The 47,041-nt window shown below is 73.9% G+C and carries 42 protein-coding genes (1 of these 42 running past the window's edge); 9 read left to right on the top strand and 33 right to left on the bottom strand.

Annotation, left to right across the window (positions count from 1 at the left end; all coding sequences use genetic code 11):
- The 12 genes from FHU30_RS32095 to FHU30_RS32040 form a co-directional block, all read right to left on the bottom strand.
- Positions 1-844, bottom strand: an 844-nt coding sequence (locus FHU30_RS32095; protein ID WP_253880873.1) for a sugar kinase, incomplete at its 3' end; no start/stop codon positions are given.
- On the bottom strand, positions 841-2,388 hold the full coding sequence (locus tag FHU30_RS32090; protein ID WP_253880872.1) for a right-handed parallel beta-helix repeat-containing protein: 1,548 nt from the start codon (positions 2,386-2,388) through the stop codon (positions 841-843). The genes FHU30_RS32090 and FHU30_RS32095, both read right to left, overlap by 4 nt.
- A gap of 45 nt (positions 2,389-2,433) precedes the next feature.
- The gene (locus tag FHU30_RS32085) at positions 2,434-3,006 is read right to left on the bottom strand and encodes a bifunctional 4-hydroxy-2-oxoglutarate aldolase/2-dehydro-3-deoxy-phosphogluconate aldolase (RefSeq protein ID WP_253880871.1); all 573 of its coding nucleotides are present in this window, start codon (positions 3,004-3,006) and stop codon (positions 2,434-2,436) included.
- Complete coding sequence (locus tag FHU30_RS32080; protein ID WP_253880870.1) at positions 3,003-4,799, bottom strand: ABC transporter ATP-binding protein; 1,797 nt, start codon at positions 4,797-4,799, stop codon at positions 3,003-3,005. Before FHU30_RS32080 ends, FHU30_RS32085 begins: the two co-directional genes overlap by 4 nt.
- Entirely contained in the window at positions 4,800-5,528 is a 729-nt protein-coding gene (locus tag FHU30_RS32075) for an SDR family oxidoreductase (protein WP_253880869.1), read from the bottom strand.
- Positions 5,525-6,292 carry an SMP-30/gluconolactonase/LRE family protein gene (locus FHU30_RS32070; protein WP_253880868.1) on the bottom strand — a complete coding sequence of 256 codons (768 nt, stop codon included), beginning with the start codon at positions 6,290-6,292 and terminating at the stop codon, positions 5,525-5,527. The genes FHU30_RS32075 and FHU30_RS32070 overlap by 4 nt, the downstream gene beginning before the upstream one ends.
- Complete coding sequence (locus FHU30_RS32065) at positions 6,289-7,140, bottom strand: ABC transporter permease (RefSeq protein ID WP_253880867.1); 852 nt, start codon at positions 7,138-7,140, stop codon at positions 6,289-6,291. Before FHU30_RS32065 ends, FHU30_RS32070 begins: the two co-directional genes overlap by 4 nt.
- The gene (locus FHU30_RS32060) at positions 7,137-8,087 is read right to left on the bottom strand and encodes an ABC transporter permease (RefSeq protein ID WP_253880866.1); all 951 of its coding nucleotides are present in this window, start codon (positions 8,085-8,087) and stop codon (positions 7,137-7,139) included. The genes FHU30_RS32065 and FHU30_RS32060 overlap by 4 nt, the downstream gene beginning before the upstream one ends.
- Before the next feature lie 2 nt (positions 8,088-8,089).
- Positions 8,090-9,613, bottom strand: a complete 1,524-nt coding sequence (locus FHU30_RS32055; protein WP_253880865.1) for an ABC transporter substrate-binding protein — start codon at positions 9,611-9,613, stop codon at positions 8,090-8,092.
- A complete protein-coding gene (locus FHU30_RS32050) occupies positions 9,610-10,629 on the bottom strand; it encodes a mandelate racemase/muconate lactonizing enzyme family protein (protein ID WP_253880864.1) in 1,020 nt (339 codons plus the stop codon). The genes FHU30_RS32055 and FHU30_RS32050 overlap by 4 nt, the downstream gene beginning before the upstream one ends.
- On the bottom strand, positions 10,626-11,819 hold the full coding sequence (locus tag FHU30_RS32045) for an ROK family transcriptional regulator (RefSeq protein ID WP_253880863.1): 1,194 nt from the start codon (positions 11,817-11,819) through the stop codon (positions 10,626-10,628). The genes FHU30_RS32050 and FHU30_RS32045 overlap by 4 nt, the downstream gene beginning before the upstream one ends.
- 189 nt (positions 11,820-12,008) lie before the next feature.
- Entirely contained in the window at positions 12,009-13,439 is a 1,431-nt protein-coding gene (locus FHU30_RS32040) for an MFS transporter (RefSeq protein ID WP_253880862.1), read from the bottom strand.
- Between the two features lie 166 nt (positions 13,440-13,605).
- On the opposite strand from FHU30_RS32040, the gene FHU30_RS32035 reads away from it, so the two are divergent.
- The 5 genes from FHU30_RS32035 (at position 13,606) to FHU30_RS32015 (ending at position 18,818) form a co-directional block, all read left to right on the top strand.
- Complete coding sequence (locus tag FHU30_RS32035; RefSeq protein WP_253880861.1) at positions 13,606-14,877, top strand: efflux RND transporter periplasmic adaptor subunit; 1,272 nt, start codon at positions 13,606-13,608, stop codon at positions 14,875-14,877.
- A 38-nt stretch (positions 14,878-14,915) separates the two neighbouring features.
- The gene (locus FHU30_RS32030) at positions 14,916-15,680 is read left to right on the top strand and encodes an ABC transporter ATP-binding protein (protein ID WP_253880910.1); all 765 of its coding nucleotides are present in this window, start codon (positions 14,916-14,918) and stop codon (positions 15,678-15,680) included.
- Entirely contained in the window at positions 15,677-17,005 is a 1,329-nt protein-coding gene (locus tag FHU30_RS32025) for an ABC transporter permease (protein ID WP_253880860.1), read from the top strand. Before FHU30_RS32030 ends, FHU30_RS32025 begins: the two co-directional genes overlap by 4 nt.
- Positions 16,998-17,762 carry a hypothetical protein gene (locus FHU30_RS32020; protein WP_253880859.1) on the top strand — a complete coding sequence of 255 codons (765 nt, stop codon included), beginning with the start codon at positions 16,998-17,000 and terminating at the stop codon, positions 17,760-17,762. The genes FHU30_RS32025 and FHU30_RS32020 overlap by 8 nt, the downstream gene beginning before the upstream one ends.
- A gap of 156 nt (positions 17,763-17,918) precedes the next feature.
- The gene (locus FHU30_RS32015) at positions 17,919-18,818 is read left to right on the top strand and encodes an alkaline phosphatase family protein (protein WP_253880858.1); all 900 of its coding nucleotides are present in this window, start codon (positions 17,919-17,921) and stop codon (positions 18,816-18,818) included.
- Positions 18,819-18,892: 74 nt separating this feature from the next.
- Here the strand turns inward: FHU30_RS32015 and FHU30_RS32010 are convergent, their stop codons facing one another.
- The 9 genes from FHU30_RS32010 to FHU30_RS31970 form a co-directional block, all read right to left on the bottom strand.
- Complete coding sequence (locus FHU30_RS32010; RefSeq protein ID WP_253880857.1) at positions 18,893-19,906, bottom strand: NADP-dependent oxidoreductase; 1,014 nt, start codon at positions 19,904-19,906, stop codon at positions 18,893-18,895.
- 66 nt (positions 19,907-19,972) lie between these two features.
- Positions 19,973-20,665: a type 1 glutamine amidotransferase domain-containing protein gene (locus tag FHU30_RS32005; RefSeq protein WP_253880856.1), complete on the bottom strand. Its 693-nt coding sequence runs from the start codon at positions 20,663-20,665 to the stop codon at positions 19,973-19,975.
- A gap of 144 nt (positions 20,666-20,809) precedes the next feature.
- Positions 20,810-21,733, bottom strand: coding sequence for a LysR family transcriptional regulator (locus tag FHU30_RS32000; RefSeq protein WP_253880855.1), 924 nt, complete (start codon positions 21,731-21,733; stop codon positions 20,810-20,812).
- A 10-nt stretch (positions 21,734-21,743) separates the two neighbouring features.
- The gene (locus FHU30_RS31995; RefSeq protein WP_253880854.1) at positions 21,744-23,012 is read right to left on the bottom strand and encodes a cytochrome P450 family protein; all 1,269 of its coding nucleotides are present in this window, start codon (positions 23,010-23,012) and stop codon (positions 21,744-21,746) included.
- Positions 23,009-24,037 carry an aspartyl/asparaginyl beta-hydroxylase domain-containing protein gene (locus tag FHU30_RS31990; RefSeq protein ID WP_253880853.1) on the bottom strand — a complete coding sequence of 343 codons (1,029 nt, stop codon included), beginning with the start codon at positions 24,035-24,037 and terminating at the stop codon, positions 23,009-23,011. Before FHU30_RS31990 ends, FHU30_RS31995 begins: the two co-directional genes overlap by 4 nt.
- A gap of 50 nt (positions 24,038-24,087) precedes the next feature.
- A complete protein-coding gene (locus FHU30_RS31985) occupies positions 24,088-24,858 on the bottom strand; it encodes a class I SAM-dependent methyltransferase (RefSeq protein ID WP_253880852.1) in 771 nt (256 codons plus the stop codon).
- Positions 24,859-25,050: 192 nt separating this feature from the next.
- Complete coding sequence (locus FHU30_RS47335; RefSeq protein ID WP_308211436.1) at positions 25,051-26,280, bottom strand: cytochrome P450; 1,230 nt, start codon at positions 26,278-26,280, stop codon at positions 25,051-25,053.
- A 166-nt stretch (positions 26,281-26,446) separates the two neighbouring features.
- Entirely contained in the window at positions 26,447-27,274 is an 828-nt protein-coding gene (locus FHU30_RS31975) for a phosphoenolpyruvate hydrolase family protein (RefSeq protein ID WP_253880851.1), read from the bottom strand.
- Positions 27,271-28,476, bottom strand: coding sequence for a Tm-1-like ATP-binding domain-containing protein (locus tag FHU30_RS31970; RefSeq protein ID WP_253880849.1), 1,206 nt, complete (start codon positions 28,474-28,476; stop codon positions 27,271-27,273). Before FHU30_RS31970 ends, FHU30_RS31975 begins: the two co-directional genes overlap by 4 nt.
- A gap of 158 nt (positions 28,477-28,634) precedes the next feature.
- Here FHU30_RS31970 and FHU30_RS31965 point away from each other — a divergent pair, with 158 nt between their 5' ends.
- Positions 28,635-29,069, top strand: a complete 435-nt coding sequence (locus FHU30_RS31965) for an SRPBCC family protein (RefSeq protein ID WP_253880847.1) — start codon at positions 28,635-28,637, stop codon at positions 29,067-29,069.
- A gap of 50 nt (positions 29,070-29,119) precedes the next feature.
- On the opposite strand, the gene FHU30_RS31960 is transcribed toward FHU30_RS31965, so the two are convergent.
- The 4 genes from FHU30_RS31960 to FHU30_RS31945 all read right to left on the bottom strand — a co-directional run bounded on the left by FHU30_RS31960 (position 29,120) and on the right by FHU30_RS31945 (position 36,422).
- Positions 29,120-29,314, bottom strand: coding sequence for a hypothetical protein (locus FHU30_RS31960; RefSeq protein WP_253880846.1), 195 nt, complete (start codon positions 29,312-29,314; stop codon positions 29,120-29,122).
- A 112-nt stretch (positions 29,315-29,426) separates the two neighbouring features.
- The gene (locus FHU30_RS31955) at positions 29,427-34,943 is read right to left on the bottom strand and encodes an ATP-binding protein (protein ID WP_253880844.1); all 5,517 of its coding nucleotides are present in this window, start codon (positions 34,941-34,943) and stop codon (positions 29,427-29,429) included.
- Positions 34,944-35,252: 309 nt separating this feature from the next.
- On the bottom strand, positions 35,253-35,678 hold the full coding sequence (locus FHU30_RS31950) for an RNA-binding S4 domain-containing protein (protein WP_253880842.1): 426 nt from the start codon (positions 35,676-35,678) through the stop codon (positions 35,253-35,255).
- Positions 35,679-35,777: 99 nt separating this feature from the next.
- On the bottom strand, positions 35,778-36,422 hold the full coding sequence (locus FHU30_RS31945) for an SIMPL domain-containing protein (protein ID WP_253880840.1): 645 nt from the start codon (positions 36,420-36,422) through the stop codon (positions 35,778-35,780).
- Positions 36,423-36,513: 91 nt separating this feature from the next.
- Here FHU30_RS31945 and FHU30_RS31940 point away from each other — a divergent pair, with 91 nt between their 5' ends.
- Both FHU30_RS31940 and FHU30_RS31935 read left to right on the top strand, forming a co-directional pair.
- Entirely contained in the window at positions 36,514-37,674 is a 1,161-nt protein-coding gene (locus FHU30_RS31940) for a sensor histidine kinase (protein ID WP_253880838.1), read from the top strand.
- Positions 37,671-38,336, top strand: coding sequence for a response regulator (locus FHU30_RS31935; RefSeq protein WP_253880836.1), 666 nt, complete (start codon positions 37,671-37,673; stop codon positions 38,334-38,336). The genes FHU30_RS31940 and FHU30_RS31935 overlap by 4 nt, the downstream gene beginning before the upstream one ends.
- Before the next feature lie 4 nt (positions 38,337-38,340).
- Here FHU30_RS31935 and FHU30_RS31930 read toward each other — a convergent pair whose 3' ends face one another.
- Positions 38,341-39,183: a hypothetical protein gene (locus tag FHU30_RS31930; protein ID WP_253880835.1), complete on the bottom strand. Its 843-nt coding sequence runs from the start codon at positions 39,181-39,183 to the stop codon at positions 38,341-38,343.
- A gap of 198 nt (positions 39,184-39,381) precedes the next feature.
- Here FHU30_RS31930 and FHU30_RS31925 point away from each other — a divergent pair, with 198 nt between their 5' ends.
- Positions 39,382-40,836 (top strand): multicopper oxidase domain-containing protein, encoded by a 1,455-nt coding sequence (locus FHU30_RS31925; protein WP_253880833.1) that lies wholly within the window; start codon positions 39,382-39,384, stop codon positions 40,834-40,836.
- 81 nt (positions 40,837-40,917) lie between these two features.
- Here FHU30_RS31925 and FHU30_RS31920 read toward each other — a convergent pair whose 3' ends face one another.
- The 7 genes in view from FHU30_RS31920 to FHU30_RS31890 are tightly spaced (at most 56 nt apart) and all read right to left on the bottom strand, a layout consistent with a single transcriptional unit that may run on beyond the window.
- A complete protein-coding gene (locus tag FHU30_RS31920; RefSeq protein ID WP_253880831.1) occupies positions 40,918-41,181 on the bottom strand; it encodes an acyl carrier protein in 264 nt (87 codons plus the stop codon).
- On the bottom strand, positions 41,178-42,443 hold the full coding sequence (locus FHU30_RS31915; protein WP_253880829.1) for a ketosynthase chain-length factor: 1,266 nt from the start codon (positions 42,441-42,443) through the stop codon (positions 41,178-41,180). Before FHU30_RS31915 ends, FHU30_RS31920 begins: the two co-directional genes overlap by 4 nt.
- On the bottom strand, positions 42,440-43,420 hold the full coding sequence (locus FHU30_RS31910) for an SDR family NAD(P)-dependent oxidoreductase (protein WP_253880828.1): 981 nt from the start codon (positions 43,418-43,420) through the stop codon (positions 42,440-42,442). Before FHU30_RS31910 ends, FHU30_RS31915 begins: the two co-directional genes overlap by 4 nt.
- On the bottom strand, positions 43,417-44,661 hold the full coding sequence (locus FHU30_RS31905; RefSeq protein ID WP_253880827.1) for a nucleotide disphospho-sugar-binding domain-containing protein: 1,245 nt from the start codon (positions 44,659-44,661) through the stop codon (positions 43,417-43,419). The genes FHU30_RS31910 and FHU30_RS31905 overlap by 4 nt, the downstream gene beginning before the upstream one ends.
- Positions 44,662-44,710: 49 nt before the next feature.
- Complete coding sequence (locus FHU30_RS31900; protein WP_253880826.1) at positions 44,711-45,598, bottom strand: hypothetical protein; 888 nt, start codon at positions 45,596-45,598, stop codon at positions 44,711-44,713.
- 56 nt (positions 45,599-45,654) lie between these two features.
- Entirely contained in the window at positions 45,655-46,362 is a 708-nt protein-coding gene (locus FHU30_RS31895) for a PIG-L deacetylase family protein (protein ID WP_253880824.1), read from the bottom strand.
- A protein-coding gene (locus tag FHU30_RS31890; protein ID WP_253880822.1) for an NTP transferase domain-containing protein crosses the window boundary here: on the bottom strand, positions 46,359-47,041 show its final stretch. It continues 811 nt past the right edge of the window; the window shows 683 of its 1,494 coding nt (coding positions 812-1,494); its start codon lies beyond the right edge, outside the window; it ends in the stop codon at positions 46,359-46,361. The genes FHU30_RS31895 and FHU30_RS31890 overlap by 4 nt, the downstream gene beginning before the upstream one ends.

Raw genomic sequence — 47,041 nt, 5'->3', positions numbered from 1 at the left:
AGTCGCCCGGCTGGGTCACCGCGAACGCGCCCGTGGTCAGCGCGGTCTCCAGGGCCTCGGCGGGCGGACGGCCCGCGAGCCGGTCGGCCAGGTACCCGGCGGCGAACGCGTCGCCCGCGCCGACCGGGTCGACGGCGGTCACGCGGCGGGCCGGACGGCTGGTCTCGACGCCTCCGAACCGTCCGGTGCAGCCCTGGCCGCCGCGCTTGAGCAGCAGTTCAGGGACGTCCGGAACCGACGACAGGACGTGCGTCTCGTCCTCGCCCGCGAACAGGATGTCGGCCCGCGACGCCAGATCGGACAGGACCGGCCGCGCGACGTCGGGCGTCCACAGCCGAGCGCGGTAGTTGACATCGAACGAGACCAGGGCCCCCGCGCTGGACGCCGTCTCGACAGCGGAGAACACCGCGTCCCGCGCCGAGGCCGAGAGCGCGGGCGTGATCCCGGAGACATGCAGGACGGACGCGGCGCGCAGCAGATCCTCGGGCAGGTCGTCCGGGCTCAGGCGCGATCCGGCGCTGCCCGCGCGGTAGTAGCGGACGCCGACCGTGCCCGGCAGGCGGCGCAGCTTCACCATGAGGCCGGTCGGCGCGCCGGGATCGGTGCGGAGCGCGCCGATATCGACGCCCTCACCGCGCAGGACGGTCCGGGCGAGCGTCCCGAACTCGTCGTCGCCGACGCGGCCCGCGAACGCGACGTCCGCGCCCAGCCGGGCCGCGCCGACGGCGACGTTCGACTCGGCCCCGGCCACCGTCAGCCGGAACCCGGAGCCGACGCGCGGCGGTCCGGGTTCCTCTGCGCCGACGACGGCCAGGACCTCGCCGAGGGTGACGAGCAGGCTCACAGGCCGGGCCCCTGGTAGAAGCCGATGTTCGGCGGGCCGGACGGGATCGCCGTGCCGCAGTAGTCACGCCCGCCGTTTCCGGCGATCACCGCGCCCGCGTCCAGCGCGGGGGAGCCGGTGCGGAGCTTGTAGGCGGCGGCGGTCACGGTACCGGGCGACACGAACAGCGGCGCGGACGTGATGGTGCCGGTCGCCCACGCCGGATTGGCGCTCACCCCCGCCAGGACGTTGTGGTCGAGCTTCCAGTTGGTGTCGTCCAGCTTCCAGCCGGCGGTTCCGGACAGGTCCTTGCGGACGATGTTGTTGGTGAACGCGACGTCCAGCGTGGCCGCGGTCGACTCGGTGACGACGGTCTGGTTCACGCCGTTCCCGATGTAGATCGTGTTGTTGTAGATCTTCCCGCCGGTCAGCGCGCCGTCGCAGACCTGGAAGCCGCGCGCCGAGTCGTTGATCGAGACGTTGTAGCGGATCGTGAAGTTCTTGGTCGGCTTGTCGTAGGGGCAGAGCAGGAAGAAGCCGCCCTGGTTGCCGTGCGACAGGTTGTACTGGAACACGATGCCGTCGGTGGAGTGGTCCACGTCGTAGCCCATGCCGTCGCTGGTGGTCGTCCCGCCGGACGCGTCGTTGAACTGGAACGTGACGTTGCGGCTGTTGGCCGTCCACATGCCCGCGTTCGGGCTGCCGGACCGCTTGTTGAAGCCGGTCAGCGTGTTGTGCTCGACCAGCGCGCCGTCGTAGCCCTTGACCACGATCCCGTCGCCGCCGATGTCGGAGAGGGTGTTGCCGCGCACGGTGAACCCGTTGCCGGGGAACCAGGCGGCGCTGCACAGGGTGTTCCAGAAGGACGCGAGTTCGGGGCGGCGGCACCAGTTCGTCCAGGTGTAGATGCCCTGCCGGTCGACCGAGGCGATGGTGTTGTCCAGGACGGAGAGGCCGGTGAAGGCGGTCGGTGTGGTCGTCCCCTGCGCCTCGATGACGACGCCGCCGGTCGCGTTGGCGTACTTGCCCGTCCCGGCCCCCGCTCCGGTCGTGGACGGCATCTTCCCTCGCACGTCATGCACGTAGAGCCGCTGCACCGTGATGCCGGGAACCGTGCCCGCGTCGGAGGCGTAGACGTACAGGCCGCGCCGGACGGCCGTGTTGTCGCCAGGCGCGGTCAGCTCCAGGTCTTGCAGCGTCACGTAGGGGAACGCGTCCAGCAGAACGGCGTTCGTCGCGCCGTTCGCATCGATCTTCGGACGTGCAGTGCCGTCCCCGTAAGCCCCGATCACGACCGGCGCGGACGCCGAACCCGACCCGGTGGGCGCGAACTGCCCCTGGCAGGTGACGCCCCGCCGGAACAGCATCGAGTCGCCCGGCTTCAACGACACGGCGTTAGCGGAGGCCAGCGAAGTGAAGGGCGCGGACGAACTGCCGTCGCCCGTTCCGGTGGCCGAGCAGTCCACGTGGTAGGACGTCCCGGCGGCGTGCGCGGGCGCGGCGAGCACGGCCACACCGCCCGCGCCCAGCAGCGCGGCGGCCAGTGAGGTGGAGATCCGACGCATGACGACTCCCTTTCATGTGGGGGGAAGGAGACGAGAACGCAGAGGTCAGAGGGCGGCCCAGAGGCGGGCGCGGTCGCGCAGGCCGTCGAGATCGCCGGTGGTCAGGGCGTCGCCGACCAGCGGCGAGCCGACGCCCACGGCGACCGCCCCGGCCGCCAGGTACGCGGGCGCCTGGTCGAGCCCGATCCCGCCGACCGGTACGTACCGCAGCTCCGGGAACGGCTGCCGGAGCGCGGCGACGTACTCCGGCCCGACGCTCGACGCCGGGAAGATCTTGATGAAGGGCGCCCCGGCGCGGTGCGCGTCCCAGACCTCGGTCGGGGTCAGCGCGCCCGCGTACACCGGCACCCCGTGGTCGTTGCCGTAGGCGATGACCTCGGGCACCATGGCGGGTGTGACCAGGAAGGACGCTCCGGCGGACACCGCGTCGGCAGCAGCGTCGCGGGTCAGCACGGTTCCCGCGCCGACACGGCCGCCGAGCGCCTCGATCGCGGCGAGCGCGCCGGGCGTGGTGAGCGGCAGTTCCAGCGGCAGCCCGGCGTCCAGCAGGACGCGCGCGGCGGGGATCAGGTACCGGTCGTCCCGCCCGCGCAGGATCGCGATCGCCCGCCCGGTCATGCCGGGACCTCCGTCGCGGACGAAGCGACCGGCAGGCCCTCGGCGGCGAAGTGGCAGGCGACGTGGCGTCCCGGCGCGACCTCCCGCAGCACCGGCGTCTCGGTGGCGCAGATCGTCCGGTCCGGGTGGACGGACGGTCCGACCGGGCAGCGGCCGTGGAAGCGGCATCCCGGCGGCGGAGCGAGCGGCGACGGGACGTCCCCGGTGAGGACGATCCGCTCCCGCCGGCGTTCCAGCGGCGGGTCCGGCTCCGGCACCGCCGACAGCAGCGCGGCCGTGTACGGGTGAAGCGGCGTGCCGGTCAGCGCGTCGGCCGGGCCCAGCTCGACGACCTGGCCGAGGTACATGACCGCGATGCGGTGCGAGATCCGCCGGACCGCCGCCAGGTCGTGCGCGATGAACAGGTACGCCAGGCCGAGCCGCCGCTGGAGGTCGCCGAGCAGCGCGACGATCTGCGCCTGGAGCGAGACGTCCAGCGCGGAGATCGCCTCGTCGCAGACGATCAGCTTCGGCTCGACCGCGAGGGCCCGCGCGATCGCGACGCGCTGCCGCTGCCCGCCGGAGAACTCGTGCGGGTAGCGGTCCGCCATCGACGCGTCCAGGCCGACGAGCTCCAGCAGCTCGGCGACGCGCGCGTCCCGGTCGCCGGAGAAGCCGTGCACCTCCAGCGGCTCGCGGAGCAGCGCGCCGATCGTCATGCGCGGGTCGAGCGAGCTGTAGGGGTCCTGGAAGACCATCTGCACGTCGCCGCGGATCCGCCGCTCGGTGCGCGGGCCGAGCGCGACGCCGTTCACCGTGACGCTGCCGCCGGTCGGGCGGTGGATGCCGAGGACGGCCTTCCCGAGCGTCGACTTGCCGCAGCCCGACTCGCCGACCAGCCCGAGCGTCTCGCCGGGCGCGACCGACAGGCTCACGCCGTCCAGCGCCCGCACGACCGGGGCCTTCCGCCCGAACGCGCGCCGCGAGGTGAACGCCATCGCGACGTCCCGGGTCTCCAGGACCGCGCCGTCCCCGGCGGGCGGCAGATCGCGCGGGCCGTCCAGCCGGGGGACGGCGGCGAGCAGCGCGCGCGTGTACTCGTGCTCGGGCTCGGCGAACAGCCGGTCCACCGGGCCCGACTCGACGATCCTCCCGTGCCGCATGACCAGCGCCCGCGAGCACAGCCGCGCGACCACGCCGAGGTTGTGCGTGATCAGCAGCACGGCCGTGCCGATGTCGCGGTTCAGCTCGGCGAGCAGGTCGATGATCTGCGCCTGGACGGTCACGTCGAGCGCGGTGGTCGGCTCGTCCGCGATGATCAGGTCCGGCCGGTTCGCCAGCGCCATCGCGATCATCACGCGCTGCCGCATCCCGCCGGAGAACGCGTGCGGGTAGTCGGCGAGGCGCGCCTCCGGGTCGGGGATGCCGACGCGGGTCATCACCTCGACCGCGCGGTCCCGGGCGGCCTTCGCGGGCAGGCCGCGGATGCCCTCGGTGATCTGGTCGCGGATCCGCATGACCGGGTTCAGCGAGGACATCGGGTCCTGGAACACCATCCCGATCCGCGCGCCGCGCACGTCCCGCAGCTCGCGCTCGGAGAGCTTCAGCAGGTCGCGGCCCTGGAACAGCACCTCGCCGGACGCGACCCGGCCGGGCGCGCGGACCATGTTCAGCACCGACATCGCGGTCACCGACTTGCCCGACCCGGATTCGCCGACCAGCGCGGCGGTCTCCCCGGCGGCGACGGCGAACCCCACGCCGTCCACGGCCGTGTGGCCGGGGAAGCGGGTGACCAGGTCCTTCACTTCGAGCATCTACAGCACCTCCGGGAGGCGGACGGTGAGTCCCCCGTCGACGGGCAGGACGGCACCGGTGACATAGGACGCCTCGGACGAGGCGAGGAAGCAGGCGGCGCGGGCGACCTCCTCGGGACGGCCCGGGCGGCCCAGCGGGTACGCCCGGACGCGTTCGGCGAGCGCCGCGTCGTCGCCCCACACGTGCGCGTTGCGCTCGACGGCGACGAAGCCGGGGGAGACGGCGTTGACCCGCACCCCGAGCGGCCCCCACTCCAGCGCGGCCGACCGGGTGAACGCGACGAGCCCCGCCTTGGCCGCCGAGTACGCGGCGAACCCCGGCGCGGCGAACCCGGCGTGCACGGACGCGACGTTCACGATCGCCTCCGCCGCACTCGCCGCGCCCGCCGCGGCCGTTGCGCCTGCCGCGCCTGCCGCGACGACGGCCCGCGACAGCCGGACGGCCGCGTGCAGCGACACCTCGAACGTCCGCGCCCAGCCGTCGTCGGTTCCTTCGCTGATCGGGGCACGTTCTTCGGTGAACGCGCAGTTCACGAGGACGGCAGGCGGCGAAGGGCAAGCCGCGAGAACGCGCTCGGGCGCGTCCGCGTCAGTCAGGTCGATCTGCAAGGTGCTGCCCGGCAGGACGTCCACGCCGACGACGAGATGGTCACGAGCGGCCAGTTCGGCGGCGATAGCGGCGCCGATGCCTCGTGCGGCACCGGTGACGACGGCTACGCGGGCGCTCATCGGACGACCTCCAGGAGCGCGCCGTCCAAGGGCCCGGCCTGGTCGCCGAGCGGGCGCGACGCGCTGGTGACCAGCAGCCGGTCGCCGACGAACGCGCAGCTCGTCGGGTGCGAGACCGGCAGCTCGACGCGGTCGGCGAGCACGCCGTCCGGGGTGTAGGCGACGAGCGCGCCGCCGTTCCACAGCGCGACCCAGACCAGGCCGTCCTCGTCCACGGCGATCCCGTCCGGGAGGCCCGGCCCGGGCACCTCGGCGAGCGTGCGGCGGTTGGCGAGGACGCCGTCCTCGACGTCATGGACGTCGACGCGTCCGGTGGGCGTGTCCACGTGGTAGAGCCGCGTGCCGTCCGGGCTGAAGCGGATGCCGTTGGACACGGTCAGGCCGTCCAGCACGGGGACGGGCGCGGAGCCGGGGTCGATCCGGTAGAGGCGGGCCGCGCGGAGCGAGCCCATCGTGCCGATCCAGATCCGGCCCGCGCCGTCCACGACGCCGTCGTTGCAGCGTTCCTCGCCCGGACGGGCGGGGAGGGTCGCGATCTTCCGGCCGTCCAGCAGCAGGTCGAACCCGCGCGCGAGCAGCGGCCCGCCGGACGTCGGCCAGACGAACGAGACCGGCGGACCGACGTCGGTGGTCTCGGTGTGCCCGGTACCGAGGTCGGTGCGGTGCACCCGGCCGCCCCGGACGTCCACCCAGAGCAGCCGCTCGCCGTCCCAGACCGGGCCCTCGCCGACCAGCGCCCGCACGTCTCCGATGGCTTCGATCATCGCTTCAGCAGCCCCTTCCCGAGCCCGTCGGCGACCAGGTTGAACGCGACGACCAGCAGCGTCACCGCGACCATCGGCCCGACCGCGTACGCGGGGTTCTGGTGCAGGAAGTTCACGCTGGACCGCAGCAGCGAGCCCAGCGACGGCGCGGGCGCGCGGACGCCGATCCCGACGAAGCTCATCGCGCCCTCCACGAACACCGCGAGCGACAGCGACAGCGCGCCCTGCACGACCAGGCCGTCCACCCCGTTCGGGAGGATGTGCCGCAGCAGCAGCCGGACGGGCCCGACGCCGACGGTGCGGGCGGCGACGACGTAGTCCAGGTCCCGCTGGGTCAGCACCGCGTCCCGCGCGATCCGGCCGAACAGCGGCACGTTCACCCCGGCGACCGTGACCAGCACCGCGGGCAGCCCGGGCCCGATGACCGCCGCGACGGTCACGCCGAGGATCAGCGCGGTGAACGCGAGCATCACGTCGAACGCGCGCTGGAGCACGACGTCCACCCAGCGGTGCACGCCGCACAGCACGCCAAGCGCGGTGCCGAGCACCGCCCCGATCGGGACGGCGACGACGGTGACCAGCACGTCCACCCGGATCCCGTACAGCACCCGCGCCCACAGGTCGCGGCCGTACTCGTCGGTGCCGAGCAGGTGCCCGCCGCCCGGGCCAAGCAGCGCGTGCGCGCTCTGCGCCTCCGGATCGTGCCCGGTCAGCAGCGGCGCGGCGAGCCCGGCGAGGTACATCAGCCCGACGACGGCCAGCCCGATCCGCGCGGACGGCGTGCCGAACCCGCGCCGCCACTGCCCGCGTCTCGGCGCGGCGGCCGGAGCCTCCATCACTGCTGTCATCGGCCCTCCAGCCGGCGGCGCGGGTCCAGGGCGGCCTGGACGAGGTCGGTCAGGGTCTGCAGGACCACGAACACCGCGACGGCGAGCAGCAGCAGGTCCTGGGTGAGCAGGTAGTCGCGGCCGAGGACGCCCTGGAGCAGCAGCTGCCCGACACCGGGCCAGGCGAAGATCGCCTCGACCACGATCGCGCCGCCGAGCAGCTGCCCGACCTGGATGCCGAGCACGGTCACGACCGGCGGCAGCGCGTTCGGCAGCACGTGCCGGACGAGGATCCGGCGCGGCGCGATGCCCTTGGCGACGGCGGTCCGGACGTAGTCCTCGTCCCGGACGCGCCGGATCGACGCGGCCAGGAACCGGGCCAGGACGGCCGCGACGGGCAGCGCGAGGCACAGCGCGGGCATGATCAGGTACTGCCAGCCGATGCCCGGATCCGACAGGATCGGCACGCGTCCTCCGGCGGGCAGCAGCCGGACGGTCACCGCGAACAGCAGCACCAGCAGCACGCCGGTGACGTACGGCGGGACCGCGCCCGCGAGGCTGGTGAACCCGTTCGCCAGCGCCCGGACCTGCCGGTTCCTCGGGACGGCCGCGCCGATCCCGGCGGCGCCGCCGATCAGCACGGCGAGCACCAGCGCGCCGAGCGTCAGCTCCAGCGTCGCGCCGAGGCCGTGCCCGATCAGCTTCCCGATCGGCGCGCCGAGGATGTAGGAGTGGCCGAGGTCGCCGGTGAGCAGGCCCTTCAGCCAGTGCGCGTACTGCGCGGGCAGCGAGTCCGAGAGGCCGAGCTGGGCGCGTACCTTGGCGACCGTCTCCGGCGGGGCGTCCGGTCCGGCGAGTACCACGGCGGGGTCGCCGGGCGCGAGCCGCAGCACCGCGAACACCAGCACCGAGGCGACCGCGAGCACCAGCACCCCGGACGGGACGCGGCGCAGACTGTAACGGATCATGATCAGGCCAGGTCCGCGCCGTCGAGGTTCAGGTAGTCGAACATCGTGTACGCCAGGCCCTTCACCTTGGTGGAGATGGTGAAGGTGTGCGCGCTGGCGACCAGGTCGCTGACGAACTGCTGGTCGAGCAGGAAGTCGTTGACCTTGCCGTAGACGGGCGCGCCGGGCTTCTGCCACAGCTCGTCCGCGAGCGACCTGTACGTCCCGTCTGTGAACTTCGAGGCGTTCTTCTCAGCGTTGAACGGGAACGCGCCCTTGACCAGCGTCGCCGGGCTGAGCTGCCCGAACCCGTGCCCGTTCACGAACAGGCCGCCGATGCCGCCGCCGGTGAGCTTCGCCTGGAAGTCGGGCGCCTGGAGCGGGACGGCCGAGACGTTGAGCCCGGCCTCCTTGAGGTTGAACTGGACGATCTCGGCGATCTTCGCGTTGGTGCCGAGGCCCGCGTTGTAGAACAGGTCGATCTTCGCGCCGGACGCGCCCGCCTGGGCGAGCAGCTCCTTGGCCTTGGCCGTGTTGTAGGAGTACGTCCCGGCCTTGGCCGCGTCGTAGGCGGGCGAGCTGGGCGCCCACGGCAGGGACGACGCCTTGCCGATACCGCCGAGCACCTGCGACAGGATGCGGTTCCGGTCGACCGCGTAGGCGACGGCCTGCCGGACGCGCTTGTCGTCCAGCGGTTTCACGGTCACGTTCGAGCCGACGTAGAACACCGAGTCGTTGGCGTCCGAGACGACGACCTGGAAGCCGCTGTCGCCCTTGAGCCCGGCGGCGTCGAGCGGGGCGAGGTCGAGCGCGAGGTGCGCCTGCCCGGAGCGCAGCGCCGCGACCATCGAGGTCGACTGGCTGATGACCTTGATCTCGACGCCGTCCAGCTTGACCGGCTTGAAGTACTTCGGGTTCTTGCTGAGCGTCACGCCCGTGCCGGGGGTATAGGAGTCGACCTTGAACGGGCCGGTTCCGATGATCTTCGTCCCGGCGGCCAGCTCCCTGATCGTCTCCCGGTCCGGGATGATCATGATCTCGAACAGGTCGAAGGCGTTGCCGACCGGGTGCGCGAAGGTGATCGTCACCTCGTGGTCGCCGTTCTTCTCCGCCTTCGCGACGGCCTGCGCGACGTGCTTGAGCTGCGAGGCGACCTCGGGCCTCTTCAGGTTCTCCAGCGCGAAGAGCACGTCGTCGGCGGTGAACGGGCGGCCCGTGTGGAAGGTGACGTCGCTGCGCAGCTTCAACGTCACCGCGTTGCCCTTGACCTGCCACGACTCCGCCAGACCCGGCTGCGGTCGAAGGGTGCGGTGGTCGTACTCGGTGAGCGTGTTGAAGACCGTCCGGTTGATCGAGAAGTTCGGGTTGTTCTGGCCGAAGAGCGTGGCCGGGGCGATGTCGGCGCCCTGCACGATCGTCAGCACCTTCTTGCCGCCCGTCCCGGTCGACGCCTTGTCGACGGCGGACGAGCAGCCGGGGAGCGCGAGCGCGGCGGCGCCCAGGCCGAGGGCGCCCAGGAAGCCGCGGCGGGGGATGTGCGTGGTCATGGCGTGCTCCAGAGAAGGTTCACCTGCGGGTGTGCGGGGGAGAGGTCCAGGCCGATGCCGGGACCGGGGGACAGGGTGAGGCGGCCGTCCGCGACGCGTTCGGCGCCGCCGACGACGTCCGGCCGCCAGTCGGCCTCGCCGAACATGAACTCCAGGACGCCGGGCGCGACGCCGGTGAGGTGCGCTCCGACGGCCGTGGCGACCGGGCCGCTCGGGTTGTGGAACGACACGTCCGCGCCGATCTCGGTGGTGGCGGCGGCCAGGTCGAGCGCGGCCCGGACGCCTCCGGCGTGCTTCACGTCCGGCATGACGACGTCGAGCAGCCCTCGTGCGCGCGCGACCTGCGCGGTGTCGGTGGCGAACTCGCCACCCGCCAGGCGCAGCCCGCGGCGCTCGCGGAGCTGGCGCAGCCCGGACGTGTCGTCGATGCCGGTCGCGTCCTCCAGCCAGGTGAGGCCGAGGTCTTCGAGACCGCCGAGGACGGGCTCCAGCTCGTCCAGCGGCAGCCGCTCGTGGCAGTCGATCATCAGCTCGACGTCCGGGCCGACCGCCGCGCGCACCGCCCGCGCCCGGTCCAGGCCGAGCAGCGGCAGCGGACGGTCGCCCGGCACGTCGAACGGCGCGAACTTCACCCGGCGGAAGCCCGCCCGGACGGCCGCGAGCGCGCAGTCGGCGACGTCCTGCGGGGCGCGCCCGCCGGGCATCCGGTTGATGTTGGCGTAGAGCCGCACCGGGCCGGGGTCGGCGCCGCCGAGCCACTTCCACAGCGGTTCGCCGCGCCGCCGCGCTTCGAGGTCGCAGTGCGCCTGGTCGAGCGCGCCGCGGACGGTCGTCACCAGGAACGGGTCGGCCGGATCGCCAGGGCGGTCCAGGTGCGCGGCCACGGCCTCGGGCGTCCCGGCGTCGGAGCACTCGCCCCAGCCGGACGCGCCGTCCGGGTCGGTGAGCCGGACGACCAGCCAGTCCGTGCGGGCCGACACCGCGACCCGGTACAAGGAGAGCGTCGCGCCGGTCACGCCTCGGCCCCCAGCGGGTCGGCGAGCACGCCGGCGAGGACGGGCGCGGCGGCCGACACGACCAGCGCGTCCGGACCCAGCTCGGTCGCGCCGATCCGGTCGGCGAGGCCGTCGCGGCCGCGGCTGGCGCGCCGGGCGGCCTCGGCGTACAGCTCGTCCAGGTGCTCGGGCGCCTTGACGACACCGCCGGTGAGGACGACCCGTCCCGGGTTGACCAGGTCCATCAGGAGGGCGACGGCCCGTCCTACCGCCTTCGCGCGCCCGCCGACCAGCGCGGCGGCCTGCTCGTCGCCCTGCCGGGCGAGCGCGATCAGGTGGTCGAGATCGCTCGCCTCCAGCCCGGCGCGGCGGGCGTCGGCCAGCAGCGCGGCGTCGGTGGCCACGGCGGAGAGGCAGCCCGTCCGGCCGCACCCGCACGCGGGACCGCCCTCGCTCACGGGCAGGTGGTCGATGCCGCCGGCCGCCGATCCCGGCCCGCGGTGGATGGACCGGCCGAGGACGAGCGCCGCGTCCACGACCTGCCCGATGAAGACGATCACCAGGTCGTCGGTCTCCCGGCCCGCGCCGAACCACAGCTCGGCCTCGGCCGTCGCCCGGACGTGCTGCTCCATCCGCAGCGGGCCGGGCACCCGCGCGCCGAGCAGGTCGGCGAGCGGCACACCGGTCCAGCCCAGCGCGGCGTGCTCGACGACCGTCCCGCCGTCCACCCAGCCGCCGATGCTGACACCGGTGCCGAGCATCCGGCGGCCGCCGCGGTGCTCGCGCAGGAACGCCGCGACACCTTCGGCCGCCTGCTCGACGATCGCGTTCGGGGAGGTGTCCTCGTGCCGGAGCGCCTGCTCGGCGAGGACCGTCCCGTCCAGCGCGACCAGGCCGAGCGTGGTGCGCTCCAGCCCGATGTGCACGCCGAGCGCGGCCCCCCGGTCGCGGTCGATCCGGATCGCGACCCGGGGCCGGCCGAGCGCCGTGGTGTGCCGGGGCTCGGCCTCCGCCAGGTGCCCGGACGCGATGAGGCTCGCGGTGAGCTTGGTGACCGCCGGGGCCGACAGGCCCGTCCGGCGGACGATGTCGGCCCGCGACACGCCGTCCCCGGACAGCACGGCGCGCAGCACCGCCGACGCGTTCGCGCGCCGCATGCCCTCCGCCCTGCTCCCGCTGGTCACCAGCCCGGACCGGCCTTCTGGCTTCACCGGCACCCCTCCCGCTCGACTTAGTTTCAGAAACTTAATTAGTCGTCGCAGGCAGGGGCAAGAGTGATCCGCATCACGAAGCGATAACGGGGAGGACCGCCGCTGCCGCCGCCGCGCCGGGCGGTCGACGCGGCGACGCTATCACACTAAATCGGTAGGGATAGTTCCCCGGCCCGGGGGCAGGCCGGTTCAGCGGCGGGCGGGCTCCTCGGCCGTGGCGGCGGACGGCTCGTCCGCGGCAGGGGTCTCGGGGGTTTCGGGTGTTCTGCCGACGTTGGGGAGGGAGCGGTCGGCGAGCGTGGTGACCAGGAACAGGACGGCGGTCGCGACTAGCAGCCAGGCCATGTGGTGGAGGCCGGCGGTCGTCGCGCCGTGCGGGAAGACGGCGGCGTTCGCGGCGGACGCGGCGAGCGCGCCCAGGTACATGAAGGTGCGCAGCAGTCCGGCGGACGATCCCATGCGCTCTGGGTCGGCCTGCGCGTAGAGGGCGTTCTGGTTGGCAAGGCCGGTCAGCCCCTGCGGGACGCCGATGATGGCAGCGACGGCGATCAGCGTCCACAGCGGGCTGGACGTGTGGAGCAGGAGCAGCGCCGAGACCCCGGCCACCTGGACGAACGAGCCGACCAGCAGCTTGCCGCGCACCTCCGCGTGGCGTCCGGTGAGGGCGGTGACCGCGATCGCCGCCCCGGACAGGGGGAGTAGCAGCAGTCCCGCCGATGACGCTGACAGGCCGCGTCCCTCCTCAAGCCACTGCGTGTACCCGTAGAGGAACGCGTACGAGGTCGTGTACGCGAGGAACTGCCGCAGGTAGGTCGCGAGCAGCGGACCGTTCCCGCGCAGGACGCGCAGGTCGACGAACGGATCGGCGGTGCGCAGCTCGCGCAGCGTGAACGCGGCTCCCGCCACGAGCGCGACCACGACCAGGTACCAGCCGCTGACGCGCGGGCGCATGAGGAAGAGCATGAACGCGGTCAGCATCACCGAGAACAGCGCGATCCCGAACGCGTCCACGCGGTGGTGTGCGGACTCCTCGCCGCGCGGGCGGCGGGGCAGCCAGAGCGCGCCGAGGACGAGGCAGGCGAGCGAGAGCGGGACGTTGATCGTGAAGATCAGCTTCCAGCCGCCGAGGCCGATCAGCAGCCCGCCGAGCGTCGGCCCGACGACCGCGATGACCTGCGCGGACGCCGACAGCGCCGCGAGTACCCCGGCGGGGCTCGACCGGCCCGTCCGGTCGGACTCGGAGCGGAGCAGGGCCATGGACGCCGGGAACGCCGCCGACGTCCCGAACCCGAGCAGCACCCGCGAGGCGATCAGCACACCCAGGGTCGGCGCGACCGCGCCGAGCAGGCCCGCGATGCCGACCAGGGCCGTCCCGATCAGGTAGAGCGGGCGCGGGCCGAAGGCGTCCACGAGGCGCCCGATCACCGGCTGGCCGATCGCGGTGGCCAGGTAGAGGCCGGTGACCAGCCACGCCGTCTGCGCGGGCGGGACGTCGAAGGCCCGGCCGATCGGGATCAGCGCCACCGCCAGCATGGACGAGTTGATCGGGTTCAGCACCGAGCCGAGGATCATCGGGGCGATCAGCCGGCGGTCGAACCCGCCGCCGTCGCGGCCGGCCATGCGACCACCTCCCTGATTAGACAGCTCAGACTGTACACTTTCATATGAACAGTTTGAACTGTCTATTTGTTCCGGTGGGCGGGTCCGCTGGTCAGCGGCGGTTTCCTCACCGAATTCTCAGATTCGGATCATCGACCGGCAAGATCGCACCGCCAGCCTGCCCCGCATGGATCTGTCGCTGAAGCGCCGGACCCTGCTGGTCAACGGCACGCTCGTGGTGCTGCTGGCGGGCGGGGCCGGGGTCGCCTACCTCTCCCTCGCCGACGACGGCGCGGGCGCGCAGCAGACCCGGGAGCGCCTCGCCCGGGTCACCCGCGGGACGGTCGAGGCGACCGTGTCCGCGTCCGGCTCGGTCGCCAGCGCGCAGCAGAAGGCGCTGAACTTCGGGACGTCCGGCACCGTCACCCGCGTGTACGCCAAGGCCGGGCGCAAGGTCGAGAAGGGGCAGGCGCTCGCGCGGCTCGACCAGACGTCCGAGCTGGAGACGCTCCAGGCCGCCAAGCTCACGCTGGACGCCTCCGCCGGAACGCTCGACAAGGCGTCGTCCGACACCACGAGCGCCAAGTACGCGCAGGCGTACGCGGCGTGGGTGCAGGCCAAGCAGAACTACCGCGCCGCCCAGGACCGGCTGGACGCCACCGTCCTCAAAGCCCCCTTCAGCGGGACGGTCACGGAGGTCAACGGCGGCATCGGCGACACGGTGACCGGCGGCTCGTCGTCCTCGTCCTCCGGCGGCTCGGGCGGTTCGGGAGGCTCGGGCGGTTCGGGAGGCTCTGGTGGTTCGGGAGGCAGCGGTGGTTCTGGTGGTTCCGGGGGGAGCGGTGGTTCCGGCGGGACGGGCGGGTCGTCTGGAACGCCGTCGTCGTCCTCGACCGGGTTCATCACGCTCGTGAACACCGATCGCCTGGAGGTCGTCGCCGACTTCACCGAGGCCGACTCTGCCAAGCTGAAGGTCGGCCAGGACGCGACGGTCAGCTTCGACGCGCTCTCCGGGACGACCGCGTCCGGGGAGCTGACGCAGATCGCGACCACCCCGACGACCAGCAACAACGTGGTGACGTTCGCGGTCACCGCGGACCTGGACAGCGTCCCGTCCGGGGTCCGGATCGGGCAGACCTCCACCGTCTCTGTCACCACCGGGCGCGCCGAGAACGCCCTGTACGTCCCGAGCGCGGCGGTCCGGACGGTCGGCGGCGTCAGCACGGTCACCGTGGTCGAGAACGGCAGGCGGGTGCTCCGGACGGTCACGACCGGCCTGCGCGGCGGCGAGGGGACGGTGATCACCTCCGGACTGAACGAGGGTGACCAGGTGGTCGTCGTGTCCACGGCCACCTCGTCCACCACCGGCAGGCAGGGCTTCCCCAGCGGCGGGTTCGGCGGGGGAGCGCCCGGCGGCGGCCTCGGCGGCGGTGGCGGGTTCGGCGGAGGACGCCGGTGACCGCCACCGACCGGACCTTCCCTGGCGGGGAACCCCGGATCGCCGGCGCGCCGGATGCGCCTGCGCCCGTCCTCGACCTGCGGGACGTCACGAAGGTGTACGGCGGGGAGAACGCGGCGACCGCCGTGCACGCCCTGCGCGGCGTCACCCTCACCGTCGAGCGCGGCGACTACGTCGCGGTGATGGGCGCGTCCGGCTCCGGCAAGTCCACGCTGATGAACATCATCGGCTGCCTGGACGTGCCGTCCGGCGGCCGCTACCGGCTGGACGGCCGGGACGTCGGCGGCCTGGACGAGCGGCGGCTGGCGATCCTGCGCAACCGCCGGATCGGGTTCGTGTTCCAGTCGTTCAACCTGATCCCGCGGATGACCGCGCTCGCGAACGTCGAGCTGCCGCTCGCCTACGGCGGCGTCCGGCGGGACGAGCGCCGCCGCCGCGCGCTCGCCGCGCTCGCCGAGGTCGGCCTCGCCGACCGGGTGAAGCACGAGCCGAACGCGCTGTCCGGCGGGCAGCAGCAGCGCGTCGCGGTCGCGCGGGCGCTGGTCACCGCGCCGACCCTGCTGCTGGCGGACGAGCCGACCGGCGCCCTCGACAGCGGCTCCACCGCCGACGTGCTCGCCATCTTCGACCGGCTGAGCCGGACCGGCCGGACGCTCGTGGTGATCACGCACGAGGAGGAGGTCGCCGCGCACGCCAAGCGGATCGTCCGGCTGGTGGACGGCCGGGTCGTCGCCGACCTGCGGCGGGCCCCGGTCGGCGCGCCGCCGCCGCGGCCGGGCCGGCACCGGGAGGGGCTGCGGTGATCCTCGAAGTCCTGCGGTTCGCGCTGCGCGGCATCGGCGCGAACAAGCTGCGCACCGGCCTCACCACGCTCGGCATCCTGATCGGCGTCGCCGCCGTGATCACGCTGGTCGCGGTCGGGAACGGCTCGTCCAAGGCGATCCGGGACAGCATCCAGCGGCTCGGCGCGAACACCCTGACCGTCACCAAGTCCACCACCGGACGCGCCGGCCGCTTCGGCGGCGGTTCCGGCGGCGGGTTCGGTGGCGGGTTCGGTGGCGGAGGGTTCCGGGGCGGCGGCGCCGCGGGCGCGCCCGGCGGGGACGCCGGTCAGGGCGGCGGCGGCCCGCGCGTCCAGGCCCGCGACCTGACCATGGACGACGCGAAGGCGCTGGTCGACAGGGTCAACGCGCCCTCGGTGAAGAGCGCGTCTCCGGTCGCCAACGCCCAGCAGTCCACGGTCTCCTTCGGCGGTTCGAGCACGACCGTCGGCCAGTTCGTCGGCACGACCCCGACCTACCTGGAGGCCGCCGACCGGCGGATCCAGAGCGGCGCGGCGTTCTCCGACGGCGACGTGGCCGCGGGCGAGCGCGTCGCCGTCATCGGCAGCAGCGTCGCCCGCGACCTGTTCGCCGGGGTGAACCCGCTCGGCCAGAGGTTCACCGTCTCCGGCACCGCCTTCACCGTGGTCGGGGTGCTGAAGGAGAGCGGGTCCGGATCGTCCGGGTTCCAGGACGCCGACAGCGTGGTGATCGCGCCGATCACGGCCGTCCGCGGCACGCTCGCGCCGTACGGCGGGCTGTCGCAGATCGTGGTCGAGGCGCGCGACGCGTCCAGGGTGGACAGCGCCCAGGCCGAGGTCACCGACCTGCTCGACCAGCGGCACGGCATCACCGGGACGGCCGCCGCCGACTTCCAGGTGACCAGCCAGGCGGGCATCCAGTCCGCGGTGGCCGACTCCAACCGCACCTTCACCGTGCTGCTCGGCGCGGTCGCGGCGATCAGCCTGCTCGTCGGCGGCATCGGGATCACCAACATCATGCTCGTCACCGTCACCGAGCGGACCCGCGAGATCGGCGTCCGCAAGGCGCTCGGCGCGCCGCGCGGCGCGATCCTCGGCCAGTTCGTCGCCGAGGCGACCGTGCTGAGCCTGCTCGGCGGGGTGCTCGGCGTCGTCGCGGGCGTGGTCGCGAGCCGGTTCACCATCGCCGGTGTGAAGCCGGTGCTGGTGCCGTCGTCGATCGTGCTCGCGCTGGGGGTCTCGGTCGCCGTCGGGCTGCTGTTCGGCAGCCTCCCCGCCCACCGCGCGGCCCGCCTGCGCCCGATCGAGGCGCTCCGCCATGACTGACCACGAGGAAAGGCTCACGATGAACGACACCCCCGACCCCGCGCCGGGCCCCACACCGCTCCCGCCGCAGCCGCCCGGCGGCCCGTCGCCGGACGGCTCGCCCGCGCCCCCGGCACCGGACGTGCTGGAGTCGTCCCCCTTCAAGGAGGACCTGGACAAGGAGCTGGCGGACCCCGGCCCCGGCCTGCGGTCGCCGAAGGGCCCGACGCTGTACCTGGTCGCGGCCGTTCTGGTCGTCGCCGGGTTCATCGGCGGGATCTTCACGGACAAGGCGATGGCGGGCGGCGGGTCCAAGCTGTCCGCCGACCGCGGGACGGGCGGCTTCCCCGGACGCGGCTTCGGCGGCGGCTACGGAGGCTCCGGATATGGAGGGTTCCGCAACGGCGGCGGCGGCAGCAGCGGCACCGGCGGAAATGGCTTCGGCGGGGGAGGCGCCACGATCGGGACCGTCACCAAGGTCGTCGGCGACACCGTCTACCTGCGCACGTCCGACGGCAAGACGGTCACCGTGAAGACGACCGGCTCGACCCGGATCCAGGTCACCAGGCAGGGCACGGTCGGCGACCTGAAGTCCGGCACGATGCTCGTCGTCCGCGGGACGGCCGGGAGCGACGGCAGCGTCACCGCGAAGGCCATCAACGAGGGCGGCGGCTTCGGCGGACGGCGCGGCGAAGGCGGCGGCCAACCCGGCGGCCAACCCGGCGGCCAACCCGGCGGAGCCCCGGGCGGCGGAGGCGCGCCGCCGCAAGGAAATTAGGACAGTCAGGCACAAGCTGGGCGTTCATGCGGCGTTCGCCGAACCGCCCGGAGACCGGAGTGTGCCATTACGCCATGCTTTCGAGCGTGATGGGAACGTGACGGCTGCCGGGGACCGCCCGGTCCCCGGCAAGGATCTCTCCCCCCGGAGGTCGTCATGTCAGGTGCTCCCACCGCCGCCACCCGCACGGGCCCGCTCCGCCGCCGCGCCGCCCTCGCGGCCACCGCGCTCGCGGCCGCGGCGGGGCTGGCCGCCACCGCCCTGTCCGGCGGCGCCGCGAAGGCCGCGACGGTGCCGACGCCCGACCACACCCTGGTCGTGGTCTTCGAGAACCACTCCTACTCGCAGGTCGTGGGCAGCTCCAGCGCGCCCTACATCACGTCCCTCGCCAACACTGGCGCGAACCTCACCCAGTCCTACGCCCTGACCCACCCGAGCCAGCCGAACTACTTCGACCTGTTCTCCGGCAGCACGCAGGGGACCACCGACGACACCTGCCCGCCGCCCGGATCGCCCTACTCCACCGCCAACCTCGGCGCCGAGGTGCGGGCGGTCGGCAAGTCCTGGGGCAGCTACAACGAGGGCCTGCCGTCGCAGGGCTCGACGACCTGCTCCAACAGCGCGGGCAAGTACGCGCGCAAGCACAACCCCTGGTTCTCGTTCACCAACGTCCCGACCTCGACCGGCTACACGTTCGCGCAGTTCCCGACCGACTACACGACCCTGCCGACCGTCTCGTTCGTCGTGCCGAACCTCTGCGATGACATGCACGACTGCTCGGTCTCCACGGGCGACTCGTGGCTGAAGAGCAAGATCGGCGGCTACGCGCAGTGGGCCACCACCCACAACAGCGTCCTCATCGTCACCTTCGACGAGGACAACGGATCGGCGGGCAACCGCATCGCCACGATCTTCTACGGCGCGCACGTGAAGCAGGGCGCCTACTCCACGCACTACAACCACTTCAACGTCCTCCGCACGATCGAGGACATGTACGGCACGACGCACGCGGGCGCCGCCGGGACCGCCACCCCGATCACCGAGATCTGGCAGTAGCCCCCTGACCAGGACGAACGGCCGGGACGCGGGTCCCGGCCGTTCGACGCCCCTGTGCAGGTTCCGGAGAAGGCTCAGTCGTGGACGAGCCGGACGAGCATCTTCCCGGTGTTGGCCCCGCGCATCATCGCCAGGAACGCCTCCACCGCGTTGTCGATGCCCTCCACGACGGTCTCCTCGGCGACGAGCGAGCCGTCCTTCAGCCATTCCGCGGCCCGCACGGCGAACTCGGGCGCCAGGGCGAGGTGGTCGGTGACGATCATCCCGCGCAGGCTGAGCCGCTTGCCGACCGCGAGCGGCAGGTTCCGCGGCCCGGGCGGCGGCTCGGTCGCGTTGTAGGCGGAGATCGCCCCGCACAGCGCGATCCTGCCGAAGTCGTTCATCGCGCCGATCGCGGCCTCCAGGTGGTCGCCGCCGACGTTGTCGAAGTAGACGTCCACGCCGTCCGGGGCGGTCCCGGCGAGCCGCGCGGGCAGGTCGCCCTGCCGGTAGTCGAACGCGGCGTCGAAGCCGTAGGTCTCGATGACGCGCCGGACCTTCTCCGGCCCGCCCGCCGAGCCGACGACGCGGGCCGCGCCGAGCTGCCGCGCGATCTGCCCGGCCACCGAGCCGACCGCGCCCGCCGCGCCGGACACGAACACCGTGTCGCCGACCTTCACGGGCGCGATCTCGGTGAGCCCGACGTAGGCGGTGAGTCCGGTCGAGCCGAGCACGCCGAGGTAGGCCTCGGCCGGCGCGAGCGCGGTGTCGACCGCCCGCACGGCCTCGGCCGGGAGCAGCGCGTACTCGCGCCAGCCGAGGAAGTGCGTGACGGTCGTGCCGACCGGGACGTCCGCCGCGCCGGACGCGACGACGGTCCCGACCGCCGAGCCGGTCATCGGCTCGTCCAGCTGGAACGGCGGGACGTAGGACGGGACGTCGTTCATCCGCCCGCGCATGTACGGGTCGACCGAGACGAAGTCGTTCCGGACGACGACCTGCCCCTCCTCGGGGTCGGGCACGGTCACGGTCGCGAGCGCGAAGTCGGACGGCTGCGGCTCGCCCGTCGGACGGGCGGCGAGCCGCCATTCGCGGCTGGTGTAGGGCATGGCGGGTCTCTTTCGGTTGCGTTCGGGTCCCTCAGCGGAGCCCTTGGTAAGCGCCCGGTCAGGGCGTCAGGCGAGCATCTTCAGCAGCTCGGCGGCGAGCGGGCCGGACGAGGCCGGGTTCTGCCCGGTGACGAGGTTGCGGTCGGTCTCGATGTGCGGGGCCCAGGGCTCGCCCTCCTGGAAGTCCACCCCGGCCTCGACGAGGCGGCTCTGGAGGAGCCACTTCGCCTTGGCGGCGAACCCCGCCAGCGTCTCCTCCGCGTCGGTGAACGCGGTGACGCGGTACCCGGCGAACGCGTTGGTGCCGTCCGCCTTGGTCGCGGCGAGCATCGCGGCGGGCGCGTGGCAGACGATGCCGAGCGGCTTGCCGGCGTCGAGCGCGCGCGTGACCAGGCGGCCGGAGTCGGCGTTGACGGCGAGATCCTCCATCGGGCCGTGCCCGCCGGGGTAGAACACCGCGTCGTACTCGTCGAGGTCGGCGTCCTCCAGCTTGACGGGCCGGTGGAACGCCTCGGCCTTCAGGGCGGCGGCGATCCGGTCGGCGCCCTCCTGGCCGCCGTTGGCGTCGGCCGTCAGGCTGCCGGCGTCCGCGACCGGGACGACCCCGCCGGGCGTCGCCACGGTGACCGCGTGCCCGGCGCCGGTGAACGCCTCGTAGGGCGTGACGGCCTCCTCGGCCCAGAACCCGGTCGGGTGCCGGGTGCCGTCCGCGAGCGTCCAGTGGTCGGCCCCGGTCATCACGAACAAGATCTTCGCCATCGCGGCGTCTCCTCAAACGGTGGAGTCGGGAAACCCGGCGCCCCGTACGGCGGGACGCCGGTTCGTTCACCAGACCGACAGTAGTCGCGGCTGTGCGGCCCTACCAATCGAGGAGCGTATGTTGGCCATAGGATGACCGATGGGTCAGCAGCTCCGCGCGACGCGCAGCAGGTGCTCCCGGACGAGCCCCGCGTGCGGCAGCGGGAACGCGCCGCTGCGCTGCACGAGGAACGCGGTGTTGATCGGCGGGTCCTCCGGGTCCAGCAGGGGGAGCAGCGAGCCGTCCGCCAGCTCGGCAAGGCAGAGGTAGCGGGGCAGCACGGTCACGCCGAGGCCCGCCACGGCCGCCGCCTTGATCGCGCGCAGGTCCGGGACGACCAGCGCGGGCTCGGCGGTCAGCCGGGTGTCGAACACGTGCCGCCAGTACCGACGCAGGATCGGCAGGTCGTCGGCGTAGCTGATCAGCGGCGCCCCGGCGAGCGCCGCCGGGCCGTCCCGCTCCAGCAGCTCCCGGTCCAGGCGGGCGGCCCACTCCGGCGACCCGACCAGCACGAACGTCTCGTCCGCGAGCGGCTCGGAGACCAGGGCCCGGCCGCGCGGCCGGATCGTGGACACCACCAGGTCGAAGCGGCCCGCGCGCAGCCCGGCGAGCAGGTCCTCCGCCAGGCCCGCGGTGATCCGCAGCCGGACGCCCCGGTCCAGCAGCGGGCCGAGCGTCGGCACGACCGCGCCCGCCAGGAACTCGGCGGGCCCGGCCAGCAGCACCGGCGGCTCGGGGGCCGGCTCGTCCGCCGCGCCGCCCCCGGCGACCGCCTCCAGCGCGTCCATCGGACCGGCGAGCCGCGCGGCCAGGTCGTCGGCCGCCGGGGTCGGCGTGACCCCGCGCGGCAGCCGCTCGAACAGCTGCCGCCCGGTCCGCTCCTCCAGCGCGCGCAGCTGCGTCGTCACGGTCGGCTGGGACAGCCCGACCAGCCGCGCGGCGGCGGTCAGCGACCCCGCGCGGTAGACGGCGAGGAAGGTGCGGAGCTGGGCCAGGTCCAGCGGCCCATTGGGGTTCCTATGGGTCACTCCGTCGAGTCTATTCGCCCCGATCGGGGGTGAAGGTCACCGGGACGGACGACAGCCCGCGCAGCATGCCGGGGCGGCGCGGCAGGTCGGCCACCGGCACCGCCAGCTCCAGGTCCGGGAACCGGCGCAGCAGCGCCTCCAGCGCCGTGACGGTCTCCAGCCGGGCCAGCGCGGCGCCGAGGCAGTGGTGGATGCCGTGCCCGAACCCGATCTGCGGGTTGTTCTCGCGCAGGACGTCCAGCACGTCCGCGTCGGGGTAGCGGGCCGGGTCACGGTTCGCGGCGCCGATCGCGACGACGACCATCTCGCCGCGCGGGATGGTCGTGCCGCCGAGCGGGACGTCCTCCAGCGTGAACCGGGCGACGCCGCGCGCGACCGGGCCGTCGTAGCGCAGCAGCTCGTCCACCGCGCGCGGGATCAGCTCCGGGTCCGCGCGCAGCGCGGCCAGCTGCTCGGGGTGGGTGAGCAGCGCGACGACCGCGTTGGCGAGGAAGCACAGCGTGGTCTCGTGCCCGGACAGGAACAGCATGATCGCCAGGCCCACCAGCTCGTCGTCGGAGACGTGCTCGTTGGCGTGCGCGGTGACCAGCGCGCTCAGCAGGTCGTCGCCGGGCGCGGCGCGCTTGAGCGCGATCTGCTCGCCGAAGAACTCGGTCATCTCGGCGCGGGCGGCGTCGGCACGTTCCAATGTCGCGCCGTCAGCGGGCGGCATCGCCAGCCCGACCGACCAGTACCGGAACTTCTCCCGCGCGAACGGCACGCCGAGCAGCTCGCAGATCACCGCGATCGGCAGCGGCAGCGCCAAGCCCTCCACCAGGTCGCCGCGGCCCTCGGCGGCGAACGCGTCGAGCAGCTCGTCCACGATCTCCCGGACCCGCGGCGCCAGCTCGGCGACCCGGCGCGCGGTGAACGCCTTGGCGACGATGCCGCGCATCCGGGAGTGGTCCGGCGGGTCGGTGGCGAGCAGGCTCTCCATCAGCACGTTGCGGCGGCGCTCCGGCGGCAGCCCGGCGGTGATCCGCGGCGCGGCCTCCAGGTCGGCCGAGAAGCGCGGGTCGTTCAGCGCCGCGACGCACTCGTCGTAGCCGGTGATCACCCACACCTCCACCTCGCCGCGCAGCCGCGCCCGGTGCACGGGCGACTCGGCGCGCATCTCGGCGAGCAGCGGGTACGGGTCGAGCCACTGCGCGAAGTCCCGGGGGAGGTCGAACCGCCTGCCCGCGGTCCCGGCCTGCTCGCTGGTGGTCTCGGCCTGCTCGCTGGTGGTCTCGGCGGTCATCGCGCGTCCTCCTGAAGGGGCCGGACCGGACGGACGTACTCGGTCAGGGACGTCCCGCGGCGCACGCGGAACCGCGCGCAGGGGCCGGGCTCCCCGGGGTCGATCTGGACGGTGCGCTCCTCGGTCCAGCCCTCGAACCGGAACTCGCCGGACCCGATGTGGACGAGCGCGAACAGCGGTTCCCCGTCGCCGCCGCACAGCACGGGCCGCCCGTCCGCGACGCGCACCGAGCCGGGCACGTCCGGACGCGGCGTGCCGTCGTCCTCCTCCGACCAGTCCGGGAACGCGGCGGGCATGTCGAACGCGCAGGTCAGCGCGTCGAGGTCGGCCTGGCCGAGCGGCTTGGGCGGCTGCGCGTACAGCACGTCCCGCCAGGGCAGCCGGTCGCGGAAGTCCTCCGGGAACAGCGCCAGCAGCTCCGGGGTGAGCCCGACGTCGATCACCAGGTGGACGCGCGCCTCGTCCCCGTCGTTGCGGACGTAGTGGAGGCGGTCGAAGTCGCCGAACCAGAGCCGTCCGGCGTCCCAGTGCCGCTCCTCGCCGCCGATCACCACGACCGCGCCGGGGTTGGTGATGACCGGGACGTGCAGCCGCATCGCGCCCCACGGGTAGCCGCACTTGCCGTCGCGGTGCTCGTGGCAGCGCGCGCCCGCGCCGAGCGCCATCAGCCGGACGGCCCGCAGCGGCGCCGGGATGCCCGCCAGCACCTCGGCGATGTACGGGGTGTGCGCCAGGTACGGGGTGTCGGCGTGCGGAAGCAGGCCCGCGCCTCCGGGGTCGGTGCGCCCGGGGTCGCCGCCGGGGGAGCGCAGCGACAGGATGCGCCAGTCGATCGTCGCCTCGCTCGCCAGGCCGTCCTGGCCGTAGGCGCGCTGCGCCCGCCAGGTGAACTCGCGCAGCGCGAGCGCCTCGGTGGCGAGCCGGTCCGCGTCGTACGCGCGGTCCAGCGGGACGGCCGTCGGGATACCGGCGTCCGCGTCCGGCAGCACGGCGGTCACGGCGCGGCCTTCCGGAGCATGTGTCATGGCACGGCCTTCCGGGGCGTGCGGCATGGCGCGGCCTTTCGGAGCCAGCGTCATGGCGCGGCCTTCCGGACCACGACGGCGCCCGGGTCGTCCGGGAGCGGGGTCGCCTGCGCGAGCCCGTCGCCCTCCGCAGGGTGCAGGCCCGCGGCGGCCAGGTCCTTCAGGACGGGCTCGGGCCGGTGCATGTTGTGCAGCCGCTCGACCGACTCGGTGGCGATCAGCTCGCCGCGCAGGTACGTCCGGTAGGTCTGGCGCAGCTTCGACAGGTCCGGGCCGAGCCGCTCCGCCGAGGCCGACAGGATGTAGCGGCAGTCGCCGAGGTCCTGCTCGTCCATCACGCGCTCGGCCTGGTCCGGCGAGGGCATCCGCAGCACCATGTCCATCGCGCACAGCCCGCCGGGCTTCAGGTGCGCGGCGATCGCGGCGAACAGCTCCGGCCGGTCGCCCGGCGGCACGTGCTCCAGCACGCCGCCGAGGTACACATAGTCGAAGGTGCGGCCGAGCGCGAACGCCGGCGCCGCGCCGTCCAGCACGGTCACCTTGGGACGCAGGTCCGGACGCTGCGCCAGCTTCGAGATCAGGACGGCCCGCATCGTGGGGGAGCGTTCGAGGCAGGTCAGGGAGCGCGCCCGGGCGGCGACGGCGACGGCGAGGCGGCCGGTGCCGGGCCCGATCTCCAGCGCGTCCGCGTCCGGCGGCGTCAGATCGGCGAAGAACGACACCGACGGCAGCGCGTTCTCGTTCGCCCGGAACAGGTCGTAGTAGCCGGGCGTGATGGCGTACGGGTCGCCGTAGGCGGTCGAGTCGGTTCCGGTCGGCACGTTTCTCCCTGCAACTGCGTGGCCTGCGCGTATCGTGGAGGACGGGAAGAGGCGGGCGGGAGGGGCGGTCCGCGGCCGCCGGTACGACGGCGGCCGCGAACCAGAACCTCACGCGGTGCTCATCAGTGCCAGTACTTCATGGGGTCCTCCCTCCTCTCGCTCCCTGATGGGTGACGGGTCGTCCGTCCCTGCTCAGCCCAGCGCGACAGGCATGCGGGCGGGGCTGCGCAGGGTCAGGGCGACCCGGTACTCGGGCGCGCCGAGGGCGCGCAGTGACGCGGACCGCTCCGCGAGGACGGCCAGCACGACGCGCGCCTGCACGGCGGCGAACGATGCGCCGAGGCAGGAGTGCGCGCCCCGGCCGAAGCCCAGGTGCGGGTTCGGGTGGCGGTCGAGTCTGAGGTCGTGCGGCCGCTCGAAGCGGGCGGGGTCGCGGTTCGCCGCGGCCAGGAAGAGCGTCACGTCCTGGCCGGGCTCGATGCGACGCCCGCCCAGCTCGGCCGGCTCGACGCACACGCGGCCGAGCGCCTGCACGGGCGAGCAGTACCGCACCAGCTCCTCCACCGCGCGCGGCGACGGGTCGGCGGCGAACGCGGCGAACCCGCCGGGCGTCTCCAGCAGCGCGGCCACCGCGAGGGACAGCAGCTTGCTCGCCGAGGTGTACCCGGCGTGCAGCAGCACCCGGAGGGTGTTGGCCGCGACCGCCCGGTCCAGCTCGTCCGCGCGCACCGCGTCCGCGATGACCCGGACGATGCCGTCCGGCGGCGGGTCGGCGAGCCAGCCTCCGGTCAGCGCCGACAGCTCGGCCCGCGCCGCCATCGCGGCCTCGGCCCGCTCCGGCCAGACCCCGGCGTCCATCCCGGCCGCGACGGTCTCGGCGGCGGGCACGAACGACTCCGGATCCGGCTCGGGGACCCGCAGGTACCGGCAGATCGTGGACACGGCGAGCGGCTCGCAGAAGTCGGTGACGATGTCGAAGGACGGCCGTCCGGCCAGCCCGTCGAGCATCGCGCGGGCCCGTCCGGCGACCATCGGCGCGACCTCGGCCCGGTCCAGCTCGCGCAGCGCGTCCACCAAGGGACGGCGCGCGGCGGTGTGCCCGGGCGGGTCGAGCGTCTGGATGCTCACCGCCTGCGGAGGCATGTCCACTCCGGCGCGGCGCGGGTCGGACGCGAAGCGCGCGCCGTCGCGGAGCACCGCGACGCAGTCGGCATGCCTTGTCAGGAGCCAGGTGCCGAGCCCCTCGTGCCAGGCGACCGGGTCGCCCGAGCGGAGCTCGTCGAAGACGGTGTGCGGGTTCCGGAGCGCGGCGGGTTCGGCGAGCCTGCGGACCGGATCGGTCGGCGGGGGGACGGGGGGAGCGGTCTCACGCGCGTCCCGGAGGTTCTCCCCGGTGCGTGCGTGAATCACATCGTTGTCCACGCGGCTCCCTGTAAAGGAGGACAGTGGGCTTAAGTGATCACTGTTGGCAACCTAACTCCGACTCCGGTGGTTGTCCATTGTCAGGAGTCGCCGAAGAGGACCCCCGGACACGCGCCGTCCACGTCTCCGATGCTGCCGGTCCATCCGATGATTCCGCGGTCCGAGGTCAGCCGCGGAGCTGCTTGAACGCGCGGGTCTGCGCCGTCAGGGCCCGCTCGGTGGGCAGCCGCTCCATGCTGCTCGCGCCGTAGAAGCCATGGCAGTTCTTGGCGTGCGCGAGGACGTACGCGGCGTCCTCCGGTTCGGCGATCGGGCCGCCGTGGCACAGCACCAGGACGTCGTCCCGCTCGTTCAGCGCGGCCTCCGCCCACGCGTCGACGAGCTCCACGCAGTCGTCGAGCGTCTTGGCGGTCTCGGCGCCGATCGCGCCGCCCGTTGTCAGGCCCATGTGGCAGACGACCAGGTCAGCGCCCGCGCGGGCCATCGCGCGCGCGTCGTCCTCGGAGAAGACGTACGGGGTGGTGAGCAGGTCGGCGGCGCGGGCGGCCCCGACCAGCTCGACCTCCAGGCCGTAGCCCATCCCGGTCTCCTCCAGGTTCGCGCGGAAGACACCGTCGATCAGGCCGACCGTCGGGAAGTTCTGGATGCCGGAGAAGCCCATCTCGCGGAGCTTCGCCAGGAACGGTCCGCGCAGCAGGAACGGGTCGGTCCCGTTCACCCCCGCGAGGACGGGCGTGTGCCGCACGACCGGCAGCACCTCGGCGGCCATCTCCACGACGATCTCGTTGGCGTTGCCGTAGGCGAGCAGCCCGGCGAGCGAGCCGCGCCCGGCCATCCGGTACCGGCCGGAGTTGTAGATGACGATGAGGTCGATCCCGCCGGCCTCCTCGCACTTGGCCGACAGGCCCGTCCCGGCGCCGCCGCCGACGATCGGCTCGCCCCGCCGGGCCATGTCGGTGAAGCGCTCGACCAGCTCGGCGCGGGCGAAGCTCATCGGGAGACCTCCTCGAAGGCCGCGACCAGCGCGGCGGCGAATCCGGGATCGTTGACGTGGTGCGGCGACCGGACGATCCGCCGGTCCGCCGTCTGCCGCACCCTCGCCTCCAGCGTCTCGAACAGGACGCGGTCGGCCTCGGGGTCCCAGAACGGCGCGTCCGGCGCATCCAGCGCGGACACCCCGCCCTCGGGCAGGAGGAACCGCACCGGCCCGTCGCACGCGTTCAGCTTCGCCGCGATGAACTCGGCTATCTCGCGGCACTCCTCGGGGCTGGTGCGCATCAGCGTGACCTGCTCGTTGTGCTGGTAGAACAGCCGATCGGCGTACCGGTCGGGCGCCGTGTCGCGCGCGCCGAAGTTCACCATGTCGAGCGCGCCGCACGACCCGACGTACGGGACGCCCGTGCGCGCGAACACGTCGAGCCGCTCCGGGCCCGCGCTGAACACGCCGCCCGCGATCAGGTCGCAGATCTCGGTGGTGGTGATGTCGAGGACGGCGTCGACCAGGCCGTCCCCGACCAGCGCCTCCATCGCGCGTCCTCCGGTGCCGACGGCGTGGAACACCAGCGGGTCGTGATCGGCGGCCAGGCGTCCGGCGACCTCGGTCACGCACGGCGTCGTGACGCCGAACATGGTCAGCGCGACGGCGGGACGGTCCCCGGCGGGCGGGACGGGGCGCGCGACCATCCCGGCGAGCGCGTGCGCCGCGTTCCCGATCACCTGCCGCGAGATCCGGTTCAGCCCGGCGACGTCGGTGACCGAGTGCATCATCGTCAGGTCGCTCACGCCGACGTACGGCCCGACGTCCCCGGCGGCGACGGTGCTGACGACCAGCTTCGGGACGCCCACGGGCAGCGCGCGCAGCGCGGGCGCGACCAGCGCGGTGCCGCCGCTGCCGCCGAGGCCGAAGACGCCGCCCAGGTCGTCCCGAGCGGTGAGGAAGCGCTCGAACGCCACGGCCATGGCCGAGACCGCCGTGCCGCGGTCGCCGGTGAACACCGCCTCCGGGCCGTCCGGGTGGTGCGCGGCGACCTCGGCGGGCGTCACGTCCGCGCCCTTGCCGCCGCCGGACGCGCTCGTGGAGACGTCCACCGTCCTGACCGGCGTGCCGGCCCCCGCGATCAGCTCCGCCGCGTACCGCAGCTCCGTGCCCTTGGTGTCGAACGTCCCGACCACATACGCAACACGACTGCCCGCCACAGGCCCGCCCCCTTCGACGGGCCCGACGCTACCGACCGCGAACCCGCCCGGGCAACGAGCACCACCGCGTTCCGGCGCCTGTCCGTCCCTTGCGCCTCCGGCCGCCTCCGGCCGCTCCGGTCCTTGGTGCCGGACGCCGCGTGGGACATGATGGCGCTATGCCCAAGCCCTACGCGAGCGCGATCATCGACGCCCCGGTGGACAAGGTCTGGCAGTCCGTCCGCGCCTTCGGCGGGATCGCCGAATGGCACCCCGCCCTCGACTCGTGCCGCCTCCAGGAGGGCGACGACCTCACGGTCGGGGCCGTCCGCCGCCTGACCGCCGGCGACGCGGTCTTCGTGGAGCGGCTCACCTCGATCGACGACACGGCGCGCGTGCAGACCTACGAGTTCATCGAGAGCCCGTTCCCGGTCCGCCGCTACCACGCCACGATCCGGGTCGCCCCGATCACCGCGTCCGGGCAGACGTTCGCCGAGTGGTGGGCCGACTACGAGGCGGACGAGGCCGAGACCGCGCGCCTCACGCCGTTCTTCCGCGACGCGGTGTTCGCCGCCGGGCTCGCCGAACTCGCCGCCTACACCAACAAGGCGTAGCCGGAAGCAAGGCCAAGCCGGTAGGCCTGGCCAGGAAAAGGGCGTAGTAGCTAGGTCTTCGTGGCGGGCGGGCCTGTACCCGCGCATTCGGAATCGCGTGCGGCCAGGTCCGCTATCGCCTCGCAGAGCAGCGCCTCTTCGCGCAGCAGCCGCGCGGTCTCGGACAGCGCCGCGGCATAGTCGTCCTCGGCGTCCAGGGTCGGCATGTCCCCGCGCCTCCTCTCGGCGAAAGATCCCTCGCGCACAGTCAACTCCCGTGGGGGATCTTGTCAAGAGTGCCGGGTGGTGCGGAGGGCGCCGCGCGGGGTCCTGGGGAGCCGGAGAACTCCTGGGAACCCCGCACGGCCGCGTCCCGGGTCAGCCCTTCGCGCCGTGCCCGGCCACTCCGCGCTCGATCGCCTCGATGACGCGCGGCCGCAGCTCGGCGGCGCTGACGATCGCGTCCACCGACCCGACCTCGACGGCGCGCTGGATGCTGTGCACGCGGTCGAACTCCGCGGCGACCTCGCCCAGCTTCTCCGCGCGGACCGAGCCGCGGACCTCCGCGAGCCGCGCGGTCAGCGCGACCCGCTCGGCGCCGACCGCCGCCGACACCTCCGCCTGCAGCGCCGCCACCCGCGGGTCGTTCGCCGTCCGGGCGTTGACCTCGCCGGAGAACACCACCGCGGCGGCCGGCGCGCCGCCCAGCACGGACGCGAACGACCCCTCCAGCGCCAGCACCGTCATGTTCGGGTTCAGCGCCTTGGAGAACACCACGAACGCGCCGCCGTGGTACCGCGAGATCACGCAGAACACGATCGGGCCCTCGAAGTTCACGATCGCCCGGCCGATCTCCGCGCCGTACTCCAGCTGGAGCTTGCGCATCGACTCCGGCGAACCGTCGAACCCGGACAGGTTCGCCAGCACCACCAGCGGACGGTTCCCCGACGCGGCGTTGATCGCCCGCGCGGTCTTCTTCGACGACTGCGGGAACAGCGTGCCCGCGGTGTAGGCGTCCGGGCCGTCGGTGGGCGGGAAGCCGCGCCGCGGCACCGCCCGCGACTCGATCCCGACCAGGCAGACCGGACGGCCGCCGATGTGCGCGTCCTGCACCACCGAGGTCTCGGCGTCGGCCATCCCGGCCCACCGCTCCAGCACCGGGTGGTCCTGGTCGGACAGCGCCCGCATGACCGTGCGGATGTCGAACGGCTTCTTGCGGTCCGGGTTGTGCTCGGCGGAGAAGACGTCCCCGACGCGGGTGAAGTCGCTGCCCTCGACCACGTGCGGGAAGTCGCGGATGTCGCGGTCGGACGGGTCGGTCGTCCCGATCGTCCGCGGGCCGGGCTCGCCCGGCACGACGTAGGTGTGGTCGTAGTGCGCCATCAGCACGTCCCGCGCGGACGGCAGGTCCGGCGCCCAGTACTGCGCCTGCCCGTTCGGGCCCATCACCCGGTCGTAGCCGCCGATGCCGAAGTTGTCCTCGGCCGACACGCCGCCGGAGAAGTCCAGCGACTGCTTGCCGGTCAGCACCATCGCCGAGTCCGGCGTCATGACCAGGACGCCCTTGGTGTGCATCAGCATCGTCGCCTCGGCGTTCCAGTACGGCTGCGCGCCGACGTTGATGCCCGCGACCACGACGTTGATCTCGCCGCCCGCCTGGGTGAACTCGACGATCCGCTTCAGCGCGGCGGCGACCCAGTCCATGTTCTCGGTGCCCGACTCCATCGAGATCCGGGCCCCGGCCGACAGTGCGTACCACTCCAGCGGGACGCCCAGCCTCTCCGCCAGGTCCAGCGCGGCGATCACGCGCCGACACTCCGGCTCGGACAGCGCGCCGAGCGCCTTGGTCGGGTCGCCCAGCAGGACGACCCGGGTCACGCCCTCCGGATGCCGCTTGGTCGGCGTCGTCACGACGCCCGCGACGATCGCGGCGGTGTTGCGGCCCCGCGGACGGTCGACCGGCACCAGCTCGTGCGCGTCGTTGAGGTCGTGCTCGGTGAACTCGCCCAGCAGCCCGGTCAGCTCGTACGGGTAGACGGTGTTGCGGCTGCGCGCGCGCAGCACCTTCTGCCGGTAGTCGTCCAGCGGCTCCACCGGCCCGGTCGGCGGCTCGCCCATGGTCAGCTCGACCCCGCCCGCGGCGTCGAACCCGATCCGGACGGCGATCTTGCGCAGCTCGCCGGTCGCCTCGTCCCGGCGGCGGCCGATGAACAGCATCTCCTCCAGGCCCGCGCCCTCGGCCGTGGGCAGCACCCGCTCGAAGATCTGCTCCAGCTCGGCGCGGGACAGGTCGCTCGGCGGCCAGACGTAGACCACGATCCGGTTCGTCGCGAACCGCTTGTTCGACGGCCGCTGCGCCTGCGCCCGCCGGATCGAGTCCAGGCAGGTCGCGATGGTGTACTCGGCCATCGGCAGCGCGACGTGCGAGCCGTCCTGGTCGCGCAGCGCGGTCAGGTCCCGGACCTGCGCGAACGCGACGAGCCGCTCGTCGGACGGGTTCTCCCGCGCGACGCACCGGAACAGGTACACCTCCTCGTCGGAGGACGGCAGCCGGGTGAGGTCGAACGCCTCCAGCCGCTCCATCTGCATGCGCTGCGCGATGTAGGGGTGCAGGCCGCGGATCAGCCGCTCCTCGACCAGGCCGTCCGGGGACGGCCGGAACGTGAAGTGGTGGTGCATGACCGCGCCGCCGCTGCCCGCGACGGTCGCGGTCAGCCTGCGGACGCGCGGGGGCAGCGGGTGCAGCGCCAGGACGCGCTGGAGCGCGGCGGCCATGGCGTCGAAGTCCTCGGGCTGCTTCTCCCAGGACAGGTAGATGTCGGCGTCGATCGCGTCGCCCGCGTCGGGGCCGTCCGCGAGCTGCGCCAGGCCGTCCAGGGCGCGGCCGAGCCGGTCGAAGCCGACCGCCGCCGACACGACCGACGAGCCGGCGCGGCGGGCGATCACGAAGGCGCAGTCCGCGGCCGTCGCGGTCCGGACGTCCAGCAGCTCCTTGTTGCCGTAGTAGCGGCGGGTCAGCACCTCCAGCATGACCGAGTTGTCCAGGCCGGCGCCGTCCGGGCCGCCGCGGATCAGCCGCTGGCCGAGCAGCCGGACGAGCGGCTCGGTGCTGCGCACCATCTCGGCGACGCGCTCGGCGCGGTCCGGCGAGTCCGGCATCGCGTCCAGGTGCCGCAGGTGCTTGCGCACCCCGGCGTACACCTTGGCGCGGTTGCGGCGCAGCAGCGGCTGGCCGAACCAGGCGAACACGACGCCGCGGGCGAGGTCGGACACCATCGGGAAGCGCACCTGCGTCGCGGAGATCAGCCGCTCCAGCGCGAACGCCGCGGGCTCGCGCAGCGCCTCCTCCGGCGTCGGGTCCGCCAGCCAGGCGCGCAGCAGCGCGGTGACGACGGCGGTGTTCGCCGACGCGCGCTGCTGCGCCAGGAAGATCCGGAACACCGCCGCTTCGAGCTCGGGCGTGCGCTCGTCCAGGTCGGCGACGCCGTAGTGGGCGAACGCGGTGGCGAGCTTGGCGCGGAAGTCGTCCGGCAGCCCGGCGCGCTCGGCGTCCAGGCTCTGCAGGTAGGTGTGGAAGTACTCGCGGGCGCTGTAGGCGTGCCCGTCGGAGCCGAGACCGTTCAGGTTCAGGCCGGCGCCGGTCGGGCGCGTCCGGCCCAGCTCGGCGATGTCGGCGAACGCGGTCAGCAGGTCCAGCTCGGCGGCCAGCGGACGGTCGCCGAGCTCGGCGGCGGTCCGGCGGGCGGCGAGGTAGCCGTCCAGCGTCCGGCGCTCGTCGTAGGGGTCGGCGTCGAAGCCGAGCAGCAGGCCGCGCAGGTCGCCGCGGCCGCGGGCGGCGCGCTCGTGCGGCGGCTCGCCCCCGTCCTGGTCGGGCAGGTCCAGATCGGCGGACGCCTCGTCCGCGACGTCCTCGGCCGCGTCCGCCAGCGGTTCGAGCCGCAGCAGCGGCGCGCCGGTCTCGACCTGGCCGCCGACCGACACCAGGCATTCCTTCAGCCGGGCCTTGAACGGCGCGCGCAGCACCGTCTCCATCTTCATCGACTCCAGCACCAGCACCGGAGCGCCCGCCTCGACCTCCGCGCCGACCGCGAGCGGCGTCGCGACCACCAGCGCGGGCGCGGGGGAGCGGACGACGCCGCCCTCGTCCCGGCTGATCCGGTGCGCGATCCCGTCCACCTCGACCAGGTGCACCGGCCCGTGCGTGCCGGTCAGCAGCCGGTACCGGACGCCGTTGACCACGATCTGCCCGGCGTGCCGGTCGAACCGGTCCAGCTCCACGTCCGCGGTGCGGACCTGGTCGCCCGCCTCCAGCCCGACCCGGAACCGCTGCGCGCCCACCCGCGCGACCCGCACCCGGTAGCCGACACCGCGCAGCTTCAGCTCCAGCGGGCGGCCCGACTCGTGCCGCGCCTGCGGACGCCCGCCGGACGCGGTCACCAGCAGCCGGCGCTGCTCGGCCCGCTCGGTCTCCTCGTACGCCTCGATCGCGGCGGCGGCGAGGGCCACGGCCGCGTGCCGGTGCGCGACCAGGCCGCCGTCCTCGCGGACCCGGTCGATCCAGCCGGTGTCGGCGGTCGCCCCGACGACCTCGGGCCGGTCCAGCAGCTCCAGCACGAAGCTCTTGTTGGTCGCGCCGCCCTCGATCACCACGGTGGTCTCGGCCAGCGCCCGGCGCAGCCGGCCGAGCGCCTGGTCCCGGTCCCGGCCGAACGCGATGATCTTGGCGATCATGGAGTCGAAGTCGGCCGGGATCCGGTCGCCCTCGCCGACCCCGGTGTCCACCCGGACCCCCGGCCCGGCGGGCAGCACCAGGCGCGCGATCCGGCCGGGCGCGGGCGCGAAGTCGCGGTCGGGGTCCTCGGCGTTCAGCCGCGCCTCGACGGCGTGCCCGATCTCGGCGGGACGCTCGCCCTCCAGCCGGCCGCCGGCCGCGACGTGCAGCTGGAGCCGGACCAGGTCGGTGCCCGTGGTGATCTCGGTGATCGGGTGCTCCACCTGGAGCCTTGTGTTGACCTCCAGGAACGCGAACAGCTTCTCGCCCGGGTGGTACAGGAACTCGACCGTGCACGCGCCCCGGTACCCGACCGCGTTCGCCAGCCGCTCCGCCGACGCCTTCAGGTCGGCGACCTGCTCCGGCGCCAGCACCGGCGACGCCGACTCCTCGATGATCTTCTGGTTGCGGCGCTGGACCGAGCAGTCGCGGACGCCGAGCGCCCACGCGGTGCCCTGGCCGTCCGCGATGACCTGGACCTCCACGTGCCGCGCCCCGGTGACCAGCCGCTCCAGGAACACCACGCCGGAGCCGAACGCGCGCAGCGCCTCCTGGCTCGTCCGCTCGTAGGCGTCGGCCAGCTCCTCGTGCGAGGACACCTTGCGGATGCCGCGCCCGCCGCCGCCCGCGGTCGCCTTCAGCATCAGCGGGTAGCCGATCTCCTCCCCGGCGCGCAGCGCGTCGTCCAGGGTCTCCACCGCGCCGCGGCTCCACGGCGCGACCGGGACGCCGACCTCCTCGGCGATCAGCTTCGCGCCGATCTTGTCGCCGAGCCGGCGCATCGCCTCCGCGGACGGCCCGACGAACGTCACGCCGATCCGGTCGCACAGCTCGGCGAACGCCGGGTCCTCGGCCACGAAGCCCCAGCCGACCCACGCCGCGTCCGCGCCGGTCTCCACCAGCGCCCGCTCCAGCACCGCCATGTCGAGGTAGGGCCGCGCCGCGGCGGGGCCGAGCGGGTAGGCCGCGTCCGCCTCCCGGACGAACGTCGCCCCGCGGTCGGCGTCGGTGTACAGCGCGACCGTCTCGATCCGCGCCCCCGTCTCCGCCGCGAGGTCCCGCACGGCATGGATGAGCCGCATCGCGGCCTCTCCGCGGTTCACGATCGCGATACGCCTGAACACCGGCCGAGCCTCCTGAACACCTGCACGCGCGATGGGCGACCCCCGGCACCGGGGCATCGCCAAGTCCGCTGTCCAGCCTCTCCGATCACGGCCCCCGGAACCAATGCGCGCATCCACACGTGCCTAGCCCTCTGCGTTGTAGGGACCCGACAAAACCCCGGCACCCCCAGTCGTCACCCAGCGTGACGACTCGCGGGCCCGCGTCACCGCGTCCTAGGCTGGACCGCATGATCGAGTTCGCCCTTTTTTGGGCGACTTCTCCCGGGTGGCCGTCGTCTGGGACGAGTCAACCGACAGCTCGGCCTGACCTCACTTCTCCAGCTGCCGCCGGATCTTGTCCGGGTCGCCGAACAGCGGCGCGTCGCGCTGCGCCCGCAGCCGCTCCATCTCGCGCCGGTCCCGCTTGGTCGGACGGCCCGTCCCGCGGTCGCGGATCCCGATCGGCGACACCAGCTCGCGCGGCGGCGGGGGCGGGCTCCTGTCGATCAGGCACTCCTGCGCCACCGGCGCCCCCACCCGCTTCCGGATGATCTTCTGCACCACGACCACGCGCTCGCGCCCCTCGACCCGGACCCGCACCTCGTCCCCGGCCTTGACCGCCGTCGCCGGCTTGGCGCGCTCGTCGTTCACCCGCACGTGCCCCGCCCGGCAGGCCGCCGTCGCCTGCGACCGCGTCTTCACCAGCCGGACCGACCAGATCCAAAGATCGACCCGGACCGTCCCCTCACCAGCCATGCCCGAACCCTAACCCCACCCCCGGGCGACCCCCGCCCCATTTTCCCCGGCCCTCCCGGCCTGACCACCGGTCCGTGCCGCGATGCGGCGGAGGCGGGTTCAGTCGGCTATGGCGAAGCCCAGGGAGACCGCCGCCGAGACGACGATCTGGCCTGGCGCCAGGTCGCCCTCGATGCCCCCGACCAGGCCGCTGTGCGTGCGGGTCTTGAGGCCCTCGGGGTCGATGTCCTCGATGTGCAGGACGCGGCCGAGGCGGACTCCCGCGGCCTCCGCGTAGAGCTCGGCCTTGGCGCGCGCCGCGGCGACGGCCTCCCGGCGCGCCCGCGCGCGCAGTTCGGGCTTGGCCCGCGCGTCGAAGGTGATGTCGTCGATGCCGTTGACACCCGCTTCGACGATCTCGACGAGCAGGCGCTGGAGCGAGTCGACCGCGTCGGTCTCGATCTCGAACCTGGCCTTGCAGCTGTACCCCGTCTGCGTGCGCGCGTCGGTTCGCGGGTTGTACTCGTAGTTCGTGGTGAGGACCAGCCTGGACGGTGAGACGCCGGCGGCCGGGATGCCGTGCGCCCGCAGGACGCCCCGGAAGTCGGCGATCAGGTCCTGGGCGCGCTGGAACGCCTCGGCGGGGCTCGGCTCCACGCCGCCCAGCTCCACCTTGACGCGAGCGAAGTCCGGTTCGGCCGCGACGGTCGCGGCGCCGAACACCGACACGCCCCAGGGCTGGGAGATATTCGGGTCGGCGAGCACGGTGCCTCCGGAGGGTTGAGGTCGCAGGGATGGAGATCCTATTGCCGCCGGATGTCTCGTGGGGCGAGAGGTTGGGGGTTACGGTGGGGGCGTGGGGGTGATCGGGAAGCTGCGGGTGCCGCGGGGGGACGCGGTTTTCGCGGCCGTGGCGGCGGCGGTGGTGCTGGCTGTTCCGGCCATCCGGGACACGGACGGGGAGCGGGCGCTGTGGCCCGGGGGCGGGCTGCTGATCCTGGCGGGGACGCTCTCGCTTGCGGTGCGGCGGCGGTTTCCGGTGACGGTGCTGGTCGTGGTCACGGCCGCGGTGATGCTGTATTACCCGCTCGGGTATCCGAACGGGGCGATCGCGCTGGTGTTCCCGATCGCGCTGTTCACGGTCGCCGCGGAGCGGCGGTTGTGGGTGGCGCTGAGCATCGCGGGCGTCGTGGAGGCCGTGGCGGTCGGCGCGGGGCTGGTGCGCGGGCGGCGGCTCATGGACGACAACGCGCTGGCGTGGCTGTCGCTGGGGCTGCTCATCACGGTGTGGCTCGGGTACTACGTGCGCGGGCGGCGGGCCCGGATGGAGGAGGCCGAGCTGCGGGCGGCGGAGGCCGAGCGGACGCGGGAGCAGGAGGCGGTGCAGCGGGCCGTCCAGGAGCGGCTGCGGATCGCCCGGGAGCTGCACGACGTGCTGGCGCACCAGATCTCGCTGATCAACGTGCAGGCGGGCGCGGCGCTGCACCGGCGGGAGGAGCCCGCGCAGGCGTACGCGGCGCTGGAGGCGATCAAGCAGGCGAGCCGGGAGACGCTGCGCGAGCTGCGGACGGCGCTCGGCGTCCTGCGGCAGGTGGACGAGGAGGTCGCGGTGGCGCCCGCGCCGTCCCTGGCGCGGGTGGACGAGCTGCTCGACCAGGTGGTGGCGGCGGGCCTCGCGGTGCGGCTGGACGGCCGGGACGCGGCGTCCGGGCTGCCCGTGGAGGTGGACCTCGCCGGGTACCGGATCGTCCAGGAGGCGGTGACGAACGCGGTGCGGCACGCGCGGGCGCGGACGGTCGCGGTGCGGATCGAGCGCGCGGACGGGATGCTGGTGGTGCAGGTGGACGACGACGGGCGGGGACCGGTGGGCGAGGGGTCGGGCGGCCACGGGCTGCGCGGGATGCGGGAGCGGGCGGCGTCGATCGGCGGCGAGGTGGCGGCGGGACCGGGGCCGGACGGCGGGTTCCGGGTGCGGGCGCGGCTGCCGCTCGCCGGGCGGGACGGGGGGATCGCGTGATCCGGGTGCTGCTGGCCGACGACCAGACGCTGGTGCGGGCCGGGTTCCGGTCGATCCTGGTCGGCGAGCCGGACATCGAGGTCCTCGGCGAGGCCGACGACGGCGCGCAGGCGGTGCGGCTCGCCGCCGAGCTGCGGCCCGACGTGGTGCTCATGGACGTCCGGATGCCGGTGCTGGACGGCCTGGAGGCGACCCGCCGGATCGTCGGCGACGAGCGGCTCGCGGGCGTCCGGGTGGTGATCCTGACGACGTTCGACCTGGACGAGTACGTCTACGGCGCGATCCGCGCGGGCGCGAGCGGGTTCCTGGTGAAGGACACCGAGCCGACCGAGCTGATCCACGGGGTGCGGGTGGTGGCGCGCGGCGACGCGCTGCTCGCGCCGGCCGTGACCCGGCGGCTGATCGCCGAGTTCGCGCTGCGGATGGCGGCGCCCCCGCCCGCGACGGCGCTGGACGCGCTGACCGTCCGGGAGCGGGAGGTGCTGGAGCTGGTCGCCGCCGGGATGTCGAATGAGGAGATCGCCCGGCGCCTGGTGCTGAGCCCGGCGACGGCGAAGACGCACGTGAGCCGCATCCTCGCCAAGCTCGGCGTGCGCGACCGGGCGCAGCTGGTGGTGCTCGCCTACGAGTCCGGGTTGATCCGTCCCGGCTGGCTCGGCTGACCGCCTAGCGGACGGTCACGAGGTCGGCGGTGCCTTGCAGGGCGTGGGCGCGGCCCGTCCGGTGGTCGGGGAGGCGGGTCAGCAGGGCGTGCCGTCCGGGACGCAGCTTGGTGGTGATGACGACCGAGCGTCCGGGTGACATCGCCGTGGCGCCGGAGGCCGTCCCGGTGAAGGGGAAGACGCCGAACCAGCCGCGCGCGATCGCGGCGAAGAAGCCGTCCAGGTGCTCGCGGGTCGTGTCCGGACGCACCGGGACGAGCAGCGCCTCGTTGAACGTCCCCGAGTCGTTGGCGAACCGGACGGGCGCGTGCGCGGGCAGTTCGGCGGGCGCGCGGAAGCGGGTGCCGTCCGGGGTGTCGTACAGGACGACCTCGGCGAGCGGCGGCGGCTCGCGGCCGTCGACGGCCTCCTCGGGGTCGCCGGGCGGGGCCGCCGCCAGGACGTCCACCTCGTGCAGCGAGCCGGAGCGGCCGTAGGGGAGCAGGTCCGCGAAGTCGATCATGTGGTGCACGCCGGCGCCGAGGGTGAGGCGGGCCGAGGCGGCGGAGCCGAACGGCACGGCCGCGCCGCCGTAGAGCGTCGCGCGGGCCTCGATCCCGGCGGCGGCCGTCACGGCGACCGACGGGTCCGTCCGGTCGTAGGCGCGTTCGAGCGCGGTGAGGAACTCGACCGGGGCGAGGCCGGGTCGCAGCCTCGTCAGGCCGACCTGCGCGCCGTCCGGGTCCGTGGTGCTGATCCGGAACGTGGTGTCGCCCTCGACCAGCGCGGTCGGCGCGGTCAGGCGGGTGGCGGGGGAGCCGGACAGGGACCTGGTGACGGCGCGGGGAGCCGTGACGAGCGTGCGCATGGATGGAGTCTCACACTTCGTGCTCGGCCGGTCATCGGACCGCAGTTGTCTAGCACATACTCCTTAAGTTGTATTTCGCCGTGCTTGACAGTGTTGGTCAGATATGGCCGCCCGGGCGGATCGAGCGAGAGTGAACCGTCGCTCCAGCGAGGCTCACGACCCTGGGGGTGCACCGACCCCCCACAGAACGGGACGACCATGCTGAACCGTCGTGACTTCCTCCGCGCCGGCGCCGTGGGCAGCGGCGCGGCACTCCTGCCGGCGCTCGGCGGGACGCCCGCGCGCGCCCGCACCCCGCTGCTGCGCACCCGCGCCCCGCTGGCGCCGGTGCCCTTCACCGCCCCGCTCAAGGTGCCGGACGTGCTGCGCCCCGTCCGCCGGACGGCGACGACGGACTTCTACGAGCTGACGGTCAAGGAGGCCACGGCCGAGATCTACCCGGGCGTCCCGGCGACCGTCCTCACCTACAACGGCACCTCGCCCGGCCCGACGATCAGGGCGCGCGCGGGCCGCCGCATCGTGGTCACCCAGACGGACGCCATGATGCACGAGACCTCGCTGCACCTGCACGGCGGGATCGTCGCGGCAGACGACGACGGCCACCCCTGCAACGCGGTCATGGCGGGCGGGTCGCGCGATTACCACTACCCGAACAAGCAGGCCGCCGCGACGCTCTGGTACCACGACCACGCGCACATGATGGAGGCCGAGCACGCCTTCAAGGGCATGGCGGGCTTCTACCTGATCGGCGACCCGTTCGAGGAGGCGCTCGGACTGCCGGACGGCCCGCGCGACGTCCCGCTGATGATCCGCGACGCGCGCTTCGACGACACCGGGCAGCTGATGTGGGTGCCGGACGACTTCCGCGGCCGCAAGGTCGCGCTGGTGAACGGCACGCCCCAGCCGTACCTGCGCGTCCGCCCGGCCTGGTACCGGCTGCGCCTGTGCAACGGCGGGACGCTCGCCGAGTACAAGCTCGCGCTGAGCACCGGCGACGAGATGATCGCGATCGCCTCGGACGGCGGGCTGCTGCCCGCGCCGCAGGCGCTGGCGATGGTGGACCTCACGCCCGGCGAGCGCGCCGAGGTGCTGGTCGACTTCTCCCGCTACCCGGCCGGTACCCAGCTCGTCCTGGTGAACCAGCGCGGCAAGGTCGACTCCGACACCAACCTCATGCGGTTCGTGGTCGGGGACGGTCCGCGCGTGGCCGGCGGGCCGTTCCGGCGGCACCGAGGCGTCCCGTCCCGGCTACGGCCGATGCACCGGCTGACCGGGGAGGACGCCGTCCGGAAGATCACGCTCGGCATCGCGGGCAACCCGGGCGCGCCGACGATCGACGGCAAGCTGTTCGACATGGACCGGATCGACACCCAGGTCCCGTTCGGGAACACCGAGCTGTGGGAGGTGTCGAACCTCGACACCTACGTCCCGCACAACTTCCACGTCCACGGCGTCCACTTCCAGGTGCTCGACCGCAACGGGACGCCCGTGACGGGCCACGAGACGGGCTGGAAGGACACGGTGTCCATCCCGGAGTCCACGACCGTCCGGTTCCGCGTGCGCTTCGACCACTACCGCGGCCGCTACCTCTACCACTGCCACCTGCTCGACCACTCGGACATGGGCATGATGGCGCAGATGCAGATCTCCTGAGCGAACGCGTCTCCTGAGCGAACGCGAACCGGCCTCTGGCCCGCCCCCTCCGGGACGCGGGCCAGAGGCCGGTTCGTGCGGTCAGGCGGCCTGCTCGGCGGCGAGATGCTCCGAGAGGGCCTGGACGGTCGGGAAGTTGAACAGCAGCACGGCCGGGACCTTGATGCGCAGCTCCGCCGCGACGCGCTTGGCGACGGTGACCGCGCCGAGCGAGTCCAGGCCGAGCTCCTCGAAGGTGGCCTCCGGGTCGAGCTCCTCGTGCGGCAGGTCGACCTCGCGCGCGACCGCCTCCGACAGGCAGTCCTCGATGCGCGTCCGGTCGAGCCGCTCGGCGGACAGGGTCATGCGTTCCTCCCTTGATCCTTCTCAGTCGTGTCGTGCGGGCCCTCGTGCGTGTCTTCGCGCGTGTCGCTCGGCGCGCGGACGACCAGCGCCGAGTTGAAGCCGCCGTAGCCGCGCGCCACGACGAGCGCAGTCCGGACCGTCCCCTTGCGCGCGTCTCCGACCAGGTCGATGCGCATCTCGCGGGACGGCGTGACACCGGGCGTCGGCGGGATGACGCCGTCCCGGATGGACAGCAGCGCGGTCGCGACGTCGAGCGCCGCACCCGCGTACATCCGGCCGGTGAGCACCTTCGGCGCGGTCACCGGGACGCCGTACGGGCCGAAGACGGCGGCGAGCGCCTCCGCCTCCGCGCGGTCCAGGTCCGGGGTTCCGGCGGCGTCGGCGAACACCACGTCCACGTCGCCGGGCTCCACCGACGCGTCCTGCAGGGCCCGCTCGATCGCGCGGCGCAGTCCCGGCGGGCGGCCCGACCCCGGCGGCGGGTCGAACGTGGCGGCATGCCCGGCGATCTCGCCGTACCGCTGCGGCGGGACGCGCGACCCGGACGCCTCCAGCACCAGCATCGCGCCGCCCTCGCCGGGCACGTAGCCGCACGCGTCCGCCGCGAACGGGACGTAGGCGCGGTCCCGGTCGGCGGACCGGCTGAGCAGCCCGTTGCTGAGCTGCGCGACGACCCCGTACGGGCAGAGCGACGCGTCCGTGCCGCCGGTGACCACCACCCGCGACCCGCCGCGGACGAGCCGGCGCGCCTGCGCGATCGCGTCCAGCGCACCCGCCTCCTCGGCGGAGATCACGCCGCACGGCCCGTGCATCCCGTGCCGGATCGAGATCTGGCCCGTGGTGGCCGCGTAGAACCAGGCGATCGACTGGTACGCGCCGACCCACTGCGGGCCGCGGCTCCACAGCCGCTCGATCTCGCGCTGGCCGAAGTCGGTGCCGCCGGACGAGCTGGCGGTGACCACGGCGCTGGCGTACTCGGGCAGCTCGGCGGGGGAGACGCGGGCGTCGCCGAGCGCCATCTCGGCGGCGGTGAGGCCCATGTGCGTCCAGTGGTCGGTCTGCGGGATCAGCCGGTTCGGCACGTGGTCCGAGGCGGTGAAGCCGGCCACCTCGCCCGCGAACCGCAGCGGGTAGTCCGCGGCCTCGAACCGGGTGATCGGCCCGATGCCGCTCTCCCCGTTGAGGGTCGCCTCCCAGTACGTCTCGGTGCCGAGCCCGTTGGGCGCGACCACGCCGATGCCGGTCACCACCGGGCCGCTCATCGCGGTACCTCCTTCGTGAGGGCGCCCGCGAGCGCGCGGGCGGTCCGTTCCTGCCAGCCGCGCTGGAAGAGCCGCCGGTACAACCCGGGGACGTGCCGCGCGAGCGCGACGCGCAGCCTGTACTCGGCGCCCGGCACGCATTCCGGACGGCCCGCCGCAGCGGCGGCGAGCGCCTTCCGAACCACGTCGGACGCGTCCAGCACCGGGCCCATCCGGCCGCGGTGCGCGCCCTTCGCCTCGCGCCCCGCGGTGCGGGTCGCGCCCGGGCAGACCGCGATGACGCGCACGCCGAGCGGGCCCACCTCCTCGCGCACCGCGCGGCTGAACGTCGTGACGAACGCCTTGGTCGCCGCGTAGGTCGCGCCGCCGGGCGCGGGCGTGAACGCGGCGACCGACGCGAGGTTGAGGACGGTGCCGGACCGCCGGGCGACCATGCCGGGCAGCGCCGCCCGGGTCAGCCGGACCAGCGCCGCCGCGTTCAGCTCGATCTTGTGGTCTTCGGCGGCGGCGTCCTGGAGGGCGAGCGGTCCGACGCGTCCCATCGTCCCGGCCGCATTGACCAGCACCTCGACCGGACGGTCCGGATCGGCGAGCCGCGCCTCCACCCGCGCCCGCTCGGCGGGCACGGTGATGTCGGCGGCCAGCGTCTCGACCAGGACGCCATGCCGCTTCGCGATGCCGACCGCGACGTCCTCCAGCGGCCCGGGCCTGCGCGCGACCAGCACCAGGTCATGCCCCCGCGCCGCCAGTTCCCAAGCGAACGCCTCCCCGATCCCACTGGACCCACCCGTGACGACTGCCGTTGCGGGCGAGCCGCTGAGGCCGCCCGCCCGGGCGTCCGGTAGAAGGGCCGCGTCCGTACTTGCCCGCGCGGGCGGGGAGACCGTGCGGGTCGAGTCCTGCGCGGGCGGGGAGGCCGTGCGGGTCGCGTCCTGCGCGCGGCCCGCACGGCCTGTCCTTGGGGTTCGCAGGTTCATCGGCCCGCCGCGGCGACGTCGGGGGTGCCCGCGATGATGGCGTTGTCGGACGGGCTGCGTCCCGGAGCCGTCGGCGCGGACGCCGGCGCGCCGTGCGCCGCGAGCGTCTCCAGCCGCGCCACGACCTCGGACGTGTGCGGCTGGGCCCGGTTCTCGGCCGCGACCCGGCGGGCCGCGTCGCGCAGGGAGGGGGCGGCCAGCACGTCCGCGACGGCCTTGCCGATCTCGGCCGGTGTCGACTCCCACGCGGGGATCGAGGCGCCCGCGCCGGACGCGACGGTCCGCCGCGCGTTCAGCACGGTGTCGCCGCCGGACGCCAGGATCAGCTGCGGCACGCCCCCGGCGACCGTGGTCAGGGTCGTCCCGCCGCCGCCGTGGTGGACGACCGCGTCACAACTCGGCAGCATCAGGTGCAGCGGGACGTCCTCGGCGACGCGGACGTTGCCGGGCAGCTCGCCGAGCAGGTCGGCCTGCCCGCCGAACACGCCCGCGAGCACCTCCACGTCCAGCGAGGCGATCGCGAGGATCGCCTCGTGCACGAAGTTCATGTTGCCGAGGATCGTGGAGACCATCGAGCCGAGGCTGATGAACACGCGCGGCCGCTCCGGCGGCTCGGCCAGCCACGCGGGGATGACCGACGGCCCGGCATACGGGATGAACTGCATGCGCTGCCGCGCGACGAGCCCGCCGTCGTCGATCTGCATGCTCGGCGGGCACGGGTCGAGCGTCAGGTCGCCGAACGGGTCGGCGCCGCTGATGCCGAGCTCGGCGAACAGCCGGTCCCGGGCCTCCCGCTCGTCCGCGTCGCGGGCGAGGGTGTAGTCGGGGCCGGGCAGCACCCGGACGGCCGGGACGCCGAGGATCTTCGCCGCCCGCACCGCCGCGTACATCCGCGGCTCAAACAGGATCAGGTCGGGACGCCACTCGCGGGCGAGGTCGAGCACGGGCCCGGCCATCTCGCGCGCGCCGAGCGCGAACATCTCGAACGCGCGCGCCGCGCGGCGCTTCTCGTGCTCGGCCTTGTCGGAGCCGGGGCGCTTGGTGAAGCCCGCCCACACCGAGGCGAGGTCGAGCTCCTCCCCGGCGACCGAGAGGGTGAGGCCCGAGCGCATCGCGGCGCCCTCGACGCCGGGGGCGCTGACGAACATGACCTCGTGGCCGGCCGCGCGCAGCGCCCAGGCGGGCGGGACCAGGGTGAAGTAGTGCGACGCGGTCGGCCACGTCGCCAGCAGGACGCGCATCGGCGCACCTCCAGATTCGCAGGACGGCAGGACGGAACGGGGGGCCGGGTCAGCGCAGCTCGACGACCCGGTGCATGCCCTCGGCGGCGCGCTTCACGGCCGTGTCGGGGTCCCGGTAGAAGGACAGGACGGCGTACCGTCCGGGCGGGTAGTCGAAGTTGAGCACCGCGCGGTAGCCGGGGGAGATGGCCATCAGGCCGCCGACCTGGTGCAGCAGCGGGTTCTGCGGGTTCTTCCCGGCGGCCAGGTCGTCGTAGTACCGCTGGATGTCGGCGTCGGTCGTGGCCGGGTCGAGCCCGACGAACACGGCCTCCTGCGGCTGCGAGGTCTGGTTGACGACCAGGTACGAGCCGCGCGCCTTCAGCCTCGACGGCAGCGCGAACCGGGTGTCGGGGCCGCGCTGGACCATGCGGATCAGGCCGTCCACGCGCGGCGGACGGGCCCGCAGCCAGGTCTGCCCGACGTCGAGCCGGCGCATGTTCGCGCCCTCGATGCCGTAGTAGGTGCCGGGACGCAGGTTGACCGTGACCGAGACCGGGCTGGTCGCGGGGAACACGCCCGCGCCGCCGAAGAACTCGACGTCCCGGTACAGCGCGCGCAGCGCGGGGATCGCGACGGCCTTGTCCGGCGACTGGCTCTGCGCGAACTCGGTCATCGCCTGCTGCAGCGGCACGCCCTCGCGGATCGAGCCGGTGCCGAGGAAGTGGCCCCAGGCGTCCGGGGTGGTGACGCGCAGCGTGACCGGACCGGCCGGGCGCGGGTTCGGGCCGGGGAACTCGAACCCGGCGCTCGTCACGGTGATCGGCAGCACCGGCGCCGCCGGCAGCGGCTCGGCGCGGGCGGGACGGGCGCCGGCGGGCGCGGCGGCCGTCCAGGCGAGGGCGGCGGCGCCGACGACGGCGGCGCCGGTCAGGGAACGGCGGACGGAGGCGGCCATGCGAAGGCACTCCCCTCGGTACGCGACCACGGCTCCGTGGTCGCGGGTTCTATGGGTCAGGTGTCGATGCGGATGTCGATGAGCTGGTGCGGGTTGATCGAGCGGCACTTGACGAGCTGGAACGCCTCGCAGAACTCGTCCTCGCCCTGCTCGTGCACGCGGGCCTGCCGGGCCCACCAGCGGGCGCGCGCGAGCAGCGCCTCCTCGCGCATGTACGGCTTGGACGCCTCGGACTGGTACTGCGCGATCGCCGCGAGCTTCTTGTCCATGAAGTCGGTGACGTTCACGTACAGGTTCGGGATGAACCCGGAGTTCAGCACCGGCGGCTCGCCCTGCAGGATCAGCCGGGGCGACGGGACGCGCTTGGCGAGCGTCGTGGCGACCAGGCCGGTGGCCTGGTGGTCCTGGTGGTCGTCCTGGAGCTGCGGGCTGGTGTAGTGGGTCATCACCACGGTCGGCGCGACCCGGCGCAGATGGCTCTCGATCTTGGCGTAGGTCTCCCGGGCCACCCGGACGTCGCCGTCCGGCAGGCTCTCGATGGTGATCGTCGCGCCGATGATCGCCGCCGACGCGGCCGCCTCCCGGACCCGGTCCTGCGGCCGCGCGACCGAGCTGTTGAACCCGTCGGTCAGCGCCACGATGTGCACGTCGTAGCCCGCGTGCCGGAACGCCGCGAGCGTCCCGCCGCAGGCCAGCTCCGCGTCGTCCGGGTGCGCGAAGACCGCCAGCACCCGGCGCGCGTCCAGCCCGTCCGCGCGGCTCACCGGACGCCCTCCCCGACCGGCTCGCCCCGCGCGGCCCCGTTCGCGCGCCCGTTCGCCGACCCGTTGCCGTTGGACGACCCGTTGGCCGCGCCGTTGGACGAACCGTTGCCGTTGGACGAACCGTTGCCGTTGGACGAACCGTTGGCGTTGCCGTTGCCGTTGGCCTGGTGTTGCAGGGCTTCGGCGGTGCGGGCGGCGGGGGTGCCGGGCATGACGGACTCGACCCAGCCGTCGATGTTCTCCTGCCGGACGCGGGTGATGGCGAGCGCGCCGGGCGGGACGTCCTTGGTGATCAGCGAGCCCGCCGCGGTGTACGCGCCGCCCGCGACGGTCACCGGCGCGACCAGCGCGCAGCCCGCGCCGATCATCACGTCGTCGCCGACGACCGTGCGGTGCCGGCGAAGCCCGTCGAAGTTGACGAACCCGGTGAACCCGGACAGGTTCGTGCGCTTGCCGATCTCGCCGTCGCCGAGGTAGGCGAAATGCGGGACCTTCGAGTCGTCGCCGATCGTGGTGGCCTTGATGTGCGTGAACGACCCCATCACCACGTCCCGGCCGGAACGGGTGTTCCCGCGCAGGTAGGCGTAGGGGCCGACGTCGTTGCGCTCGCCCAGCTCGACCGACTCCAGCGTGGAGCAGCGGACGCGGGTGCCCGCGCCGACGACGGTGTCGACGAGCG

This window comes from Actinomadura rupiterrae (assembly GCF_024172125.1).
Taxonomy (GTDB): Bacteria; Actinomycetota; Actinomycetes; order Streptosporangiales; family Streptosporangiaceae; genus Spirillospora; species Spirillospora rupiterrae.
Note: the sequence above shows the minus strand (reverse complement) of the source record. Positions and strands in the feature narration are given on the sequence as shown.

What these genes read in the sequence shown, in the direction of transcription:
- FHU30_RS32090 (WP_253880872.1), bottom strand. Translation starts at nt 2,388, where the DNA reads ATGCGTCGGATCTCCACCTCACTGGCCGCCGCGCTGCTGGGCGCGGGC.
- FHU30_RS32085 (WP_253880871.1), bottom strand. Translation starts at nt 3,006, where the DNA reads ATGACCGGGCGGGCGATCGCGATCCTGCGCGGGCGGGACGACCGGTAC.
- FHU30_RS32080 (WP_253880870.1), bottom strand. Translation starts at nt 4,799, where the DNA reads ATGCTCGAAGTGAAGGACCTGGTCACCCGCTTCCCCGGCCACACGGCC.
- FHU30_RS32075 (WP_253880869.1), bottom strand. Translation starts at nt 5,528, where the DNA reads ATGAGCGCCCGCGTAGCCGTCGTCACCGGTGCCGCACGAGGCATCGGC.
- FHU30_RS32070 (WP_253880868.1), bottom strand. Translation starts at nt 6,292, where the DNA reads ATGATCGAAGCCATCGGAGACGTGCGGGCGCTGGTCGGCGAGGGCCCG.
- FHU30_RS32065 (WP_253880867.1), bottom strand. Translation starts at nt 7,140, where the DNA reads ATGACAGCAGTGATGGAGGCTCCGGCCGCCGCGCCGAGACGCGGGCAG.
- FHU30_RS32060 (WP_253880866.1), bottom strand. Translation starts at nt 8,087, where the DNA reads ATGATCCGTTACAGTCTGCGCCGCGTCCCGTCCGGGGTGCTGGTGCTC.
- FHU30_RS32055 (WP_253880865.1), bottom strand. Translation starts at nt 9,613, where the DNA reads ATGACCACGCACATCCCCCGCCGCGGCTTCCTGGGCGCCCTCGGCCTG.
- FHU30_RS32040 (WP_253880862.1), bottom strand. Translation starts at nt 13,439, where the DNA reads ATGGCCGGCCGCGACGGCGGCGGGTTCGACCGCCGGCTGATCGCCCCG.
- FHU30_RS32035 (WP_253880861.1), top strand. Translation starts at nt 13,606, where the DNA reads ATGGATCTGTCGCTGAAGCGCCGGACCCTGCTGGTCAACGGCACGCTC.
- FHU30_RS32020 (WP_253880859.1), top strand. Translation starts at nt 16,998, where the DNA reads ATGACTGACCACGAGGAAAGGCTCACGATGAACGACACCCCCGACCCC.
- FHU30_RS32015 (WP_253880858.1), top strand. Translation starts at nt 17,919, where the DNA reads ATGTCAGGTGCTCCCACCGCCGCCACCCGCACGGGCCCGCTCCGCCGC.
- FHU30_RS32010 (WP_253880857.1), bottom strand. Translation starts at nt 19,906, where the DNA reads ATGCCCTACACCAGCCGCGAATGGCGGCTCGCCGCCCGTCCGACGGGC.
- FHU30_RS32005 (WP_253880856.1), bottom strand. Translation starts at nt 20,665, where the DNA reads ATGGCGAAGATCTTGTTCGTGATGACCGGGGCCGACCACTGGACGCTC.
- FHU30_RS31995 (WP_253880854.1), bottom strand. Translation starts at nt 23,012, where the DNA reads ATGACCGCCGAGACCACCAGCGAGCAGGCCGAGACCACCAGCGAGCAG.
- FHU30_RS31990 (WP_253880853.1), bottom strand. Translation starts at nt 24,037, where the DNA reads ATGACACATGCTCCGGAAGGCCGCGCCGTGACCGCCGTGCTGCCGGAC.
- FHU30_RS31975 (WP_253880851.1), bottom strand. Translation starts at nt 27,274, where the DNA reads ATGAGCTTCGCCCGCGCCGAGCTGGTCGAGCGCTTCACCGACATGGCC.
- FHU30_RS31965 (WP_253880847.1), top strand. Translation starts at nt 28,635, where the DNA reads ATGCCCAAGCCCTACGCGAGCGCGATCATCGACGCCCCGGTGGACAAG.
- FHU30_RS31950 (WP_253880842.1), bottom strand. Translation starts at nt 35,678, where the DNA reads ATGGCTGGTGAGGGGACGGTCCGGGTCGATCTTTGGATCTGGTCGGTC.
- FHU30_RS31930 (WP_253880835.1), bottom strand. Translation starts at nt 39,183, where the DNA reads ATGCGCACGCTCGTCACGGCTCCCCGCGCCGTCACCAGGTCCCTGTCC.
- FHU30_RS31925 (WP_253880833.1), top strand. Translation starts at nt 39,382, where the DNA reads ATGCTGAACCGTCGTGACTTCCTCCGCGCCGGCGCCGTGGGCAGCGGC.
- FHU30_RS31920 (WP_253880831.1), bottom strand. Translation starts at nt 41,181, where the DNA reads ATGACCCTGTCCGCCGAGCGGCTCGACCGGACGCGCATCGAGGACTGC.
- FHU30_RS31915 (WP_253880829.1), bottom strand. Translation starts at nt 42,443, where the DNA reads ATGAGCGGCCCGGTGGTGACCGGCATCGGCGTGGTCGCGCCCAACGGG.
- FHU30_RS31910 (WP_253880828.1), bottom strand. Translation starts at nt 43,420, where the DNA reads ATGAACCTGCGAACCCCAAGGACAGGCCGTGCGGGCCGCGCGCAGGAC.
- FHU30_RS31905 (WP_253880827.1), bottom strand. Translation starts at nt 44,661, where the DNA reads ATGCGCGTCCTGCTGGCGACGTGGCCGACCGCGTCGCACTACTTCACC.
- FHU30_RS31900 (WP_253880826.1), bottom strand. Translation starts at nt 45,598, where the DNA reads ATGGCCGCCTCCGTCCGCCGTTCCCTGACCGGCGCCGCCGTCGTCGGC.